General features: G+C 36.9%; 58 protein-coding genes, 1 other RNA gene and 2 pseudogenes (2 of these 61 running past the window's edge). 12 read left to right on the top strand and 49 right to left on the bottom strand.

Annotated features, from left to right (window positions below):
- From glpK to IGL80_RS05980, 3 genes are all read right to left on the bottom strand, one after another.
- Positions 1-235, bottom strand: the 5' end (the start) of a protein-coding gene (gene glpK / locus IGL80_RS05990) for a glycerol kinase GlpK (protein WP_002357138.1). The gene continues 1,271 nt to the left of window position 1, outside the view; 235 of the gene's 1,506 nt are visible here — the first part of the coding sequence; the start codon lies at positions 233-235; the stop codon falls past the left edge of the window.
- A 276-nt stretch (positions 236-511) separates the two neighbouring features.
- Entirely contained in the window at positions 512-1,978 is a 1,467-nt protein-coding gene (locus IGL80_RS05985; RefSeq protein WP_002385844.1) for a helix-turn-helix domain-containing protein, read from the bottom strand.
- Positions 1,968-3,302 (bottom strand): FAD-dependent oxidoreductase, encoded by a 1,335-nt coding sequence (locus tag IGL80_RS05980; protein WP_002360051.1) that lies wholly within the window; start codon positions 3,300-3,302, stop codon positions 1,968-1,970. The genes IGL80_RS05985 and IGL80_RS05980 overlap by 11 nt, the downstream gene beginning before the upstream one ends.
- A 179-nt stretch (positions 3,303-3,481) precedes the next feature.
- Here IGL80_RS05980 and IGL80_RS05975 point away from each other — a divergent pair, with 179 nt between their 5' ends.
- Positions 3,482-3,838 (top strand): hypothetical protein, encoded by a 357-nt coding sequence (locus IGL80_RS05975; protein WP_002357135.1) that lies wholly within the window; start codon positions 3,482-3,484, stop codon positions 3,836-3,838.
- A 33-nt stretch (positions 3,839-3,871) separates the two neighbouring features.
- The gene (locus IGL80_RS05970) at positions 3,872-4,033 is read left to right on the top strand and encodes a hypothetical protein (protein ID WP_002357133.1); all 162 of its coding nucleotides are present in this window, start codon (positions 3,872-3,874) and stop codon (positions 4,031-4,033) included.
- Positions 4,034-4,275: 242 nt separating this feature from the next.
- Here IGL80_RS05970 and IGL80_RS05965 read toward each other — a convergent pair whose 3' ends face one another.
- From IGL80_RS05965 to IGL80_RS05950, 4 genes are all read right to left on the bottom strand, one after another.
- Entirely contained in the window at positions 4,276-4,716 is a 441-nt protein-coding gene (locus IGL80_RS05965) for a hypothetical protein (protein WP_002385841.1), read from the bottom strand.
- A gap of 69 nt (positions 4,717-4,785) precedes the next feature.
- On the bottom strand, positions 4,786-5,322 hold the full coding sequence (locus tag IGL80_RS05960; protein WP_002360050.1) for a GNAT family N-acetyltransferase: 537 nt from the start codon (positions 5,320-5,322) through the stop codon (positions 4,786-4,788).
- 69 nt (positions 5,323-5,391) lie between these two features.
- Entirely contained in the window at positions 5,392-8,097 is a 2,706-nt protein-coding gene (locus IGL80_RS05955) for a cation-translocating P-type ATPase (RefSeq protein WP_002377094.1), read from the bottom strand.
- A gap of 317 nt (positions 8,098-8,414) precedes the next feature.
- The gene (locus tag IGL80_RS05950) at positions 8,415-9,065 is read right to left on the bottom strand and encodes a YczE/YyaS/YitT family protein (RefSeq protein ID WP_002397432.1); all 651 of its coding nucleotides are present in this window, start codon (positions 9,063-9,065) and stop codon (positions 8,415-8,417) included.
- Positions 9,066-9,154: 89 nt separating this feature from the next.
- Between IGL80_RS05950 and yeiL the strand changes: the two genes are divergently transcribed.
- The 4 genes and pseudogenes from yeiL to IGL80_RS05930 all read left to right on the top strand — a co-directional run bounded on the left by yeiL (position 9,155) and on the right by IGL80_RS05930 (position 13,058).
- Positions 9,155-9,820 (top strand): transcriptional regulator YeiL, encoded by a 666-nt coding sequence (yeiL, locus tag IGL80_RS05945; RefSeq protein ID WP_002360048.1) that lies wholly within the window; start codon positions 9,155-9,157, stop codon positions 9,818-9,820.
- A gap of 71 nt (positions 9,821-9,891) precedes the next feature.
- Positions 9,892-10,287, top strand: a complete 396-nt coding sequence (locus tag IGL80_RS05940; protein WP_002360047.1) for a DUF3224 domain-containing protein — start codon at positions 9,892-9,894, stop codon at positions 10,285-10,287.
- 109 nt (positions 10,288-10,396) lie between these two features.
- On the top strand, positions 10,397-11,578 hold the full coding sequence (locus tag IGL80_RS05935; protein WP_002360046.1) for a multidrug effflux MFS transporter: 1,182 nt from the start codon (positions 10,397-10,399) through the stop codon (positions 11,576-11,578).
- A 77-nt stretch (positions 11,579-11,655) separates the two neighbouring features.
- Positions 11,656-13,058, top strand: a pseudogene (locus IGL80_RS05930) (IS3 family transposase).
- 72 nt (positions 13,059-13,130) lie between these two features.
- Here the strand turns inward: IGL80_RS05930 and IGL80_RS05925 are convergent.
- Positions 13,131-14,966, bottom strand: coding sequence for an LTA synthase family protein (locus tag IGL80_RS05925; protein ID WP_002360045.1), 1,836 nt, complete (start codon positions 14,964-14,966; stop codon positions 13,131-13,133).
- Between the two features lie 208 nt (positions 14,967-15,174).
- Here IGL80_RS05925 and IGL80_RS05920 point away from each other — a divergent pair, with 208 nt between their 5' ends.
- Both IGL80_RS05920 and IGL80_RS05915 read left to right on the top strand, forming a co-directional pair.
- Positions 15,175-15,324 carry a hypothetical protein gene (locus IGL80_RS05920; protein ID WP_002357118.1) on the top strand — a complete coding sequence of 50 codons (150 nt, stop codon included), beginning with the start codon at positions 15,175-15,177 and terminating at the stop codon, positions 15,322-15,324.
- A 150-nt stretch (positions 15,325-15,474) separates the two neighbouring features.
- Positions 15,475-15,834 carry an iron chaperone gene (locus IGL80_RS05915; RefSeq protein ID WP_002360044.1) on the top strand — a complete coding sequence of 120 codons (360 nt, stop codon included), beginning with the start codon at positions 15,475-15,477 and terminating at the stop codon, positions 15,832-15,834.
- Positions 15,835-15,980: 146 nt separating this feature from the next.
- On the opposite strand, the gene IGL80_RS05910 is transcribed toward IGL80_RS05915, so the two are convergent.
- The 29 genes from IGL80_RS05910 to IGL80_RS05770 all read right to left on the bottom strand — a co-directional run bounded on the left by IGL80_RS05910 (position 15,981) and on the right by IGL80_RS05770 (position 45,278).
- On the bottom strand, positions 15,981-16,331 hold the full coding sequence (locus IGL80_RS05910; RefSeq protein ID WP_002360043.1) for a DUF2200 domain-containing protein: 351 nt from the start codon (positions 16,329-16,331) through the stop codon (positions 15,981-15,983).
- Positions 16,332-16,404: 73 nt separating this feature from the next.
- Positions 16,405-17,409, bottom strand: coding sequence for an SIS domain-containing protein (locus IGL80_RS05905; protein ID WP_002357110.1), 1,005 nt, complete (start codon positions 17,407-17,409; stop codon positions 16,405-16,407).
- Positions 17,403-18,479, bottom strand: coding sequence for an SIS domain-containing protein (locus IGL80_RS05900; protein ID WP_002404256.1), 1,077 nt, complete (start codon positions 18,477-18,479; stop codon positions 17,403-17,405). The genes IGL80_RS05905 and IGL80_RS05900 overlap by 7 nt, the downstream gene beginning before the upstream one ends.
- 10 nt (positions 18,480-18,489) lie before the next feature.
- Positions 18,490-19,323 (bottom strand): PTS system mannose/fructose/sorbose family transporter subunit IID, encoded by an 834-nt coding sequence (locus IGL80_RS05895; protein WP_002384383.1) that lies wholly within the window; start codon positions 19,321-19,323, stop codon positions 18,490-18,492.
- A complete protein-coding gene (locus tag IGL80_RS05890) occupies positions 19,304-20,095 on the bottom strand; it encodes a PTS mannose/fructose/sorbose/N-acetylgalactosamine transporter subunit IIC (RefSeq protein ID WP_002357107.1) in 792 nt (263 codons plus the stop codon). Before IGL80_RS05890 ends, IGL80_RS05895 begins: the two co-directional genes overlap by 20 nt.
- A gap of 15 nt (positions 20,096-20,110) precedes the next feature.
- Positions 20,111-20,581, bottom strand: coding sequence for a PTS sugar transporter subunit IIB (locus tag IGL80_RS05885; protein ID WP_002357106.1), 471 nt, complete (start codon positions 20,579-20,581; stop codon positions 20,111-20,113).
- 11 nt (positions 20,582-20,592) lie between these two features.
- Entirely contained in the window at positions 20,593-21,012 is a 420-nt protein-coding gene (locus tag IGL80_RS05880; protein ID WP_002389037.1) for a PTS sugar transporter subunit IIA, read from the bottom strand.
- Positions 21,013-21,083: 71 nt separating this feature from the next.
- On the bottom strand, positions 21,084-23,855 hold the full coding sequence (locus IGL80_RS05875; protein ID WP_002360040.1) for a sigma 54-interacting transcriptional regulator: 2,772 nt from the start codon (positions 23,853-23,855) through the stop codon (positions 21,084-21,086).
- Positions 23,856-23,998: 143 nt separating this feature from the next.
- A complete protein-coding gene (locus IGL80_RS05870) occupies positions 23,999-24,214 on the bottom strand; it encodes a hypothetical protein (RefSeq protein ID WP_002357102.1) in 216 nt (71 codons plus the stop codon).
- Between the two features lie 211 nt (positions 24,215-24,425).
- Complete coding sequence (locus tag IGL80_RS05865; protein ID WP_002360039.1) at positions 24,426-25,787, bottom strand: deoxyguanosinetriphosphate triphosphohydrolase; 1,362 nt, start codon at positions 25,785-25,787, stop codon at positions 24,426-24,428.
- Positions 25,788-25,803: 16 nt separating this feature from the next.
- Positions 25,804-26,628 carry a toll/interleukin-1 receptor domain-containing protein gene (locus IGL80_RS05860; protein WP_002360036.1) on the bottom strand — a complete coding sequence of 275 codons (825 nt, stop codon included), beginning with the start codon at positions 26,626-26,628 and terminating at the stop codon, positions 25,804-25,806.
- Positions 26,629-26,981: 353 nt separating this feature from the next.
- A complete protein-coding gene (eno, locus tag IGL80_RS05855; protein WP_002357098.1) occupies positions 26,982-28,280 on the bottom strand; it encodes a phosphopyruvate hydratase in 1,299 nt (432 codons plus the stop codon).
- 131 nt (positions 28,281-28,411) lie between these two features.
- The gene (gene tpiA, locus IGL80_RS05850) at positions 28,412-29,167 is read right to left on the bottom strand and encodes a triose-phosphate isomerase (RefSeq protein WP_002360035.1); all 756 of its coding nucleotides are present in this window, start codon (positions 29,165-29,167) and stop codon (positions 28,412-28,414) included.
- Positions 29,168-29,215: 48 nt separating this feature from the next.
- The gene (locus IGL80_RS05845; protein ID WP_002357094.1) at positions 29,216-30,409 is read right to left on the bottom strand and encodes a phosphoglycerate kinase; all 1,194 of its coding nucleotides are present in this window, start codon (positions 30,407-30,409) and stop codon (positions 29,216-29,218) included.
- Positions 30,410-30,535: 126 nt separating this feature from the next.
- Positions 30,536-31,537, bottom strand: coding sequence for a type I glyceraldehyde-3-phosphate dehydrogenase (gap, locus tag IGL80_RS05840; RefSeq protein ID WP_002357093.1), 1,002 nt, complete (start codon positions 31,535-31,537; stop codon positions 30,536-30,538).
- A gap of 39 nt (positions 31,538-31,576) precedes the next feature.
- Complete coding sequence (locus tag IGL80_RS05835; protein WP_002357092.1) at positions 31,577-32,614, bottom strand: sugar-binding transcriptional regulator; 1,038 nt, start codon at positions 32,612-32,614, stop codon at positions 31,577-31,579.
- Between the two features lie 420 nt (positions 32,615-33,034).
- Positions 33,035-33,913: a YitT family protein gene (locus IGL80_RS05830; RefSeq protein WP_002357090.1), complete on the bottom strand. Its 879-nt coding sequence runs from the start codon at positions 33,911-33,913 to the stop codon at positions 33,035-33,037.
- A gap of 142 nt (positions 33,914-34,055) precedes the next feature.
- Complete coding sequence (locus IGL80_RS05825) at positions 34,056-34,625, bottom strand: TIGR01440 family protein (RefSeq protein ID WP_002365825.1); 570 nt, start codon at positions 34,623-34,625, stop codon at positions 34,056-34,058.
- The gene (locus tag IGL80_RS05820) at positions 34,622-35,128 is read right to left on the bottom strand and encodes an ECF transporter S component (RefSeq protein WP_002357086.1); all 507 of its coding nucleotides are present in this window, start codon (positions 35,126-35,128) and stop codon (positions 34,622-34,624) included. Before IGL80_RS05820 ends, IGL80_RS05825 begins: the two co-directional genes overlap by 4 nt.
- Positions 35,112-35,948, bottom strand: a complete 837-nt coding sequence (locus tag IGL80_RS05815) for a bifunctional hydroxymethylpyrimidine kinase/phosphomethylpyrimidine kinase (RefSeq protein WP_002385835.1) — start codon at positions 35,946-35,948, stop codon at positions 35,112-35,114. Before IGL80_RS05815 ends, IGL80_RS05820 begins: the two co-directional genes overlap by 17 nt.
- A 149-nt stretch (positions 35,949-36,097) precedes the next feature.
- A complete protein-coding gene (gene aspS / locus IGL80_RS05810) occupies positions 36,098-37,867 on the bottom strand; it encodes an aspartate--tRNA ligase (RefSeq protein WP_002360034.1) in 1,770 nt (589 codons plus the stop codon).
- Positions 37,868-37,884: 17 nt separating this feature from the next.
- Positions 37,885-39,186, bottom strand: a complete 1,302-nt coding sequence (gene hisS / locus IGL80_RS05805; protein WP_002360033.1) for a histidine--tRNA ligase — start codon at positions 39,184-39,186, stop codon at positions 37,885-37,887.
- Positions 39,183-39,404: a hypothetical protein gene (locus IGL80_RS05800; RefSeq protein ID WP_002383130.1), complete on the bottom strand. Its 222-nt coding sequence runs from the start codon at positions 39,402-39,404 to the stop codon at positions 39,183-39,185. The genes hisS and IGL80_RS05800 overlap by 4 nt, the downstream gene beginning before the upstream one ends.
- Positions 39,405-39,543: 139 nt before the next feature.
- Positions 39,544-39,990 (bottom strand): D-aminoacyl-tRNA deacylase, encoded by a 447-nt coding sequence (gene dtd / locus IGL80_RS05795; protein ID WP_085366646.1) that lies wholly within the window; start codon positions 39,988-39,990, stop codon positions 39,544-39,546.
- A gap of 23 nt (positions 39,991-40,013) precedes the next feature.
- Positions 40,014-42,227 carry a RelA/SpoT family protein gene (locus IGL80_RS05790; RefSeq protein WP_002357079.1) on the bottom strand — a complete coding sequence of 738 codons (2,214 nt, stop codon included), beginning with the start codon at positions 42,225-42,227 and terminating at the stop codon, positions 40,014-40,016.
- 214 nt (positions 42,228-42,441) lie between these two features.
- Positions 42,442-43,194, bottom strand: a complete 753-nt coding sequence (locus IGL80_RS05785) for a 16S rRNA (uracil(1498)-N(3))-methyltransferase (protein WP_002357078.1) — start codon at positions 43,192-43,194, stop codon at positions 42,442-42,444.
- A gap of 1 nt (position 43,195) precedes the next feature.
- Positions 43,196-44,143 (bottom strand): 50S ribosomal protein L11 methyltransferase, encoded by a 948-nt coding sequence (gene prmA / locus IGL80_RS05780; RefSeq protein WP_002357075.1) that lies wholly within the window; start codon positions 44,141-44,143, stop codon positions 43,196-43,198.
- A 15-nt stretch (positions 44,144-44,158) separates the two neighbouring features.
- Complete coding sequence (locus tag IGL80_RS05775) at positions 44,159-44,644, bottom strand: DUF3013 family protein (RefSeq protein ID WP_002388170.1); 486 nt, start codon at positions 44,642-44,644, stop codon at positions 44,159-44,161.
- On the bottom strand, positions 44,601-45,278 hold the full coding sequence (locus tag IGL80_RS05770) for a DNA-3-methyladenine glycosylase (protein WP_010708145.1): 678 nt from the start codon (positions 45,276-45,278) through the stop codon (positions 44,601-44,603). Before IGL80_RS05770 ends, IGL80_RS05775 begins: the two co-directional genes overlap by 44 nt.
- Before the next feature lie 128 nt (positions 45,279-45,406).
- Between IGL80_RS05770 and IGL80_RS05765 the strand changes: the two genes are divergently transcribed.
- The 4 genes from IGL80_RS05765 to IGL80_RS05750 all read left to right on the top strand — a co-directional run bounded on the left by IGL80_RS05765 (position 45,407) and on the right by IGL80_RS05750 (position 47,941).
- The gene (locus IGL80_RS05765) at positions 45,407-46,684 is read left to right on the top strand and encodes a replication-associated recombination protein A (protein WP_002360030.1); all 1,278 of its coding nucleotides are present in this window, start codon (positions 45,407-45,409) and stop codon (positions 46,682-46,684) included.
- A 72-nt stretch (positions 46,685-46,756) separates the two neighbouring features.
- Positions 46,757-46,950, top strand: a non-coding RNA gene (gene ssrS / locus IGL80_RS05760) — 6S RNA.
- 61 nt (positions 46,951-47,011) lie between these two features.
- Positions 47,012-47,290 carry a hypothetical protein gene (locus IGL80_RS05755; protein WP_002380425.1) on the top strand — a complete coding sequence of 93 codons (279 nt, stop codon included), beginning with the start codon at positions 47,012-47,014 and terminating at the stop codon, positions 47,288-47,290.
- 177 nt (positions 47,291-47,467) lie between these two features.
- The gene (locus IGL80_RS05750) at positions 47,468-47,941 is read left to right on the top strand and encodes a universal stress protein (protein WP_002357065.1); all 474 of its coding nucleotides are present in this window, start codon (positions 47,468-47,470) and stop codon (positions 47,939-47,941) included.
- 111 nt (positions 47,942-48,052) lie between these two features.
- On the opposite strand, the gene IGL80_RS05745 is transcribed toward IGL80_RS05750, so the two are convergent.
- The 12 genes and pseudogenes from IGL80_RS05745 to IGL80_RS05690 all read right to left on the bottom strand — a co-directional run.
- Entirely contained in the window at positions 48,053-49,240 is a 1,188-nt protein-coding gene (locus IGL80_RS05745) for an acetate/propionate family kinase (RefSeq protein ID WP_002357064.1), read from the bottom strand.
- A gap of 24 nt (positions 49,241-49,264) precedes the next feature.
- Complete coding sequence (locus IGL80_RS05740) at positions 49,265-50,272, bottom strand: class I SAM-dependent methyltransferase (protein ID WP_002357063.1); 1,008 nt, start codon at positions 50,270-50,272, stop codon at positions 49,265-49,267.
- Between the two features lie 128 nt (positions 50,273-50,400).
- A complete protein-coding gene (comGG, locus tag IGL80_RS05735) occupies positions 50,401-50,754 on the bottom strand; it encodes a competence type IV pilus minor pilin ComGG (RefSeq protein WP_002360027.1) in 354 nt (117 codons plus the stop codon).
- Positions 50,754-51,188: a competence type IV pilus minor pilin ComGF gene (gene comGF / locus IGL80_RS05730; protein WP_002357060.1), complete on the bottom strand. Its 435-nt coding sequence runs from the start codon at positions 51,186-51,188 to the stop codon at positions 50,754-50,756. The genes comGG and comGF overlap by 1 nt, the downstream gene beginning before the upstream one ends.
- Complete coding sequence (locus IGL80_RS05725) at positions 51,178-51,504, bottom strand: type II secretion system protein (RefSeq protein ID WP_002370967.1); 327 nt, start codon at positions 51,502-51,504, stop codon at positions 51,178-51,180. The genes comGF and IGL80_RS05725 overlap by 11 nt, the downstream gene beginning before the upstream one ends.
- Positions 51,470-51,916: a competence type IV pilus minor pilin ComGD gene (gene comGD, locus IGL80_RS05720; RefSeq protein ID WP_002360025.1), complete on the bottom strand. Its 447-nt coding sequence runs from the start codon at positions 51,914-51,916 to the stop codon at positions 51,470-51,472. Before comGD ends, IGL80_RS05725 begins: the two co-directional genes overlap by 35 nt.
- Positions 51,913-52,188, bottom strand: coding sequence for a competence type IV pilus major pilin ComGC (gene comGC, locus IGL80_RS05715; protein WP_002356991.1), 276 nt, complete (start codon positions 52,186-52,188; stop codon positions 51,913-51,915). Before comGC ends, comGD begins: the two co-directional genes overlap by 4 nt.
- A pseudogene (comGB, locus tag IGL80_RS05710) lies at positions 52,188-53,233 on the bottom strand (competence type IV pilus assembly protein ComGB). Before comGB ends, comGC begins: the two are co-directional and overlap by 1 nt.
- Positions 53,190-54,158 (bottom strand): competence type IV pilus ATPase ComGA, encoded by a 969-nt coding sequence (gene comGA, locus IGL80_RS05705; protein WP_002360023.1) that lies wholly within the window; start codon positions 54,156-54,158, stop codon positions 53,190-53,192. Before comGA ends, comGB begins: the two are co-directional and overlap by 44 nt.
- Positions 54,159-54,398: 240 nt before the next feature.
- The gene (locus IGL80_RS05700; protein WP_002360022.1) at positions 54,399-55,727 is read right to left on the bottom strand and encodes an APC family permease; all 1,329 of its coding nucleotides are present in this window, start codon (positions 55,725-55,727) and stop codon (positions 54,399-54,401) included.
- A 289-nt stretch (positions 55,728-56,016) separates the two neighbouring features.
- A complete protein-coding gene (rlmN, locus tag IGL80_RS05695; RefSeq protein WP_002356987.1) occupies positions 56,017-57,090 on the bottom strand; it encodes a 23S rRNA (adenine(2503)-C(2))-methyltransferase RlmN in 1,074 nt (357 codons plus the stop codon).
- Positions 57,091-57,214: 124 nt separating this feature from the next.
- A protein-coding gene (locus IGL80_RS05690; protein ID WP_002404260.1) for an ABC transporter permease crosses the window boundary here: on the bottom strand, positions 57,215-57,671 show its 3' end. 1,373 nt of this gene lie beyond the right edge of the window; 457 of the gene's 1,830 nt are visible here — the last part of the coding sequence; its start codon lies off the right edge, out of view; the stop codon is at positions 57,215-57,217.

Raw genomic sequence — 57,671 nt, 5'->3', positions numbered from 1 at the left:
CAATTCCGGCAATATCTGTAGGTTTCACTCCTGACTCAATTAAAGAACCTGCAATAACGGATTGAACAGAATTCCAAATTTCATTGGCATTATGTTCCACCCAGCCTGCATTAGGAAAATATTGAGTAAATTCCTTTTGTGAACTACCAATTTTGTTTCCTTTTTTATCAAAAATAATTGCACGAGAACTAGTCGTTCCTTGATCAATCGCCATAATGTATTTTTCTTCTGCCATGATAATTCCTCCTAAACGTTTTTGAAATCGTTTTCTTTATGTCCCTATCTTACAAATAAAAGAATAACTAAACATGTCAAAAACTTTTTTTATTTAAAAAAAATTGAAAGGATTTCTACTAAAACCAGCAAAGACAACGCTTTCAATAATACTTTTATTATCTCTAATTTTTCAATAAAAAGAAACATTTTTGTTTAAAAAAGCCTAATTTTCGACTTTTAATTGTAAAAAGGCTGGTGCGAGGATCAGATAATTTCTGTCACACCAACCTTTTGTTTATTTCTCCCGCAAGGTACGTATTTTCTTTTTTAATTGTTGCACATCATAGGTCGAACTTAATTCTGACAAAACATAGACTTCCGGTGTTCCTTGATAGCTCGTTTGCTGATAATTGGTCACAATTAAATCATATGTTTGTTCAGGCTGATACCTCTCCACCAGCGTGCCATTCATATTTTTAAGACTAAGCATTAATACTTGTGTTAACGCCGCTTGATAAAGAGCATCCATTGCTAAATGAATTCCAATTTTTATTTCACCAATCATTTTAAATTCAATTAATGCCAACACGCTTAAATATTTGACCAGAGAAAGTTCATGCAAACTATCTCCTGGTTGATACGTTTCATCAAAACAAGCTAAAGCTTTTTCTAATAACGTTGTTGAAAAAGAAGCTAATTCCCGACTAGATAATTGCTGTTCTTTTTCCCAGATATGGGCCCGATCAAAAACTTCCAATTCTCCTTTAAAAAAATACAGTTTTCCATGAATTTGTGAAAAATAGTAAGCCATGGTTTTCTCAAGAGTAGGTTCAAATTTATGGGGCCGATAATACAAGACCACATTTTCCAAGATAAACGTATCGGCTAAAGAAACAGCGGAACGACGTCCCCGAATTAAGGAATATTCATCAAAAGCTGATTCTGGTAAGACCGACATTGTGATTAGAAAAACAAAATGAATCATGCTTTCTCCTTCATCTAATTCTAATGAATAGCGACTAGAAAAACGGAAAAACAATTGTCGAACTTGCTTAAATAACGGATCTTCTTTAAAATCAATCATTTTCTTTCTCAATTGTTGATATTTTTTTGAAGTGACCGCTAGGCGCTTTTTCGTAATACTCAACCAAAGGCTAACTTTTAACGCATTATGTTCATTAAAAGTAAAACCTAAGCCAGTCTCAATCCCTTCAATTATCCGTTTATTTAACGGGGACATCGTTTTTTTCTGGTGTGTTTCATAGGGAGTAATATACCAATACAACTGAAAGTAAAAGTAACGAATCTGCAATTCTTCTCCCTGTAGTTGTCCATTTTTTATTTGCAAATCAAAGGCGGCTAACAATTGATTGAGTTCCTTAATCTTTCGAAATAAAGAAGACTCACTAATCATAAATTTAGTCGTTAATTGAACAATAGAAAACTCTTTATTACGATATAAATAATCTAAAAGTTGAAATTTAAGAGACTCTTTTACAAATGCTTCAATTAAATGATTCAACGAAAAAAAATCCGATAAGGTGATTGATAGCTGCTGGCCATCATAAGTAAGCTGACAGTCCTGTCCAAAAGGTTTCAAAAAATAATGTAAATCCTCTAAGTCTTTTTCAAAGGAGGCTTTTGTGACTGCTAAAAATGCTGTTAAATCAGAGACTGAGCAGGTACCGCCTGCTAAGATGGTTTGTTGCACCGTTAATAATTGTCGCATCGCTTTCTTTTCCAATAACGTCTCAACTTTCATCGTTCTCTCTCCAATAAGCCGAAGCACCCATCAAATTTGTAATATCATAAATATTGGTTAAGGAAGGTTGATAAAAATAATCTTTTTGTAATAGGTCTGTCAGTGTCTGACCTGTTTGGATACTTAATGCTAACGTATTTATTTTTTCTAAACAATTGTTTTTTGAACAAAGCTGTGCCCCAAGGACCCGTTGCGTCACTTTATCATAGATTAATTTGCCTAAAATTTCTGTCCCGTGTTGTAGAGGCGGCGCTGGCTGTCTAACAATTACGGAAGCAAGTGTTTGCGGAAAAAATAAACCTTCCGTTTCGGTTAGACCTGTACTAGCAAGGTAATAGTCCCCCACTTTTGTTCCCATTGTTCGCAAAGAGCCAATGAATCGGTGTGTTTTTTCTTCTAAATTGTTGGCGACTACTAAGCCAGTTCGTACCGCATTGTTCACTAACGGAGCATAAAAAGTTTCCGCGACTGGTTCATTCATAACTGAAATGCAATCTCCGATGGCAAAAACATTCGGCACTGAAGTTTGTAAATAAGAATCCACCGCGATTGTCTGATCCAGATTCCGTTGAATTTTTTTATCCAAATAGGCTAATTGAGGATGTAAGTTTAAAGCAAAAATCCCACTGTCACAAGAAATTTCCTGCTCGCTTGTTTCAAGAACAATACCATTTGCTGTTTCTTCAATTCCTAGGACCGTTTCTTCAAAATGGAAAATTACTGCTTGTTTTTCCAAAGATTTTTGAACTTCTGCGACCATTTCTTTATCAAAATATTTAGGCAATAGATTTTCCAAGCTTTCAAAGACATGGACCGTTTTCTTCATTTTCACAAGAAAATCAATAGCTTCCATTCCAATGGGTCCTGCACCAATGACGGCTACTGTCTGGCTCTTTTCCAGTAATGGAACAGCCGCTAAAGCACCTGATAAAAATTTATATTTGAGTAATTTTTCTGTTTGACTACCACGAATTTGCGTGGAAAACTGGCTCGCGCCTGTCGCTAAAATCAATTTATCATAAGAATACCACTGTTGCTCTTCCTTTTGTGCCCAAGCAATCAATTGGTTCTCAACATCCATTGCCACGACTTCTCTATTTAAAAGCAACTGAATCTTTTGACGACGTAATTCCTCTTCCGTTATGTAACGTGCTTCGTGTAATTCATTGATGGTATGATTAAAATACGCACTTAAGCCACCAGATAAATACCCCACTGTTGCTTGCTTGTCAATTAAAGAAATTTCTGCTTGGGGATATTTTTTCCTTGAAGCAATTGCTGCGGAAATACCTGCGAATGATGCACCAATAATCACAATTTTCATTTGTTTCCTCCTCTGTCAGGACCTATTATACTTCTCTCAGTTTATCATGATTAAAAAGAATGCTAAAGCAACAACTATAGTTTTCCCTTAAAATAATTATTTTTGCTGAGCGCATTGCTTTTCAAGCACTTTCATTTTCATTTATAATAAATGTTACTACTGTTTGAGGAGGAGTTTTCATGTCTGCAACAAAAGAGCAATTGGAACTATTTTTATTTTATTTATCTGAAACCCATACAAAAAGTTTATCTTTACATGACTTAGTTACAAGTCGACCACGCCCAGAGGAAGCGCGTATTTTATTAAATATTAACGAGGTTTTCACTTACTATCATAGCGCTCGTGTTCTCTACACAAGTGTTCCTGCTCTTGAAAACAACAAGTCTGAGCCTTTTTTCCAAGCCTTCGAAAATTTTTATTTTGAATTAAAACAACATTTTTTCAATGAAGAAGATGAAACCAATCAATTGAATGAACGTCTAGAGGAAATGAAAATTGCCTTTGAACAATTGACGGATGACTACAATGTTCTATAATAGAAGAGAACAATTCGTTGAGAAGGGGTCCTTATGAAGCAAGAAGAAGTGATTGAACGTTTAAAAGAAGAACTAAATTTGCCATTTTTTAATGGTACGTTAGAAGAAAAGAACTATTCTGAAGCAGATTATCAACAAATCAAGAAAGAGTTAATTCAATACTTTGATGATTATGTGCGAAATGTTGAAAATTAACAAGCTAAAACAACCTTTGATTTTAATAAAATCAAAGGTTGTTTTATTATTAAATAAAAAAAATAACAAAAAAAACCACCGGCAGTTTTGCCGATGGAAAAGGAGTATTTACTCAATAAGAGTAAAATGAAAAATAAAAAGGTTGTTGTTGGTATGAATTAATAATACAATACACTTTCTCTTTTGTCCATAAAAAAGACATGAAAAAAATATTAAATTCGTTAGTTATTTTTATTAGTTTTTTATTTTTTCAAAAGAATGTTGCTCATTCGCGTAATGGCAAAGGTTAATTCATCCGTTGCTTGATCCTGCTTTTCCTCTGAAGCATTAAATAAATCTGCATCAATACCTGTTTCTGGATCTGTTGCTAAAATCATTTCATTGCATCCTGCTACATATTCTGTATAAGCATGTTGAAATTTTTTGTGAATGCCAAGTACTTGTGGCGTTGGTTTTAATGTTCCGACTTTTTTGAGCATTAATTCATATTTTTCAGTACCTTCTTTAAATTTTGCTTGAATTTCTGCAATTCGTTCGGCTGTTAAATCATTCACTTTATTCTTATCGATCGCTTGACGAACTTCTTCGTAATATGGATTCATGACTTCGCCAATGTCTTCTGTTGTTTTAACGATATCATTAATTGTTTGAACGTAAAATCCTAAATTTGGTCTCATAACCATCCCTCTTTTCCCTTTTCTCTTTCACTCCATTTTACACTTTTTCTATTCCATCTGACAAGTGGCACTTTTTCAGTCTTCATTCTTTTGATTTTTAACAGAGAAAACATAGTGAGGCATCGTTTTGCCACGGTATGTTTTAATGTATCGATCCCTAACAAGCATCTGGTTTCGAATAGCGACATTCATAGAGGCTAAGTTCGTATCACGAATCGTTGAAATAACTTCTGGAAAATTTAATACATCGAATGCGTACTGTTTTGCCGCTGCGGCAGCTTCAATCGCATACCCTTTGTGCCATTCTTTCACACATAAATGATAACCAATTTCTAGATAGCTCTTACCTTTTACTAATTGATTGGTGAGACCACACTCGCCGATGACTTCGCCTGTTCGCTTCTTCTCTAACGCCCATAAGCCGTAGCCGTATTCTTGATAGGACTGTAAGTTCCACTTTAGCCAGTTTGCAACCTCTTCATCAGAAAAAGCGTGTTCATAGGCATACATCACATTTTCGTCTTGCAAAAATTTTTTCAATTCCACTTCATCTTCCGACCGCCATTCTCTAACAATAAGTCGTTGTGTTTCGAAAATAATTTTCCGTTTCAAGCCCTTTCACTCCTTACATAAAGAAAAATTGACTGGTTTAAGTACCAGCCAATTTTCTTTTCTTATTTATTAAGCACCTTTACCTGCTTTACGTTGGAAGAACTTCACAATTTCCACAATTGGGATGATAGCAAAAGAAGTACCTGCTACAATTGCCCATTGATATGCATCTAAATGTGTGACACTGAATAAATCATTAAATCCTGGAATAACAATCGTTGCAGCTAATAGCAAGAACGAAACAAGAATCCCATAGTTAAATGATTTGTTGCGGAATAAGCCAACTTTGAAAATTGATTGATAAATCGACTTCACATTAAAGGCATGGAACAATTGAATTAATCCCAAAGTAGCGAAGGCCATGGTTAAAGCATCGCCGTGTTGTAAATCATACAACGCTTGCGCCGATAAGTTTGTGTTAGCTGCGGTATGTGCTGGGAACATAATTGACATTTTGTACACAATCAAAGTCAATGCCCCTTGCGTAATCCCTTGATAAACAACACTGCTTAAAACGCCGCCAGAGAAGAAGTTCGATTTTTTACCACGAGGTTCATGGCTCATCACATCACGTTCTGCTGGTTCCACACCTAACGCAATCGCTGGGAAAGTATCCGTTACTAAGTTAATCCACAATAAGTGAACAGGTAACAAGGTATCCCAATTGAGCATTGTTGCAATAAACAAGGTTAATACTTCCCCTAAGTTAGCTGAAAGTAAATATTGAATCGTTTTTTGGATATTTGAGAAGACTTTACGTCCTTCTTCTACCGCTACAATAATTGTTGAAAAGTTATCATCGGCAAGTACCATATCTGAAGCACCTTTTGATACTTCTGTTCCGGTAATTCCCATACCAATCCCGATGTCAGCAGCTTTTAAGGCTGGGGCATCATTTACGCCATCACCAGTCATAGCAACCACTTTTCCTTCTTGTTGCCACGCTTTAACAATCCGAACCTTGTGTTCTGGTGAAACACGAGCATAGACAGAGTAGTGTCCCACGACTTGTGCGAATTTTTCATCTGACAATTCATTTAATTCAGCGCCTGTGATGACTGCATCGTCGTCGCCTTCTTTGATGATGCCTAAACGTGCCGCAATTGCTTCTGCTGTATCACGGTGGTCACCCGTAATCATAATTGGACGAATACCCGCTTCTTTCGCGACTTTTACAGCATCTGCAGCTTCTTTTCTTTCTGGGTCAATCATACCGACTAAACCAGCAAATGTTAAATCTTTTTCCACAAGTTCAGAACTCATTTCGGCTGGAATCGTCTCAACATATTTATAAGCCATTCCTAAAACACGTAAGGCTTGTTTCGCTAATGATGTGTTGGTTTTCAAAATTTCTTGACGTTTTGTTTCATCTAATGGACTTGTTTCTCCATTTGATAAGATTTCCGTACAACGTTTCAATAATTCATCTGGTGCACCTTTGACAGAAACTAGGAAGCCACCTGTTTTTAATTCATGAACAGTAGTCATTAATTTACGATCAGAGTCAAAAGGAATCTCTGCCACACGAGGTTCAGCTGCTACTTTTTCGGTTACGTTAAACGCATGATCTAAACCAAATTGTACTAAGGCAGTTTCTGTTGGGTCACCAATTAATGAACCATCTTGAGCGATTTTTGTATCATTCGTAAAGTTCATGATTTTTAAAGCCATATTATCGGCAGGGATTTCTGTGGAAGCAGATAAAACTTGACCATCTGTATACAACGCTTCAACGGTCATTTGATTTAAGGTTAACGTACCTGTTTTATCTGAACAGATAATGTCTGTACTTCCTAATGTTTCAACGGCTGGTAACTTACGGACAATCGCATTTTTCTTGGCCATTTTTTGGGTACCTAAAGCCAAAATAATCGTGACAATCGCTGGTAATCCTTCTGGAATTGCCGCTACAGCTAACGAAATTGACGTTAATAACATGTCAATCCATGAACGACCATTCATCATTCCTACCACAAACATCACCGCTGCAATGACTAAAATGGCAATTGTTAACATTTTACCCAATTGGTTTAAGTTTTGTTTTAAAGGCGTTTCCGTTTCTTGTTCGCTTGCTAGCATGCCAGCAATTTTACCGACTTCTGTATTCATTCCTGTGCCAACCACAACGCCAAGACCACGTCCATACGTCACATTACTATTGGAATAAGCCATATTGATTCGGTCACCGATACCAATATCGGTTCCCTCTAAGATGGTTACTTCTTTTTCAACTGGAACAGATTCACCGGTTAACGCTGCTTCTTCAATTTTTAAGCTATTCGCTTCCAATAAACGTAAATCGGCTGGAACGACATCCCCTGCTTCTAATAAAACAATGTCACCTGGCACTAATTCATCACTTTTAACAGTAATGACGTGTCCATCACGGCGAACATTCGCATTTGGTGAAGACATTTCTTTTAATGCTTCAATGGCTTGTTCCGCTTTAGCTTCTTGGATGACCCCAAAGATGGCGTTCAAGATAACAACCACTAAGATGATAATCGAGTCTACCACATCATGGGAAAAGACGGCTGAAATGACCGCTGCCGCTAATAAAACAATAATCATAAAATCTTTGAATTGCTCAAAGAATTTCACGGCAAGTGATTTTTTCTTCCCTTCATCTAGCACATTTTCCCCGTACGTTTCTAAACGCTTTTGAGCCTCCTGTGCACTTAATCCATCAGTTGTTGTGTTCATTTTCTCCAAAACAACTGTGTCGTCTTGTGCGTAAAACGCTTCAGACAATTGTGTTTTCTTTTCTTCTGACATGTTCTTCCTCCTCTATTTTTTGCAGCATCCTTCAAGTACTATTTTACATTTCATCAAAAATAAATGAAAAAAAATAGACTTGTGTATGCTACTTCGTCGAACATACATAAGTCTCACCGTTTAAGACAACACCAGAAATTGCTTTCGGAGTTGGTGATGTTGTCACAGCATAAATACTGTCAGTTACTCCCTCATGAAAAAACTATTTAACATTGATTGGAGAACCAATGTTATGAATAATTACTTAATTAGTATACCGTTTTCCACTCTTTTTTTCAAATAAAAGTTCTGCTCATTTGAAAAAAACTGAAATCCTTTCATTCGGATTCCAGTTTCTTGATTTGTATTCGTAAAATACGTTGTTGCCCCCGCTTTCGCGACCAACTAATAACCCAAGAAAGTAAGAAAAGACTAATCACGGTTCCCTCACGAACAAAAATCGGCAAATGATAACTAATGGACAATCCTAGTGCTAAACTGACACAAAAAATATCAACTAAATAACGATAAAACTGAAAACTATAGCGCGTTCTTTCAGAAATAAGTGTACAAAATTTTTCAATGGGAAATTGCAAAACACCTAGCGCAACTACCTGTCCTGTCCCCATTCCTGCTATGATTGTCCCTAAAATAAATAGAACAATTTTAACCAAATAATTTTGAAAAACAAGCGAACCAAATAATTGATATAAGAAAAAATTAATGACAAAACCAAAGCCAATTAACGCCACCAAAATAATCAAATAGTCCTGAATTTTACGCTGCTGATCTAACAACCAACACGTGCCTAAAAAAGCGAAATTGATAGCTGTGGTAACAGTTCCGACTTTTAAATGAGTAAGTGTTGCAAAGGTCACATTAAATGCATTAAAACTACTAACTCCAATGCCTGCTTGAATTGTCAAACTGATGCCCAATGCACTAATTAAATAAAAAAGAAACGATAGCACAATTTTTTTCTTCCACATTATAAAAACTCCTCTACTCTTGATACGTCTATTATGTGCTACAATAGAAGAAACAAATAGGAGATATCTCCTATTATAAGGAGAAAAAAATGCTTAAAACAGCCTACCAACAATCACCGAAACAAGAATTAGCTAAAAATACGCCTTTTTTTAATGAAACTGATTTAAAACACAGTTTTATTATCGATTTTGAAAATCAAGAATTCATTCATCATCAAGCAGAGCCATTAAATTATCTTTTTTATTTAATCAAAGGAAAAGCGAAAATTTTAAAAACAGAACGCAATGGCCGCCAATCCATTGTTCAGTTTTTAACGACAGGTGATTTAATTGGCGATTTAACATTAGTTCAAGCGGAAACGATAACCAAGGACGTTATCGCCTTAGGTGAAACCTGTTGTTTGGCTATACCTTTAGCTTACGCAGAAACTGTTTTAAAAAACAAGGTACTTTTTATGCAGCAACTCAGCCATTATCTAGGGAAAAAAATGCTCCAACGGGTGGACCACTTTACAACGAATCAGACCTATGAACTAAGTTATCGGCTAGCGGAATTGCTATTGGTTGCCGCTAATCACGAAGATGTTTATAAAGAAAAACATACTGAGATTGCCGAATACTTAGGGGTTAGTTATCGCCATCTTATTTATACCTTCAAACAATTTCGAGAGCGCGGCTTTATTCAAAAACAAGGAACTGCTTATCACATCAACCGCTTAGCGTTACATTCTTTTGTGCAAAAAATGAAGAGTTAAAGTGGTGGATTGTTGACAAATAGTGCGCTTCCCGCTACCCTATTCTTATTAATAAGAAAGAAGGGACAGCAATGGAGCAAGCATCATTTACTGTATCTAGTTGGCAAGAACAACCGATTGACAATCTTAATGAAAATTTCCCAGTGAATCAAGCGAGCGCTACTTATCAATTGTCAGGCGCCTTATCTGGGACAGCTTATGTGGAATACTTAATGACTTATCAAGGCTCTTCAATGGCAGATGGGCTTGAAGCTGTGGCTCAAGTGGTCGGTTTCCTACATTTCGAAGGAACTTATTTAGGAAAAAAAGGCACCTTTACTGCTTGCGAAAAAGGGACGTTTACACAGGGTCTTTTAGACTGCCCAGGTGAACTATTTCAAGCATCAGGTGAGCTTGCCGGTTTATCCGGTCGCTACACTTATGAATTTAGTCAAGAAGAAGCGCTTCTTCATTTAGACTTTGTATAATAAAAAATTTTAAGGAAAGTTGGTGACATTATTTTACTTATTTTAAATTTGGCGGTTGTAAAAGACAATGGGTGTTTTTGATTAGATTAAACTTTTAAGGAGAAAAATCATGAAAAACACCCGAAACACCGTCCCATCATTACTAATTATTATTTTGCTTGTGGGATTTCCACAAATCAGCGAGTCGATTTTCACACCTATTTTGCCAGCGCTTAGTTCTGCTTTTAACATTCACGATAGCGTGGCACAATTAACCATGAGTATTTATTTTGTTGCCTTTGCCGTTGGCGTTTTATTCTGGGGAATTCTATCCGATACGATTGGACGTCGCCCAGCTATGTTATTAGGAATTTTATGCTATTTAATTGGAAATATTGGCCTTTTTTTGAGTCCGACATTTCCTTGGCTGTTATTTTTCCGTTTAATTCAAGCATTTGGTGCAAGCGTTGGTTCTGTCATTACCCAATCAATGATGCGGGAAAGCTTTAACGATCTTCAAAGAGGGAAAATTTTTGCTCAAACAAGCGCTGCTCTATCGCTATCTCCTGCCATCGGACCCTTAATCGGCGGACTTGTTCAAACCTATTTTGGCTATCAGCATGTCTTTAGCACCTTAATTGTCATGGCTGTTCTATTACTTTTCTATAGTTTTTATCGTTTACCAGAAACCTTTCACTTAGGAAATACCTTAACGAAAGCGCCTTTTTGGTCCGTGGCGAAACACCTTTCCTTCGACTCGAAAGTTTGGTGCTACGGCTTATTGATTGGGGGCATTAATGGTTTATTGTTTAGCTACTATGCAGAAGCTCCGTTTATTTTCATCAATCACTTTGGCTTTAGCAGTGTCCAATATGGCTTTCTTGGTTTAGTTTTAGCTGTGTCTAGTATTCTTGCTGCGGTTCTTATCAATTGGTTGCTAGGATATTGGTCAGCGGAAAAAATTGCCTTTGCTGGTTTGCTGCTAAGTATCTTTGCGGCTTGCTGTTTATTAATAATGACACAATTTGAAACAATCATTGGTCTTATTTTGTTTATTTTTCTCTTTTTCTTAGGGATTAATATTACTTTGCCCAATGCCTTAAGTATGGCCTTAAAAGGCTATGAATCTGTAATTGGTACTGCCAGTGGAATTTTTAGTTTTGTCTATTACTTGTTTGTTAGTTTCTTTACCTATTTGATTAGTTACTTTCACAATGGTACCATTTGGGTCTTACCACTTTACTTTTTAAGTTTTGCTTGTCTGTTAGCTTTCAGCTATTATGTCATTGTTTATCGTAAAACTTTAAAATAAAAATCAAAAAACACACGAATATTGAGCCGACCCCCAAAAGTTAGACCTAGAAATCTAACTTTTGGAGGTTTTTTTGTATGGCAAAATACAGTTTTGAATTTAAACTTAAACTTGTTCATGACTACTTATCTGGTCAAGGAGGTCTAAGGTTTCTCGCAAAGAAGTATGGGTTTAAAGATAGTTCTCAAATAAGCAAATGGATAAATGCCTATAAAGAACTTGGTGAAGAAGGCCTACTTCGCAGTCGAAAAAATAAGAATTACTCTGTTCAATTTAAGCTAGATGCGATAGAGTTATATTTAACAACAGAGTTGTCCTATCAAGAAGTAGCTAATCTTCTAAAAATGAACAATCCATCATTGATTGCGAATTGGCTTAGAACGTATCAGAAGTTTGGTATAGAGGGACTCTCTAAACAGAAAGGACGTCCACCTACCATGTCTAAAAAGAAACGAAATGAACCCCAACCACTACCAAGTGAACGATCTCAAGTAGAGAAACTAGAAAAAGAAAATAGAATGTTAAAAATTGAGAATGCCTATTTAAAAGAATTGAGGAGACTGCGTTTAGAGGACGAACAAAAAATGAACGAATCGCACGAATCATTCACAGTCTCCGAAGACACTTTCGATTAAAAGATATTTTGGAAACCCTAAGGTTTCCAAAATCTACTTACATGTACTGGCAAAAACGCCTCGACAGAACAGCTTCAACACAAATCATTGAAGAAGAAATTCAAGCGATTCGTAAAAAACATCAACATTATGGCTATAGAAGGATAACCCAAGAATTGAAACGACGTGGATTTCAAGTGAATAAAAAGAAAGTCCAGCGATTAATACAAAAGTTAAAGTTACAAGTCAAAGCTTTTACTAAGAAATCCAGAAAATATAATTCCTATAAAGGAATCGTTGGTAAAATCGCTAAAAATTTGATTCGTCGCCGATTTAAAACCTCTGTTCCTCATCAAAAAATTACAACTGATACAACTGAATTTAAGTACTTTGAAGCAGATAACGCAGGCATCTTTCGTCAGAAAAAACTATACTTAGATCCATTTATGGATATGTATAATAGTGAAATTCTAAGCTATAGCCTTTCTACTCAACCAAATGGTAAAACAGTTATGGAAGGTCTGAAAGAAGCAATTTCTCAAACAAATGATTGTCCCTATCGGCGCACCTTTCACTCTGATCAAGGCTGGGCTTATCAAATGAATGTCTATATACAAACATTAAAGGACAACAATATCTTTCAAAGTATGTCTCGAAAAGGAACCTGTTTAGATAATTCTCCTATGGAGAATTTCTTCAGTATCCTAAAACAAGAAGTGTATTATGGAAAAATCTATCAAAGTCAAAATGAATTGATAGAAGCAATTGAGAACTACATTTATTATTACAATCATCACCGAATCAAGGAAAAACTTAACTGGAAAAGCCCAGTAGAATTTCGACAATTCAATCAAAAAACTGCATAAAAATAGAGTGGAAAAATCCACTCTATAAAAAGTCTAACTTTTTGGGGTCGCTACATATTTCGTGTGTTTTTTTTAGCTAAAAAATTGATTTTCTAAACTATATTGCTTCCCTGAAACAATGTCATATTGAATCAGTCGGTATTCCTCATATAGTTGTTCTTGCTTTTTATTCATTTCTACTGTTTTTTTCCATTCCCCACCGAGATAGTAATTTCCCTTTTCAAAAGCAGGCAATTGTCCTTGTACCTCATTTAGCATAGCGTAAAATCCCGATTGCGGTAAGCCGCTTTGTTGGAAAAGTGAGGGAGCAAAATAAAATGGACTAATGATTGCTTGATGCTGATTTTTTTCTGTTAACTGGTTCGCCGTATCATACATTAGAAATTCTGTCTGGTGAAGGGCTGCCCCTTCATTCAACGCTTGAATGTTTTCATCATAAATACTTGGTAAGTGATCTCCCCAAAAAACGACTAATGTGCGTTTGGGCATTTTTTCGATTTCTTGTAGGAAATTTTTCAAAGCTTCGCTACTGTAGGCAATATCTTGCAAGTAATTATTGAGCGCGACTTGATTGCCGTTTCCTTGAGAAAAATAATTGGACGTTGTGTATTTATTTTCATAGGGCATATGTGTTTGCATAGTAACTAAATGAATGAATTGCGGTTGCTCTTTTTCTTTAAGCAGTGTCGTCACTTCCTGATACGCTGCTTGATCTGAAATGTAAGGATTATTTTCTAGTTTATCCGTATAGTTCATTGTTTTTTCATTGATAAATTGATCAAAACCTAAAATTTTATACACATCTTTTCGTTTATACATAGATGTATTGTACGGATGAATAGCCGTTGTTTGGTACTTTTGTTCCTTAAGTAATGAAACAATGGAAGGCAATTCCGTCATCTTAGGAATCATCATCGTATAAGGTGTAGTCATTTGGGCATTCATTAATTCCATCGAAAAACTTGTTAAGGCTTCAAATTCAATATTCGCAGTTCCGCCCCCGTAGTTTTGTGAAAGCATCTGGCCACTGTAAGTTTTATCAGCGATTTGCTGATAATCAGCTAAAGGATTGCCAATAATGGACAAACCTTTCAGATGATCTGGATTTGAAAAACTTTCACTCATGACAAACACAATATTTGGTTGCTCATTGCTCGGCACTGTTTTCGCCTCGGCCAACTTTTGATATTTCTGAGTAATTTCTGAAATAGCTTCTTTTGAATAACCCTTTGGTTGGTCCATAGCCTCTACTTTTAAATTATATAGAAAACCACCAATAAATCCTGTATTGTAGTAATTCATTTTTTGGCTGTAAGGAATCCATAACGCGGTTTTATTATAGGCTTTACGTAACAAATTTTGCGGATTGTTAAAATCACCAATATATGAAAATAGACCAATCGAAAGAACAAGACTTAACACACGAATTGTTTGTTTTTTCTTCGATAAAAAGAAACTTTTATAAAAGGCTTTTCCTAAGAAAAAAAGTGCTACACAACCTAACGCAACCACAAAAATAAACGGCCATAAACCAACCATTTCTTTTAATAAACTAACTTCTGTGATCATTTTTAAGTCGTCTGGGTAAATAGGTTCGACACGATAAAACATCTTTTGATAGTCCGCAAATCCTAAAACACCTATTATGACACTATATAAAAGAGCGCCAACTCCTAATGAACCTGCCAAACTACATAAAAAAAGTAAAAAAACGCTTAGCACAAAACAACCTAAGAAAAACTTTTCCGTATGCCACGAAAAAGCAAACTTGAAGGCTAAATCAACAGACAAGTTATTTTGACACCATTGCAAATATAAATTACTAAAAATAATTAATAAGATGAACCCGATTCCATACAAAAGGTAGCGGTAGGGCCATCGTCTAAATTTCTCAACTCTCTTTTTCACATCGATCTCCTATTCAAAAACTAGTAATGTATTTATTTTATGCTTCTTGAAAAAGAATGTAAAGAAGTAGCTAGCAAAGAAGTCTAAGGAATGGTAAAGAAAAAATGTTATTTGTTGCAAAAATAATTTTCCAGTGGTATAGTAACAATGGAATTTCGTTATCAGTTATCGTCGCCTTTTTAGAGTACTTTATGAAAGGAGAATAACTATGACTTACAAAGTAAAAAACATTCAATACCGTATTCAATTAGACACAGACAAAAATATTTTCATTGTTTTTGATGCAAAAAATGAAAGTAAAACAGCAACTGGTCACACAATTGAAGAAGCAATTGCACACTTAAAACAATTAAACTAAGGAGTGACAAACATTTCCATGCAAGACCCTTTAGGTAGTTATTTAAGCTAAAAGCCGTTTAGTAAAGAAAAAATACTAGACGGTTTTTTTGTATCTTCTTCGCCTTTTATTTTTTACATAGTATACTGAAACAAACGGAGGTGTTTTTATATGACCATCATTGCAAACTATATTCGCCAGCAACCCCAACGTCAAACACAGTTAACAGAAATCTACCAAGCAATTTTAGCGGTTGTTCCTCAGGAGACTACTGAAAAAATCGCTTATGGAATGCCGACCTTTTACTTAAATGGCAATTTAGTGCATTTTGCGGCGGCCAAGCAACATTTAGGTTTCTATCCTACGCCATCAGCCATCCAACGTTTCAGCAAAGAATTACGCCCTTTTAAAACCTCGAAAGGTGCCATTCAATTTCCCTACACGCAAGAGTTACCTCTTTCATTAATACAGGAAATAGTTAAATTCCGTGTACAAGAAAACATGAAGAGCGTGGGACAAAAATCACTTTGAATTTTTGTCCCACGCTCAAAAACTGATAAACGGCGGGAACAGAAGCAACTCCTTCGGAAATAAACCGAAATTCTCCAAAAATTAAAGAACAATTTTCGGAAATTCCTTCTTATTTCTCGGAGTTAAACACTTCTGTCCCGACCTCTTCATGTTCTTAAAATTTTTTCCATCGCTTTTCCCTTGGCCAATTCGTCGATTAATTTATCTAGGTAACGGATTTTTTGCATTAAAGGATCTTCAATTTCTTCCACGCGATAGCCACAAATTACGCCTTTGATCAATTGGGCGTTTTCATTAAAATTGGGTGCTTCTTCAAAAAATGTTTCCATCGTTACTTTTTGAGCCAATTGTTGTTGCAAGCCTTTTTCATCATAACCAGTTAACCAGTAAATAATTTCGTCAACCTCCGCTTGCGTTCGATTTTTACGTTCTGCTTTTTGGATGTATAGCGGGTAAACACTGGCAAAGGTCATTGTATAGATTTTCGGTTTTGTCATTGGTTTTCCTACTTTCTGAAGTATTCTCTCTTCAGTCTACCACAGGCTTGCTGGAAAAAGAGGCTATTTTGTCTTAGTAATCAAATTGACGATAATAACGACGAATCTCTAATGGGTGACAATTCAATTTTTCTACATGCGCATCAATGCGTTGCGTTACCGCATGCATTAGGAGAAATGAAATAACTCGGCCACGATATTTTTCACTAATTCCTGGAAGTTCATACGCTTTCGAATCAATAATTGTATAATTGGCACAGATTTTCGGCAATAATTTTGCTACTCGTTCTGCCAACGGTCGCTGCTCGTCTTCTCCAATAAACAACGTTACTGGCGTAGTTTCATCTACAATTTCTAGCGTTCCATGTAAGAACTCTGCTGCATGAATTGATTTTGAGCGAAGCCAACTTTGCTCTTCCCAATAGCACATTGCATAAGAATAGACCGCTCCCCATTGGTTCCCTGCGCCAATAAAATAGTGAATGCTATCATGACGATGTTTTTCCGCAAAAGCTAAGCCAAACGCATCGGCACTTTTTTCGGCTTCAGCTAAACCTGTAGGCAAATATTCTTCCAATTCTTGGTAATAATTTTCGTAATCTGTAAATTCGTTGTTTTTTTGCATTAAACGATCAGCTACCATAAAGAACTTGATTTGCTCAGTTCCTGGAGCTGGATAAGTCACCACATAATCACATAAATCTGCTAAAAGACTGTCTTTTGCATCGATAAAACCAAATAACGTTGCGCCGACCTTTTTGATTTCTTGAACGGCTTGCACCACTTCTTGTGTTGTCCCAGTAACGGAAGACAAGATGACGAATGATTTTTCTGTTAAACGTTTATTGCCTGTTGTGTAATACTCAGCAGCATGTTGAACATAGATTGGTAAATTACTTTTTCCATTCGCATAAGTAACTGCTTGCATGGCTGAAGCATAAGTACCGCCGATTCCTAAATAATAGACCGCATCAAATCCTTTCGTCCAAACTTGATCAACAACTTTTTCAACATCTGAACGCAAGGCTAAGGCACCTCGTATGTCTTTGATTTGTTGTTCTTCATTAAATTTTAACATGGCTGATTTCCCTCTTTCTTTGCTATTTTACTTTTTAGGACACAATCAAAATCATCAAAAATCCGTTGAGATAAATCAATTCCTTTACTTGTAGCTACTTGATACGCCAAATATTGAAATGGAATAACTAATAATAAAGGACTAATTTTTTCTTCGACATCACTTGCTAAACCTAACGTATTTGATGCTCTCGTTGAACCCGTTGTAATTGTGTAACATTGGCCAACATAACTGGCTAGATAATTTTTCAAGGCTTGGCTACGTGCTTGAATAGGACTTTGATTCTCAATAAAAAACAAAAGATGTGTAGTATCCGCTTCAAGATAAGGCCCATGCATATAAGCTTCGACTTCAAATCCTTGGGAAGGTAAGCGAACTGTTTCTGTAAACTTCGTCTCAAACTCTTTCGCCGTACCAATATTGGGCCCATAACCAATTGCGATAAATCGTGTCCCCTCTGTTAATTCTTTTTTCGTTTTTTGCCAAAATTGTTCGGTTTTATAAATCACCGAATCGATTTCCTGAATTGCTTTGGCAAGTTTTGCTAATTCTTCTTCAACCTCTACTTTTGTTAATTGATGCTTTTGATAGCCCAGTTTCAAACCAAATAGAAATAAATTTAAAAGTGTTGCCGTATAGCCTTTTGTGACAAAACCAACTGTTTCAAGCCCCATTTTTAAATCCAGGACTTCATCCACAACCTCCGTAATCGGGCTGGTGACATCACTTGTCAAGGCCACTGTTTTTACAGACGTTTGGTTTTTAATTTTTGCAATGGCATCAATTGTCGAAGCACTTTTACCACTTTGCGAAACCGCTACGACCAGATCAAACCGATCATCCACTTTGCCATAATGAACAAAATTGAACGGCTCTTGGATTTCCACATAAATAGGCGCCACTTCTTCAAGGTAAACTTTAGCCGCCTGACAAGCGTTATGTGACGAGCCAGTTGCTAAAACTAGACAGTGCGTGACCTTTGAAACGTCTGTATCAGTTAATTGAAATTGGTTAAGAATCTGAGTTAGGGCTGCTTGCTCCTCATTTATATAATCCAGCATCGTTTTCATATTTTGCCTCCTAAAATAGACCAATTAATGAGCCAAGAATTCCGACAATTGCCATGCCACCTAAAATCGCTAAAGGTTTTACTTCTTTTTTCAATAAATAAAAAACAAAACCAAAAGATGCAAGCGGTAATAATTTAGGCATGATATCGTCAAAGATACTTTGAACCGTGACTGCATTTTTGCCACTTCCGCTGATTGTAATCGGGATAGTTAAATCAATCATGGAGGCGGTCATAGCACCTACCACCATCAAGCCAATTATTGAAGCGCCTAATGTGAGACTTTCCATCATGCCATTTGCTTGAATTTTTTTGAGAAAACCAGTTCCTAATTTGTAGCCCCAACGATTCAGTAAATAACGAACAATCACATGAGGAACGTTAAAAATGAGTAAAAATAGAATTGGCCCTAACACATTCCCTTGTAAAGCTAACGAAGTTCCAACACCTGTTGCAATCAAGCGTAAGGTTCCCCAGAAAAAGGAATCACCTAAACCAGCTAAAGGTCCCATTAACGAGGTTTTAATACTATCGATTGTTCCAACTTCAAAATTTTCGTCCAGAACATTTTCTTCTTCCATTGCAGCATTAATTCCTAAAATAAACGTCACAATATGCGGCGTAGTATTAAAGAAAGCAAGATGCCGTTTTAAAGCTGCCGCCATCTCTTCTTTTTGAGGATATAATTTCTTTAAAATAGGGATCATGGCATAGACATAAGCCATATTCATCTGACGTTCATAATTCCATGAAAATTCCATTTGAAATGAACGCCAAAAGACTTGATTAAGCTCTTTTTTTGTAATTAAGTTTTCTGTCTTAGTTTTAGAAGTCTTCGTCATCATCAATTACCTCCCCACTTGTTGTTTGTATTGTTTCATTCTTTCCTTTGGCATAATTCATGATATTCACAACAATTACTGCTGTAATGGCACCCAAAATTGCTACTCCTGTTACAGGTAACTTAAAGTAGGCCATTAAGACGAAGCCTAAAAAGAAATATGGCGCCACTTGTTTGTTAATCAGTAAGCGTGCAAGCATCGCAAATCCTAGCGCTGGAATAATCCCCGTTGCAACAGACAACCCATGTTGAATAAATTCAGGGATCAGATCAAGTAAGCCTTTAATGGTATTGCTGCCCACGGCAAATGAAATAGTTACAATGAGCGCTAGCATGAACGATAAGCCAAAGCCTGCAAGTAAATGCATGCGCTCCACCCCTTTATATGCTCCTTCTTCAGCATACTGATCAGCTTTTTGACTCATGATTGGGATGAGCAAACCCAAATAAATATTTTTAAGAATCAACGTTAACGTTGCGATTGGCAAGCCTAAGACTAAGGCTGTTTCTGTTCCTGCGCCAGCAGTAATAGCAAACGCTGTACCAAGAATCCCACCAGTCACTACATCAGGTGGGATTGATGCGCCCACTGAAAAAGAACCGATGAAAGCTAACTCTAAGGTCGCGCCCATGATTACGCCCGTTTTGACATCACCTAATACAATCCCGACAAATAAACCGGTTACAATTGGTCTTGAAAGCAACGAGGTACCTAAAGCATATTCCGACTGCGCAATAAAAGCGATGCAACCTAAAAGAATCGCTTGTCCTATCATTTGTATTTCTCCTTTCTACAAGACATTTAATGCTGCTACTTTTTTGTCATTTGGGACTTGTCGAATTTCAACTTCACAACCATTTGCGACCAATTCTTTAACCATTTTTTCTTCATCCGGCGTAATATTAATTGCTTTAGAAATGTTTCGAGTATTTTCCCTTACTTTCATCCCTCCTAAGTTAATTTCTTTTATTTCTGGATAAGCAGTAGCCAATCGATAAGCATCTTCCACACTCTCAACTACAATAAAAAGTTTGTATTTTTCTGTAACACCACTTTTTAGTGCGGCAATCGCATCTTCAATCGTTTTAATGACCAGTTTTACTCCTGCTGGTTTAGCTAGCTTAATGGTTGTTTTTCGAATATCATTTTTAGGTACGTCATCATTTGCGATTAAAATACAATCGGCGCCTAAGCCTTGGGTCCATGAAAAAGCCACTTGACCATGTAACAAGCGATGATCAACTCTTAACAATTTAATCATTTCATTTCCTCCTAAAATTCTTCTTCTAAAATTTCTTTACTAGATAACTCATTACAATAACAAAGACTTTCTTGTCCGTTTTCAACGGCACGTTTTACTAAATCAACTAATGAATCAACAGTATTTATTTGGGTATATATTTCAATTAACGTTGCTAAATTTAATCCTGAAATTAAATGCATTGCTTGTTTCCCCACATAATTAAAGAATTCGTTATTCACGCTTCCGCCAAATAGGTCTGTAATCACAATTAATTCATTTTGTTGATTGTTCTTTAAAATGTCTTTGACCGTCTTGGCTAAATCATAAGGTTGTTCCATATAAGCGCAAAGACATTCCACATTCTTTGTTTCACCACAAATTAAAGCTAATGATGTCTGAATCCCTGCAGCGAAATTACCATGTGTTGCCAGAATAATTTTACGTTCCATTTTCTTCACCTCACTTACTTCTTTATATAGCAAAAAGAGTGCCAAAAAAGTGGCACTCCCTCCTTTTTATTTTAAAAATCGCTTTCTGCGTTGTTAAACTCCGTTTTTCCAAACAACACATCATAGACATAAAAAAGCTCCGATTCAGGTATATTGACACTATAAACTTTTTCAATGACACTAAACGCCTCTTTTAACTCTTGCAAGACCGTTCTTTGACACTGCTTTAATTGTTCGGCGCCATTATAATTTTCAATAGGTTCATTCCGGATTAATCGTTCAATTAAACAACTGACATGGACATATACCGCCAATTTACGATCATTTTGAATCGTTTGTTGCCACCGCTCTTCTAATTGAATTAAAAAGACTTCTACTTGTCGAATAATTTTTTCTGTATCTAAAATCGTCACTGATTGAATGACCCGATCTAATGAAAAGTTACGAATCAACTCATGATTTACATAGGACAGCATATCTTTAGTTAATTCTCTCTTTGTCCATTCTAAAAGGGTCGTAATTCCTTTTCCTGCAATCAACTCTTCTAAAGAGATATACGGGAGGTCATTTGAAGACGGGTTGTTTGTACCGATGATGCCGACAATCTCATATTCTGGAAAACTTTCTTTGATCGACTCTGCATTACGTAATTGATTATATTCACAAGGAATAATCTTTAATTGTGCTTCTGCAGGTAAACTTTTTTCAAGTAAATCTCTAATTTTAACGGCTGTACCAATTCCGGTACTACACGTTGTTAAAATGACACGTTCCGTTTTATTTTCAGGTAATATGATTTCCCATTCATTTGGATGAACCGTTAACGCTTTTTGGGGCAATTCTTCAAAAGAAACTTCGTCTTTAATGGCTTCTCCTATAGACAGAGCCAAGCTTGTTGTCACATTATTCATTAATAAAAAAGGACCTTCTTCTTCTGCCGGAAAATACTGATAAATTTCTTTCAATGAACCCATATCAAAAAGAATTACTAAACCATTCCTCGTTTCTTGACGTTCCATATAGTGAATTAAGTGTTCGGAAATTTTTTTGGGAGTAACATCTAACGGCATGTCAAACGATTGAAAAATTGGCACATTTAACAGCCGATTTGCAACATTCGCAATACTACTTGCTGTGGCATATCCGTGGGCAACAATCACCGCTTTCGGATAGTGACTTTCCTTTACTGAACCCGAATAGTGAAGATAAATGGTGACAATAATTCGATCCATCTGGGATAGTTCAATATCTAATGAACGTTTCACTAAAGTTAACAGTTGTTCAGCGTAGCCATAACTAGTTGCTAATTTAGTTTGAACTTCTGTTAAAAGTTCGTCAATGACTGTTGTAGGTTCTTTTTCTGGAAACCAATCAATACATCTTCGTTGAAACAGATAGGTGCTTAATGCATAGACTAAACTGCCATTAAACCGAATTTGATAAGACGATTCAATCGTTTCCAATAATTGATGGATATTTTGCGTAATAAACAATAGCATTTCGTGATTTTTCTCTCGCTTCTTTTCAAATAATAAATCATCGAATAAGCGTTCAATTTCTTTCGAGATGTCGTTATTGGCAGTGGAAAGATGATGATGGTGAGAGACATAAAGACGAAGGATTCGTTCATAACTCTGGATAATTCTTCTTTGCGCAAGCTCTGTTTCCTCTAACAAACTAACCAGATTCGTTTGCTCATCTAAACGAATAGGCAATTCATTTTCATCAGGAGCTAGTTTGATTGATTGATCCAGAAATTCTTTCGGTAGATCGTGTAAAGTGATTGGAATAACACGTTTATCAAGATTGGCGGCAAAGCTGCGTGCAGTAATAATTTTTATATTATTTCTTAATTCACCTACATTGCCTACATAATGGTGATTTTCTAAAAGTTTGATAACTTGTGGCGTGATAGTAACTGCTTTTTGAATAGCTTGCTGTTCCTCATAAAATGCTCGCATAATTAATTGTTTTCTTTCCGCTTGAGTGCGTTCAGCAAGACTTGGGATTTTAATTTGAATAGGAATTCGTCTTAAAAATGTCGTTAAAAAGGTGCTAGAAATTTCTTCAGTTGTGGCAAAGCACAACCGACACGTAACAGGAATGGGCCGATTGGTTTCACCCATCCGATAAATGATACCCTGATCTAAAAATGTAAACAACTTTTCCTGCCCTTCAGGACTCAAACGATGAACTTCATCTAAAAATAAAACGCCCCCTTCTGCACTTTGAAAGGCTCCAATTTTATCGGAATCTGCTCCCGTAAAAGCGCCTTTAAGATGCCCAAATAATTGACTAGTTAAAAGCTCTGGATTGTTGGCATATTGCGCACAATTAACTGTCACAAAAGGTGCTGAATCGTCAAGTAGTTCTTTTGAAAGACAAAACTGATAATATAAGGATGCTAAAAAACTTTTACCCGTACCACTTTCACCTGTAATTAAGACAGGCAATCCACCGCCAGGATAAAGCGCTGCCATTTTTAATTGTTCGATGGTCTGAGCTAAACTACCGCGATAACCAATGACCGACTGAAAAAAATCACTTTTGCGATCAAAAGCAGGCTGTTCATCGATCATTTCTTGGAAACTTTGATAAACAGTTCTTTTTAAAAGATAGTTTTGTTGTTGAAACGCTTCTTTATGAAAAAAGTAAACCGGTCGTGTATTGATCTTAACTAGAATTCCTTCTTCGTTTAACTGATTTAAATAGTGACTAGCTGTATTTCGTTTGATAGAAAATGTCGTTGCAATATTGCTTGCTGTGAAAATTTCACTGACTAAAGATGGTTCAAAAAAAGCTGTTTGATTGCGTAAATAATCAACAATTTGCGTTTTTAACATAAAATCACCTCTCGTTTATCATAACGTACCTAAAAAAAACGTCAATATTCAAAATTTCTTTTGTTATTTTTCTTTATATAAGGAGCCCATTTTTTATGTTATTTAATCACAGGAACCTGATTCTATCATTGCAGAATAGGCTTTCATTCAGTATACTGTAAATAGAGGAACAAGAAACGAATTGGATAATTAGGCACTGAAAGAACGCACCACCGTTCTGAATGTTTCGAAACACACAACAGGTTATCGAAATGGCCATTGGAGAAAAATTCCTTTTTCTCCGAGGTTAGCGATTGTGACATGTTGCAATCGTTTTTTGTCCTTAAAATGTTGAGAAAAAGAAAAAAGGCACTTTGCATGTCAGCACAACCTGACAAACAAAGCCCTTCATAGACAGCACAACCTATCTATTCCAGTTGCCTTTTTTGCTAGTTACACTAGCTAATTTTAGTGTACCCGATTTTCAGTGAAATTACTAGCATCTTTAAAATTTTTACTGAAACGATCAGCCTGTGCAATGAACTAGTTTTCTTCAGCGGCGGCAACCGCTGAGAAGCTTTTTCTCAAATTTTAAGTGAATAATGTATCATAAACTTTTTTGGCATATCCATCCGTCATATTACATACAAAGTCCACCGCCATTTTCAAACGATAATAGTCTTTTTCTGCTTCTGTAGCGTTCTTTGCTTCTCTTCTATACAACGCTTTCGCGCTTTCCGAAATATTATTAAAGATTCGCTCCTCATACTTATTCATGGAAACTTTTTCATATTTCAGTACGACTGGAACAAATTCATCTAGTAAACGATTGATGATATTGAAGCCCAATACCTCTTGATCCAAAATTGTTTTTGTTTGAAAAACATAGACTCTAGAAAAGTTTTTAAATGCCTGAAAGCATTTCACTTCATCACAATCTTCAATGATAATTTCATTATGATAGATACCTCTCATAATTAAGTCATAATGATTAGCAAAATTTTTCGCTACGCTTTGACAAACAGCTCTTTGTGTCTTTCTCAAAAATTCTTGTAAGGTAGCTTCTTCTGTTTTATCTTTTTCTAACATTAAAAATTTTTTTGTTCCTGTTTGCGCATCAACAAACTGCTTTAAATCTTGATAGCTGTATAAACCATAATTATAGGCATCTTCGATATCTGAAAAAGTATAGGCGATATCATCTGAAGCTTCTAACAAAAAGACTAATGGGTGTCGCTTATTTTGTGTTCCTGTCGCAAATTTAATGGCGTTAAACACTTGTTTTTCCGAGTAAAAATAGCCAACTTTTTTAGACAAAAGCTGTTGCTTATTTAATTGATCTGAAGATGCCGTATATTTGATAACTGTATCTAATGTCGTGGCTGTTAGTTTCATTCCTGCTTTAGAAGTCCCATTATCATGATGCAGTTTTGTTAAAAGTCGGATGGTTTGAGCGTTTCCTTCAAAGTTAAGAAAATCATTTTGTTGTTGCTCCGAAAAATCAGACCAACAAGCATACAAAGGACCATTTTTTTCAAACCAAATACGAATGGCTTCTTCCCCAAAATGTCCAAAAGGGGGATTGCCGATATCATGGATTAATGCAGCTGTTTCTAACAACCGATAGCATTCTGATAATTCCATAACCTCAATGTTTCGTTCGTTCAACTGTGAAATAACTAATCTAAGTATATCCCTGCTATGCATTGCCACTTCTAAGCTATGTGTTAAACGTGTTCTTACAAAATCATTACGTTCTAAAGGAAAAACTTGTGTTTTATCTTGTAAGCGTCTAAATGCATCACTTTTAATTACTCTACGATAGTCACTATCAAAAGATTTACGAAGTTCTGTGGCTAAATCAACTTGCTTATTTAACCAGTCATTTTGATATTGTTTGCCATTATCAGAAATGCGATATGTACCAACCAACTGACGCCAATTCATTTTCATTTATTACCTCCTCCAATTACTCTACCTTCTCTAAATAAGAGACGTAAATATTTTTACATTTACCAATATCACTGAATTCCCGATTGTTATACGCCTTATCCTTTTTCAATTTAAACCGCACTTTTTCGCCTTCTTGAAAAGTTCCCCACGTAAGAAAAAAGAATAGCCAATGGCTTTCATCCTCTGATAGCGTGTCTAACCCTAAGCTTTTAGGCTCAATTAAGCTAGGTAATTTGAAACAGTCATACACCCCTTTTGCTGTGCCATACACAGGACGATGAGTGCTAAGAGTCGTTTCAAAATATCCCTTTTCATCAGGTTTTAAATAACTTGCTTGCCGAATCAGTTGTGTCAGTTTATTTTGGAATGGCTGAATATTTTTCTCAACGTTTAGTTCAAAATCTGGCTCAGCTTGTACATCTGTGTCATGAGATAACTTTTTTAATAAGCAGTTTATTTCATTAGTACTTGTCTTATCATTAAACGCAATCGCCAAACGCTCACTACTAATAACACCTTTCATATCTTTCATAGAAAAATTATTTAACGCAATTGGATAGTGTTTATCTGATAGCATCCAAGAAGCACCCATTTCGTTTAAACATGGAATACTCTGATAATAATGATCAGATAAAAAATACAGCATGACAGGTTGATTGGTTAGCTCCCTTTTAATCGTGTCAAAAATTAATTCTCCTGGCTGTACACCTGTTTCAATAGTGGAACTATAAAAAATATCCTGTGTTCGAAACCCAAACTTTTTCAATAATTGGATAAACGCATCCACATATTCTTGATCCTTTGAACTATGACTAATAAAAATCTTTTTCCCGTTGCTCACTACTCAACATCCTCCAAGTTAAATTTGTGTTTTCATTTTTTTGTGAAATTCTATACTATTTCTTTAAGCGTACAGCGTTATCTGAAACCAGTCAATACTAAAATTATAAAATAACAATTATTTTGTTTTATTAATTTTTTATATAATGTTGTTTTGTTAATGTTTTGTTATTTTTAAACAAGTGATTATAGAGCGATGTACGGTTGAAGTTATTTCTAATCTATTTTTTTCAATATTTTTATAAATATAAAAAAACACGCCTTTCTTTGCAGAAAGGCGTGTTTTTACGTCCGAGTATAAGGAGAATTGGTTCATTAACCAATTGTCCCTTTAAGCGTTATTCATTTAATGAATTATTTGTTTTTTAAGTTGTAGAAAGATTTTAAGCCTTTGTATTCAGCTACATCGCCTAATTGATCTTCAATACGTAATAATTGGTTGTATTTAGCAATACGGTCAGTACGGCTTAATGAACCAGTTTTGATTTGGCCAGCGTTTGTTGCAACAGCGATATCAGAGATTGTTGAATCTTCTGTTTCACCAGAACGGTGAGATACAACTGCAGTGTAGCCAGCTTCTTTAGCCATTTCGATTGCTTCAAATGTTTCAGTTAAAGTACCGATTTGGTTAACTTTGATTAGGATTGAGTTAGCGATACCTTTTTCGATACCTTCAGCTAATTTAGTTGTGTTTGTTACGAATAAATCGTCACCAACTAATTGAACTTTGTCGCCTAATACTTCAGTTAATTTTTTGAATCCGTCCCAGTCGTTTTCGTCTAAGCCGTCTTCGATTGAAATGATTGGGTATTTAGAAACTAATTCTTCGTAGAACGCGATCATTTCTTCAGTTGTTTTTTCGCCTTCGCCTGAGTCAGCTAAAACGTAAACGCCTTTTTCTTTGTCGTAGAATTCTGAAGAAGCAGCATCCATAGCAAGAACAACGTCTTTACCAGGAACATAGCCAGCTTTTTCGATAGCTTCGATGATTACTTCGAAACCTTCTTCGTTTGAACCTAAGTTAGGAGCGAAACCACCTTCGTCACCTACTGAAGTAGCTAAGCCACGACCTTTTAAGATTGAAGCTAATGCGTGGAATACTTCTGCACCCATACGTAAAGCTTCTTTGAATGTAGGCGCACCTACAGGCATGATCATGAATTCTTGGAAGTCAATACTGTTGTCAGCATGTGATCCACCGTTGATGATGTTCATCATTGGAGTTGGTAATACTTTTGTATTGAATCCGCCTAAGTAGTGATATAAAGGCACTTCTAGGTAATCAGCAGCAGCACGAGCTACGGCGATAGACACACCAAGAATAGCGTTAGCACCTAATTTACCTTTGTTAGGAGTTCCATCTAAATCGATCATTGCTTTATCGATAGCCATTTGATCGCGTACATCGTAACCGATGATTGCTTCAGCAATGATGTTGTTTACGTTATCTACAGCTTTAGTAACACCTTTACCTAAGTAACGAGCTTTGTCGCCATCACGTAATTCAACTGCTTCGTATTCACCAGTTGAAGCTCCTGAAGGAACCATTCCACGGCCGAAAGCTCCGCTTTCAGTGTAAACTTCTACTTCGATTGTTGGGTTACCGCGTGAGTCTAAGACTTCGCGTGCGTAAATATCAGTAATAATTGACATGTTTTGTCTCTCCTTTGAGTTTGTATTTATACTAAGGGGATTCCCTCATGTATGATTGTAGTTAATTCTCGCAAACTATGCAAACATTTTTTTGCAAAAGTCATTGAGAAAACGTTACCGTTAGTGATTTCTTATTTTACAGCATCTAATAAAGCTAGGAATGAATCTGCTTCTAAGCTTGCGCCGCCGACTAAAGCACCGTCAACGTTTTCTTTTGCCATATATTCAGCGATGTTTTCTGGTTTAACAGAACCACCGTATTGAATACGAACAGCTTCAGAAACTTCTTTGCCGTATAATTTTTCAACTGTTGAACGAACAACACCACAGATTTCATCTGCAATATTAGCATCTGCAGATTTACCAGTTCCGATTGCCCAGATTGGTTCGTAAGCGATAACCATTGAAGCAACTTGTTCGTTTGATAAACCAACTAAGCCGTTAGTGATTTGACCTTCGATCCATTCCGCTGTTTTACCAGCTTCATACGTTTCTAAAGTTTCACCACAACAGAAGATTGGTGTCATACCATTTGCAAAGATTGCTTTGGCTTTTTTATTGATATCTTCATCTGTTTCGTGGAAATATTCGCGACGTTCAGAGTGTCCGATAATCACATAGTCTACACCTAAATCTGCAATTGCAGCTGGTGAGTTTTCACCAGTGAAGGCACCAGCGTTTTCCCAGTAGCAGTTTTGTGCAGCTAATTTCACTTCAGAATCTTTTAGGTTCCAAGCTAAAGGAGCTAAGAATAATGCTGGAGATCCAATCACAGCGTCAACAACGTCGTTTGATGGAACAGCATTTTTTACTGCTTCTGCAAAGCTTTGTGCTTCGCTTAAAGTTTTGTTCATTTTCCAGTTACCAGCGATAATTGGTTTGCGCATGAAAAGCACATCCTTTTCTTTTTTTTAAAATATTGTCTTTTAAACTGATTATTTATCGTTAATAGAAGCTAAACCTGGTAAAGTTTTGCCTTCTAATAATTCTAAACTTGCTCCGCCACCTGTTGAGATGTGAGAGAATTTGTTTTCGTAGCCTAATTGAATTGCTGCAGCAGCAGAGTCCCCGCCACCGATGATTGTTGTTGCGTCTTCTAAATTAGCAATCGCTTCACAAACACCAATTGTTCCTTTGGCAAAGTTACTCATTTCAAATACGCCCATTGGTCCATTCCAAACAACTGTTTTCGCACCTTGTAATTCGTTAGCAAATAATTCAATTGTTTTTTCACCAATATCCAAGCCTTCTTCATCATCTGGGATTTCAGTTGAAGGAACCGTGTGGAAAGGAGCGTCATTGCTGAACTCTTTAGAGACAACTGTATCAACCGGTAAAACTAATTTGTCGCCAGCTTTTTCCATTAAGCTTTTCGCTAAGTCCACTTTATCTTCTTCAAGTAAAGATAAACCAACACTATAGCCTTGTGCTTTCATGAATGTGTAAGCCATACCGCCACCGATTAAAATTTTATCGGCTTTTTCAATTAGGTTTTCAATGACAGCGATTTTGTCAGAAACTTTAGCGCCACCCAAGATTGCTACGAATGGACGTTTTGGATTTTCAACAGCTTCGCCGATGAATTTAATTTCTTTTTCCATTAAGAAACCAGCAACTGTTGGGATACCAGTTGAAGCAATTCCAACGTTTGAGGCATGTGCACGGTGTGCAGTACCAAAAGCATCATTGACAAATACATCGCCTAAAGAAGCCCAGTATTTACCCAATTCAGCGTCATTGCCGCTTTCTTTTTTGCCGTCAACATCTTCAAAACGAGTGTTTTCAAATACTAAAACGTCGCCGTCTTTCATATTGTTAACAGCGTCTTCTAATTCTTTACCACGTGTTTCTGGAACAAAAGTAACTGGTTGACCTAGTAATTCGCTTAAACGTTCAGCCACTGGTTTTAATGATTTGCCAGCTTTGTCTTCTTCTGTTTTTACACGACCTAAATGAGAGAAAAGAATTGCTTTTCCGCCATTTTCAATCACGTATTTGATTGTTGGTAAAGCCGCTACGATACGATTATCGTTTGTGATCACGCCATCTTTTAACGGAACGTTAAAGTCAACACGGACAAGGACTTTTTTGTCTTTTAAATCTACATCTTTAATTGTCTTTTTAGCCATGAGTAGACCTCCTGTATTGTCAATTTTAGGATTTTTCTTTTTTAAAAAAAGAAAGCGGAGAAGCGCGTTGCTTCCCCGCTTATTATTTCACAATTGTTCAAATTTCACTAATGATAAGAATGAATCTTATAAGTTAGCGAAGTATTCTAAAGTACGAACTAATTGAGCAGTGTATGACATTTCGTTGTCATACCAAGCAACAGTTTTAACTAATTGTTTGTCGCCAACTGTCATAACTTTTGTTTGAGTTGCATCGAATAATGAACCGTAAGTCATACCTACGATATCAGAAGAAACGATTTCGTCTGTGTTATAACCATAAGATTCGTTAGCAGCTTTTTCCATTACTGCATTCACTTCATCAACAGTAACTTCTTTGTCTAATACAGTAACTAATTCAGTTAATGAACCAGTTGCTACAGGAACACGTTGAGCAGCGCCATCTAATTTACCGTTCAATTCTGGGATTACTAAGCCGATCGCTTTAGCAGCACCAGTTGAGTTAGGTACGATGTTTGCAGCAGCAGCGCGCGCACGACGGAAGTCGCCTTTAGGATGTGGTCCGTCTAATGTCATTTGGTCACCTGTGTAAGCGTGGATAGTTGTCATTAAACCTTCAACAACACCAAAGTTGTCATGTAAAGCTTTAGCCATTGGAGCTAAGCAGTTTGTAGTACAAGAAGCGCCTGAAATTACAGTTTCTTCTCCAGTTAATGTTTCATGGTTTGTGTTGTAAACGATTGTTGGTACATCGTTACCACCAGGAGCTGAAATAACTACACGTTTTGCACCAGCAGTTAAATGTTTTTCAGCAGCTTCTTTAGAAGTAAAGAAACCAGTACATTCTAAAACGATGTCTACGCCTAATTCGCCCCATGGTAATTCTTCAGGGTTACGGTTAGCTAAAACTTTGATTTCTTTGCCGTTAACGTTGAATGAACCTTCGTGAACTTCAACTGTACCGTTGAAACGGCCTTGAGTTGTGTCATATTTTAACAAGTGTGCTAACATTTTAGCATCTGTTAAGTCGTTGATTGCAACTACTTCGATTCCTTCTACATCTTGGATACGACGGAAAGCTAAGCGTCCGATACGTCCAAATCCATTAATACCTACTTTAACTGTCATTAAAGATTTCCTCCTTATGAAAATCAAAAATTTTTTATTTTAAAGGGTTACCCCTTTTAAAATCTCGTTTGCGGCAGCTTCATCTGTGATGAGCCACGTTTGTTTTGGTGCATTTTTCATATATGCGCGAATGGCTTTGGCTTTCGTTTTGCCGCCCGCAATTGCGACGACATAGGGAATTTCTTGTAAGTTTTTTAATTGAAGGCCAATTCGTGGAATTTTATAGACCACTTTTCCTTCTTCATCAAAGAAATAACCAAACGATTCTGCCACGGCATTTTTTTGTTTGAGCATAACCATTTCGTCGTCAGACATTTTTCGGCGTGCCGCCATGTGCAACGCTCGACCAATACTGTGCACCACACAGTTGGCATGACTAATTAACGTAAGAACTTCTTGAATCGAGGGTTCTTGTAATAAACTATTATACGTTTCACGACTCAATTGTTCTGGGACATATAACGCCCGGTAGTTACCACCCGTTTTGTTGGCCATTACAGCACTAATTGAATTGGCTTGGACAGAAACTGCTTCACCAATCCCTCCTCTGGCTGGAACAAACAAATTATGACGTTTTTCAGTTTCTAGTGATCCCATATTTTCGGCCACCATGGCCATTGTTGTCCCACCCATAACCGCAATTGTATTCTCACCATTTGGTAAGAGTAAATTCAGCGTATTGGTTAAGACATCTCCAAAGTCCGAAAGAACTTTCTTTTGGATATCACTATCTCCTGCAACAACGATACAACGTTGAATGCCAAAGTACTGTGTCATTTCTTTTTCGATTTGGTGCATACCAAGCAATTGATTCATGACTAATTCTAAGCCTTGGTAGACTTCCAAACCGCGTTCTGTTAATGTCATCCCGCTTTTTGAAGGTTCAATCAGGTTGAGTTGCTTTAAAACATCTGTTTCTGTACGCAAGACTCGCTCTGTAATTCCCATCGTTTCTGATAAACTTCTACGTCCAATAGGTTGCATCCAATAAATATTGCGAAGAATTTGGAATCTTTCTTGTAATACATCGAGCATATCTGGAGCAACTGCTTCAATCATTTTAAATTCTTTTAACATGATGCGCTCCTTTTGTGGGTCGAAATATGTCCAAGTAAGACTGAAAACGACCTATGAACTTTAAAAAAATAGAATTGATGTTCGTTTTTCCTACTATTTATTCATAACAGTATTAAAAGTACTTATCAATTACACACTTAGTGTACCAGTTTTTTTGGGTCTTTTCAATAAAAATGATTCTTTTTTCATCGTTTTCTTTCAAATCCAAACAAAGCATTCGTTTGCGAGAAACAATAGCGACTTATTTCCGAATAATTAGATTTAATTAAACCAAAAGCAAAGGAATTCACGAACGTCTTTCAATTAACTTCTTGTTTAAATGGGAATTTCAGGTCCTCACACAAAGCATTTTTTTACTTATTTTTCAAAAAAAGCAACGAAAGAATAGACACAGCCATTCTCTCGTTGCTTCATATCCTTTTATTTGTAATCTTCTTCGTAAAAACGTCCTAAAATTTTGACATTATCTGAGATGCTGACAAAGGCATTCGGATCGCTTTCTTTCATGGCTGCTTCTAAACTTGGCAACTCAAAGCGTGTCACAATAGTTAGCAAAACAGTTTGGCGGTCGTGGCGATATGCCCCTTCCGCTTCATGAATAATTGTAATACCACGGCGCATTTTCTTTTGAATCTCATCCACGACTCGATCTGGGTTTTTAGTGACAATCATAACTTGCATTTTCTTTTGCTTAGTATAAACAGCATCTGTGACCTTTCCACTTACAAAAATTGATAACGCACTGTAGAACATGTACTGCCAGCCAAATAAATAACCTGCAACGAAGACAATTAGTGCGTTAAAATAAATTGAAATCGAGCCAACGGAACGCCCCGTTTTTTTCCGAATGGTAATGCTTAGAATATCTAAGCCCCCAGAAGAAACCCCGTTTTTTAAAACAAAACCAATTCCTGATCCAGAAATCGCCCCACCAAAAATAGCACAGATAATTGGATCTTGGGTCATCACCGTTTGCGGAACAATATGCATAAATAATGAAGTTAAAGTCACGGTAATGAAAGTAAAAATTGTAAACTTCTTACCTATTTTTTTCCACGCAATAAAGAATAACGGCACGTTTAAAAGATACAATGTAATGGAGACAGGCACATTAAAACCGACAATTTTTGTTGAGAGGGTTGTTAAAATTTGTGCCAAGCCTGTTAAGCCACTGGAATAAATATTTCCTGGTTGATAGAAAAAGTTCATGGCAATTGATGCAAGAATAGCATAGACAATCGACACAGAAAATTTTGTTGTATAGTCATGAACTGGCAGTCCGTCATAAATTTTTTTCATAAATAATAGCCTCGTTTCAGGTTTTCAATAAATTACATTTCTTTTCATATTATACGTGGTTTACCGAGAGAAAAAAAGAGATTCCTATAATAATTACGGAAGATTCATCAAATGTTTATAGAAATGAAAAAAGAACGAAATCTTAACGATTTCGTTCTTGGGTTGTTTCATAATGGGCTCTTGGTCCACCAATATATTTAGGACGAGAATATAATGCTGTAACATGGGCCGCACCTAACGTTCGAATGCTCAAGCGAAGAGGAACTTGCACATGTTTTACATGCATACCGATAGATGTATCGCCAATGTCAATCCCTGCTTGAGCAACAATATGTTCAACTTCCACAGGTTCATCAAATTTTTCAAAGGCAGCCACTGAACAAGAACCGCCAGCATGTAATTGCGGTACTACCGAGACAATTTCAAAGCCTTTTTCTTCAGCCACACGACGTTCCATCGCTAAAGCACGATTAATATGTTCGCATCCTTGGACAGCCAAAGAGATGCCTTTTTTATCTAATTGTTCAATTAAGGTTGAGACAATCCATTGTCCTACTTCGGCACTGGAATTTTTACCAATGACGCCACCTACCACCTCGCTGGTGGTACAACCTAAAACAAATAGGTCCCCTTTTTGTAAATTTCCTGCTGTAATGACTTCTTCTGTAATTGTCACTAACTGTTCTTTTAACATTTTTTCATCGATAGTCATTTGTTCATCCTTCTTTCTTCTAAACGACCATTTTTTGGTAACACACGTTTTAATGTTTGACTAAGAGGCAATGCTACAATCACCCCAAATAAGGATTGAATAATATTCCCTGGTAAAGAGGCAATCCCCGCACCCACGCCGTAAAGCCAGCTAGTCGCTAAAGCATACCCGCTAATCATGAGGAGACTGGCTAAAAGTAATCCTAGCGTTTGCATCTTTTTATTTTTATTAAAGAAGTGCCCTGCTAACCACCCTTGTCCGCCATGAATCAATAACGAAAAAACGAACCATTGTGGATAGCCTGACAATAAATCAATTAAACCACCGCTTAAAGCTCCGACTGTCAAGCCACCAATCGGACCAAAAAGTAAACTAGCAATGTAAATCCCTGCATCCGCCAATGTAACAAAGCCATTTGTTGCTGGGACGGGGATAATAAAGACCATTGACACAGCCACTGTTAAAGCGGTAATTACTGCATATAGACTAATTTTTCTTGTCATTATCCGCCACACCTCCTGCTAGTAATCCTTCATGCCACACACTTCCAAAAGCTGCATTTAGCTGAACCCCTGAAACAATGGCTTCATGAACGTATGTTTTTGCTAAATCAACTGCTTCAATTAACGGATATCCTTTAACTAAATTCGCACCAATTGCAGAGGCAAAGGAACAACCAGCGCCATCAATGGTGTGGGCCATTACTTTTTCTTTGACCAATTGAATATGTTGTTGTCCATCATAAAAAAAGTCACGTGCTTCTTGACCAAGCCAACGATTACCGCCTTTAATCACCACCGTTGCCGCTCCTAAAGAGTTTAACTCTTCCGCCGCTTGTTGGACTTCTTCGACGGTTGTTAATTTTCTGCCAATGAGTAATTCTGCTTCTTTTAAATTAGGCGTTATAATCGTTGCGAATGGAAAAAGTTTTTCAATCAATAACTGCATGTATCTTTTTTCATAAACTGAAGTCGTTTCTTTAAAAGCTAAGACAGGATCCAACACCACCGGCAGACCTGCGTGCTTTTTCAAAAAGGTTGCAATTTGTAACATACTTTCTTCACTGTGAATCAAGCCAATCTTGATGCCGTCTAAACTCCCGGCAGGTATGGAAGCGAGCTGCTCTTTCACCAAAGAAGTCTCCAGGTCATGAATCTGAAAATGATTCTTGGGGGCTGTAGCAAGGCAAGTTAAAGTTGATAAGCCAAAGACTTGATGATTTTCAAACGTTTTTAAATCTGTTTGAATCCCGCCACCTGAAAAAGGATCGGAACCGCCAATTGTTAAAATTATTTTTGTCATTTGTTTCGCTCCTTTATACACTCAGTTATCATACAAAGTTTTCTAAAAAGAAAAAACAGCCAATTGGCAGATTTTTAGCTCAGCCACTTTTTATTTTGTTATCCTTTTCCTTCCCAAAGAAAGAGTGACCTCATCCGTCAATGAAGTCACTCTTTCTTTGGATTTAACACTTATTCGTCAATGGCTGTTACATCAATGTTTAATTCAAACAATTGTAATGGAGAAACTAAACTTGGTGCGTTGTTCATTGGGTCAATTGCTTTCCCGTTTTTAGGGAAGGCAATCACTTCACGAATATTTTCTTCCCCAGCCAATAGCATTGCTAAGCGGTCTAGCCCTAAAGCAATCCCTCCATGTGGCGGGAAGCCGTAATCTAATGCGTCTAGCAAGAAACCAAATTGGTCTTGTGCTTCTTCTTTTGTAAAACCTAACGTTTCAAACATTTTTTCTTGTAATTCTCGTGTATGGATCCGTAATGAGCCACCGCCTAATTCGTAGCCGTTTAAGACAACATCGTAAGCTTCAGCATACACAGAGGCTGGGTCTGTTGCTAAGCGGGCCACATCCTCTGCTTTTGGTTGTGTAAATGGATGATGAGCAGAAACATAGCGACCAGCTTCTTCATCATATTCAAACAACGGCCAATCCACAATCCATAAGAAATTGAATTTCGATTCATCAATTAAACCTAATTCTTTACCTAAACGTGTACGTACCGCACCTAAAGCAGCGGCTACGATTTCAGGTTTATCGGCACCAAACATTAAAATATCACCGACTTCTGCATTGGTAGCAGCAATTAATTCATCACTAACTTCTGTTAAGAATTTAGCAATCGGTCCTTTTAAGCCATCTTCTTCAACTTTTAACCAAGCTAAGCCTTTTGCACCAAATTGACTCACATACTTACCTAAGTTATCCATATCTTTACGAGAATACTTATCTGCGGCGCCTTTAGCATTTAAAGCCTTCACATGTCCGCCATTTTCCAACGCTGCTTGGAAAACTTTGAAGTCTACGTCTTTCACTACATCTGCGACATCAATTAATTCCATAGCAAAACGAGTGTCAGGTTTATCGCTACCATAGCGTGCCATTGCTTCATCATAGCTCATTCGTGGAAACGGAACAGAAATCTCAATTCCTTTTGTCTCTTTCATCACTTCAGCCAACATATTTTCTGTATATGTTTGAATTTCTTCTGGTGTTAAAAAGGTCGTTTCGATATCGATTTGTGTAAATTCTGGCTGACGGTCGCCTCGTAAATCTTCATCACGGAAACAACGAACGATTTGGTAATAGCGATCGAAGCCTGCCCCCATTAATAATTGTTTAAAGAGTTGTGGTGATTGTGGTAAAGCATAAAAATGACCGGCATGGACACGAGAAGGAACCAAATAATCGCGAGCGCCTTCTGGTGTTGATTTGCCTAAATAAGGAGTTTCAATGTCTAAAAAGTCATGATTATCTAAATAGTGACGGATTGTTTTCGTTACTTGGTGACGTAATTTAATGTTGTTTGTCATTGATGGACGACGTAAATCTAAATAACGATATTTCATGCGCAATTCGTCATTAACGTTATTGTCATCTTCAATGGTAAATGGCGTTGTTTTCGCAGTATTTAAAATCGTAATGTCAGTCGCCATCACTTCAAACTCGCCAGTTTTCATTTTGGGATTAATCGCTTCTTTATCACGATAAACGACTTGACCTTTAACTTCGATGACGTATTCACTACGACATTTATCAGCAATTTCCCATGCTTCTTTTGACTTTTCTGGGTTAAAGACCACTTGGACGATTCCTTCACGGTCACGTAAATCAATAAAGATAACCCCTCCTAAGTCACGACGTTTTTGAACCCATCCTTTTAATACAACTTCTTTTTCAATAAATTCGGCAGATACATTGCCGCAATAGGTTGTGCGTTTTGCCATTTCTCAATCTCTCCTTTTTATTCTTCAATCATTTTTGTCATCATTTCGTCATACACTTCATCAAATGAATCATGGATAGCACTTAACGGGAAGGCTTTTTCTTCGCGTGTTGCCATTGATTTTACGTTGACAATGCCTTCATTCAATTCATTTTCACCGATTGTTAAAACTAATTTTGCTTGTAATTTATCGGCCGTTTTAAATTGCGCTTTTGGTTTGCGATTCATGTAATCACGATCAGCTGAGAAACCAAAGTTACGAATGCTTTGAACAAGTTGCAAAGCTGCGATGTTGGTTTCTGAACCAATCCCAACCACATATGCGTCTAATTCAGATAACGCTGGAATCACAACTTCTTCAGCTTCCATTGTTAACAACACTCGCTCAATGCCCATACCAAAACCAAAACCTGGTGTGTCTGGGCCGCCTAATTCTTCAACTAAACCATTGTATCGGCCTCCTGCACAAATAGTTGATTGCGCCCCCATTTTAGGCGCTTCACTCATAATTTCAAAAATTGTGTGTGTATAATAATCCAAGCCGCGAACCATATTACTATCAATTTCATAAGGAATTTCTAGTAAATCTAACATATCAGTTACTGCTTCAAAATGTGCTTTAGATGGTTCATTTAAATAATCTAAAATGGAGGGCGCTTCTGCGACAATCACCTTGTCTTTTTTATCTTTGCTGTCTAACACCCGCAATGGATTTTCGTGTAAGCGACGTTGTGAATCCTCGCTTAATTCTGCCATATGGGGCTCTAAATAATCGATTAATGCTTGACGGTACGTAGCACGTGTTTCTTTATCCCCCAAGGAATTAATAACTAATTTGATTTGTTGGATGCCTAATTGTTTGAAGAAGTCCAAAGCCATAGCCATGATTTCAACATCCAATGCTGGGTTTTCACTACCAAATGCTTCCACACCAATTTGATGGAATTGACGCAAACGACCAGCTTGTGGGCGTTCATAGCGGAACATCGGCCCCATGTAATAGGTTTTATATGGTTTCGTATATTCCGGACCATATAATTTATTTTCAACGAAGGCCCGAACAATTGGCGCTGTCCCCTCAGGACGTAGCGTCACGTGACGATCTCCTTTATCATAAAAATCATACATTTCTTTTGAAACAATATCTGTAGTATCGCCAACACTGCGAGATATTACTTCATAATGTTCAAAAATCGGGGTTCTGATTTCTTGGTATTGATAATCTTTAAAAATCAAACGAGCTGTTTCTTCCACAAATTGCCATTTTTCAGAAGTTCCTGGCAAAATATCGTTTGTTCCTTTTGGTTTTTGATAACTCATTGTCTTTCTCTCCTTCTATCATTCCACAAAAATGTGTGCGCCATTTTCTTTTTTCTAAAAATGAAAAAAGCCCTTGTATGTTGAACATACAAGGGCGTAAAAGTCTCTTTTACACGGTACCACCTAGTTTTGAAAGATTTTACTCTTTCCTCAACGATTAACGCTCGTAACGGGACGGCTTTTCTTCCGTCCATCTCCAGAATGTCTTTCACTTTCACTGTTGAAGTTGCTCTCAGCCACGGCAACTCTCTCTTCGCAGACAGATGAAACTTACTCGTTCCTTCGTAGATTTTTAATATTATCTATAAACTACTAAAGTTCTCTTAGAAAGTCAAGAGGTTCCGATAGGAAAATCAATTATTTTTCTCGTGTATCGATCACAATGGTCACTGGACCATCATTGGTCAACGACACTTGCATATCCGCGCCAAATTCTCCTGTGGCTACCGCTATTCCTTCTGCTTCTAATTGTTGATTAAATAATTCATACAAAGGAATCGCCACATCTGGACGAGCCGCTTCAATAAAACTGGGACGATTGCCTTTTTTAGTTTTTGCATAGAGGGTAAATTGAGAGATACTTATAATTGATCCTTCAATCTCTTGAATGCTGCGATTCATTTTTCCTTCGTCATCTTCAAAAACACGCAATTTACTGATTTTGCCAACAACATAAGCCACATCTTCTGGCGTGTCTTCTTGATGAATGCCCACCAGCACCATGAAGCCTTGTTTGATTTGTCCCACTATCTGCTCTTCTATCGCAACTTGTGCTTGACTGACTCTTTGAATAACTACTTTCATCTTTTTTGCCTCACTTTTAACACTTACCCATTGGTTCGACGAACACTATAAACATCTGGTACACTTTTAATTTTGTCAACGATGGTTTTTAAATGAGAAAGGTTTTGAATTTTCACAGTAACATGAATCTGGGCCATCTTATCTTTGGATGGACGAGCTTCAACGCCGACTAAATTTTTTGTCATCGAACTAATGACTTGTAAAACATCACTCAGTAAGCCACTACGATCATAGCCGTAAATCTCCAAATCGGCAGCGTATTCTTTGCGACTGTGCTCGGTATCTTCCCACTCAACTTCAATTAGACGTTGTGCTAGTTCTTCTTGATGTTGTACGTTAGGACAGTCCGCACGATGAATTGAAACGCCACGTCCTTTGGTAATGTAACCAACGATTTCATCACCAGGCACTGGATTACAACAGCGGCTTAAACGAATCAATAGGTTGTCCACCCCTTGAATCACGATGCCACCTTCATGACGAACTTTCATTTTTTCTGATTCTTTTTTAGCTGGCTGATTTAACAACTCTTCTGCTTCTTGACGTTGGCGTTCCAACTCTTGTTCGCGGCGTTCTTTTTCTGTTAAACGATTGCACACTACTTGCGCACTTACTTCGCCATAACCTACTGCCGCAAATAAATCATCTTCCGTTTGAAATTTAAATTTATCTAGCACTTCCGCCATTTTATTCTTCGTTAAAAATTCTTTCGGTGTAAAGCCGATTTCTGTCATGTATTTAATGACAGCATCATGCCCTTTAATAATGTTATCTTCACGGTCTTGTTCTTTAAAGAAACGTTTGATTTTATTTTTGGCTTTACTTGTTTTAACCATTTTCAGCCAGTCGCGACTAGGTCCGAAAGAATTCGGTGATGTTAGGACTTCAATAATATCCCCATTTTTTAGGACATAGTCTAACTGTACCATTTTGCCGTTGACCTTCGCACCGGTTGTTTTATTCCCAATTTCAGTATGAATGCTGTAGGCAAAATCTAGTGGTCCGGAGCCTTTTGGCAGTTCGGTTACATCTCCGCTTGGCGTAAAGACATAGACTTTGTCACTAAAAATGTCTTCTTTCACACCTTGCATAAATTCAGAAGCATCATAGCTTTCATCTTGTAATTCAATAATTTCATGGAACCAATCGACTTGCTTCGTCAGTTCATCTGTTTCAATTTTTTCCGCTTTGCCTTCTTTATAGGCCCAGTGAGCCGCCACCCCAAATTCGGCGATTTGGTGCATCTCATGGGTCCGAATTTGGACCTCTACTGGATTCCCTTTTGGCCCAATAACTGTCGTATGGATAGATTGATACATATTCGCTTTTGGCATAGCAATATAATCTTTAAAACGACCTGGCATTGGTGTCCAACGTGTATGAATCGCCCCTAACACGGCATAGCAATCTTTAATGGAATCGACAATAACACGAATGGCTAATAAGTCATAGATTTCATTAAACTGTTTCTTTTGGTCCTTCATTTTACGATAGATTGAATAAATATGTTTTGGTCGACCATATATTTCTGCGTAAATTTCTAAATCTTCCGTAGCTAAACGAATATCTTCGACTGCTTCTGCCACATAAGCTTCACGTTCATCGCGTTTGCTTTGCATCAAATTAACAATTCGATAGTATTGGTTGGGGTTAATATAACGTAAGGCCGTATCTTCTAATTCCCATTTAATTCGACTAATCCCTAAGCGATGTGCTAAAGGCGCATAAATTTCTAAAGTTTCTTGCGCAATCCGTCGTTGCTTATCTTCACGTAAATGTTTTAATGTGCGCATATTGTGCAAACGATCGGCTAGTTTCACCATAATGACCCGTAAATCTTGCGCCATTGCCAATAACATTTTCCGATGGTTTTCGGCTAATTGTTCTTCATGAGATTTATATTTAATTTTTCCTAGTTTCGTCACGCCATCGACTAACATTGCGATGTCTTCGCCAAATTCTTCTTTTAAATCGTCCAGTGTTACGTCCGTATCTTCGACAACATCATGTAAAAATCCTGTTGCTACAGTATGGGGATCCATATGTAATTCAGCCAGAATGCCTGCCACTTGAATCGGATGGATGATGTAAGGTTCACCTGATTGTCGGACTTGACCTTCGTGTGCTTTTTCAGCATAAGTTAATGCTTTTTGAACCAACTCAACATGTTCTGGTCCCATATAGGTACTTACAATTTTGATGACCGCTGGGCCTGTCAGTATTTCTTCTTTTGGCATGGTATTCACTCCTCTATGAAGGTGACCTTTGGATAAAGAACACTTCGTTCACGTTTTATCTATTTTAATAAAAAAGAAAAGTACCACTTGAAACAGTAGCACTTTCAACAACTCTATTATACTAAATTTCCCTTAAATTTCAATCACTGTCGCTTTTTTACTCTCTGTTTATTCAAAGAGAATGCCTACAAGAATTTTACAGGCGGGCTTTCGTTTAATTTAAAAGTTCCATTTGGTAGCTAACTGCACTTAAAAGATACAACGGTGCTGTTTCTGCTCGTAAAATTCTCGGACCCAACCCACAAAGTTTCGCCCCAGCCTGCAGAAATTGTTCAATTTCTTGCGGTGCAAAGCCACCTTCAGGTCCAAAGAGCACACACAAACGTGCGCCTGGCTGGCAAGTGGATAATACTTGTGCTAATTGACTTTTTTCTCCTTGTTTTGCTGATTCTTCATACGCAACCAAGACTGTGTCATATGAGTCAAATTGCGCAATGATTTCTTGTGTTTTTTCCACCAAAGAAACACTTGGTGTCTGCTGCCGATGCGATTGCTCCGCCGCTTCTGTGGCAATTTTTTGTAATCTTTTTTCTTTGGCTGCTCTTTTTTTGTGGTCCCATTTGACAACGGAAGTTTTCGCAGGAAAGCCGATAAACTGATTGCCACCTAGCTCCGTGCCTTTTTGAACAATCCATTCTAACTTGTCCCCTTTTGGTAACCCACACGCAATCGTCACTTCAATTGGCAATTCTTTGTCCATTTCTTCTTTACTAATTTCTTTAAAGTAAACAGATGTTGAATCAATTTCCACAATCTCAGCTAAAATGGCAGTTTTATTTTGAAATACTAAATAACAACGATCATTCGGCGTCATTCGCATAACTCGCACAATATGATGATAGTTTTCATCTGCGACTTTATACAAATCTTTTTCTTGATAATCTTCTTTCATGAAATACCGTTGCATTTTACTCTTCCTCTGGTTTCTTCAAGATAATCGCATACCAATCGCCTTGATTAAAGAGTTGGTCCACCACAAACCCGACTTTCGTTAGTGCTTCTAAAACCATTGCTTTTTTATCTTCAATAATTCCAGAAATAATGAAGGTACCGTCTTGTTTTAGCAAACGCCAAGCATCTTCAATCATTAACACAATAATATCTGCCAAAATATTTGCGACGATTACATCAGCAGAATGGTCAATCCCTTTTAGTAAATCATTGGCTGACACATGAACATCGGCCGCAATGGGATTTAAATCCATATTTTCTTTTGCCGCTGCAACTGCTACTTCATCTAAATCATATGCGTAGACGTCTTTAGCCCCTAAATAGCGACTTGCAATACTCAAAACACCAGAGCCCGTTCCTACATCTAGAACTGTTTCGCCACCACGTAAAACAGTTTCTAAAGCTTGCAAGGTTAAACGAGTCGTTGGATGCGTGCCTGTACCGAAAGCCATGCCCGGATCCAATGTGATAATTTTTTCTGCTTCATCTTGTGCGTGATAGGCTTCCCAACTTGGCACAATCGTTAAGAATCGTGTGACACGGACAGGATGATAATATTTTTTCCAAGCAGTTGCCCAGTCGCTTTCTGCTACTTCACTAATTGTCATTTCGTTTTTACCAATGGATAAGCCGTACTCAGGCAAGCGTAAAATATTTTCTTTCATAAATGGTAAAATTTCTGGTAAGAAGGTTGTTTCAGGAAAATAAGCCATCACAATCGCCCCTTCTTTAATGTGGGTGAATTGCTCTTTATCTAAAATTTCCCCATACAGATCACTTTCAAAATTTTCAATGTCCAACGCATCTTCAATGGCCACACCACTTGCGCCAGCTTCCATCATAATGTTTGAAATTGCTTCAACTGCTTCGCTAGCCGTTTCTACTTTTACTTCTGTCCACTTCATGTTCTCACCTCTAAATTAATAACTTGGATACGCAATCCATTGTTCTTTTTCTGTTTCTGCCACTTTTTTAATCATCGCTTCAAAATCTGCTGGCTCCCAATGCAATTCAAAAACTTCCGCTGTTTCATCTGATAAAAAGTCTAACAAATCACTTTGCCCTTCATCTAAAACCACTTTTAAATAGTGAATGAATCCGTCTAAAACTGCTTTGCGTAGCCCTTTTTTTCCTTCATAAGGAATTGTGACTAAATACTCTTCGTCATCAACGACAGACTTTTGCGGATTGTAAAATAACAAACCATCTTCAAATTCAATGAATTCTTCTTCTGAAAGCGTACCATCAACATCATCAATCGCCACTTGCTCATTGTTTTCTGCATATAAACGAACAATGACTTCGATGGTATGGTTTTTGCGATCCCAATCAAGGCCTACTTCGTAATCTCCTAAGTGTTTTTCAAGTTGTTCCTCTAAGTATGTGAGCATTGTTGCTTTTTTCATTTTCTTCATCCTTCCAGCCAAAATCTATTTGGTCTACTGCTGTTCTTTTTTGTTTAGAAATATATGGATTGCCAGCCACGACGTATCTTAAAGGCAACTCTGTCCAACGACCTTTATTGGGAATTCCAATTCGTGGTAGTGCCTCAATTTTTTTCGGAAATTTTCGTTTTTCTGGCACGAGCCGTAACGAACTAGAAAAAATCGACTGCCCATATAATTGCTTATCAATTCCTAAGGCTGCAACTAATTTACCTGGTCCATTGGTCAATTCCACGCCTTGACGTCCTTGGCGATTTTCAATCATTTTATCGACACCTTCAACAGGTTCAATCGCGCGGATCATCACCCCTTGTGGTTTGCCTTGCTCTTGTGTCACCATATTTAAAATTAAATGCGTGTGCATAGTATATAAATAAATCGTGCCTGGTTTGTCATACATGGCTTGTAAGCGTGGCGTTTTTCTCAAGCCAAAGCTATGGGCCGCCTCATCATCAGGACCTAAATAAGCTTCTGCATCCACAATGTACCCACCTAAAACGCCTGTTGCTGTTTCGTGCTCTAAATACATCCCTAACAAGTATTGTGCCACTTCTTCAGTTGTTTTTGTGTTAAAGATATCTATCGTTTCTTTCATTTCTTTCACCACTCCCTATCATACACGAAACCTTCCGCTATATCCATCTAAAACCCAAAAAACCACCAAAAAGCGAATGTACGTTCTTTATGTTATAATAAGATGATTATGAAAAAGGAGGTCCTTTTATGCAACAACCTTTAGCCTATCGAATGCGACCTCGTCACTTAGACGAAGTAGTTGGTCAACAACATTTAGTCGGCCCTGGTAAAATTATTCGTCGGATGGTCGAAGCCAAAATGCTTTCATCGATGATTCTTTATGGGCCGCCTGGCACTGGAAAAACCAGTATTGCCAGCGCAATCGCTGGTTCAACAAATTATGCCTTTCGCATGTTGAACGCGGCCACAGACACTAAAAAAGATTTACAAATCGTTGCTGAAGAAGCCAAAATGAGTGGCACAGTGATTTTACTGCTTGATGAAATTCACCGATTAGATAAAACAAAACAAGATTTTTTGCTCCCTCATTTAGAAAACGGACGAATTATTATGATTGGAGCCACTACCGAAAATCCATATATTACAATTAACCCTGCGATTCGTAGTCGCACGCAAATTTTTGAAGTAAAGCCCTTAACAGAAACAGACATTCAGCAAGCGATTCAAGAAGCCTTAACCGATAGCACACGTGGCTTAGGCGATTATCCCGTCCACTTAGAAGAAAAAGCATTACAACATTTGACACGCGCAACGAACGGTGACTTACGTAGTGCGCTAAATGGACTAGAATTAGCTGTTAAATCAACACCAAAAAATGAACAAGGCGAAATTAAGATCACCTTACCGATTATTGAAGAGTGCGTGCAACGAAAAGCCTTAACCCATGATAAAGATGGCGATGCCCATTATGACGTGATTTCCGCTTTCCAAAAGTCAATTCGAGGAAGCGATGTAGATGCTGCACTTCATTATTTGGGTCGCTTAGTTGAAGCAGGTGATTTACCGATTATTTGTCGTCGTTTAATGGTCATTGCTTACGAGGATATCGGTCTTGGGAATCCTGCGGCCGCCGCTCGGACAGTCACCGCTGTTCAAGCCGCCGAAAAGCTAGGGTTTCCAGAAGCTAGGATTCCTCTAGCTAGTGTCGTCATTGATTTATGTTTATCGCCAAAATCAAATTCTGCAGTCACAGCGATTGATGCTGCTTTGGCAGATATTCGACAAGGCTCTGTGGGAGACGTTCCTGATCATTTGCGTGATGCCCACTATGCTGGAGCCAAAGAATTAAACCGTGGTATTGGTTATCAATACCCACATAATTTTGAAAACGGTTGGGTCAATCAGCAATACTTACCTGACAAATTAAAAGAGGCACGTTATTACGAGCCGATTGATATTGGTAAATATGAACAAGCCTTACATCAGCAACTCAAGCGTATCCAAGAATGGAAACAGAAAAAATAACAAAATAATACGCTTTCAAAAAAAGAAACAATCTCGTTGCCGATTTTGAGAGAGTATGCTATTATAAAGATGGTAAATCTGTGATGTACGCGTTGTCCTTTCACTGTGTTGACCGAACATTTTTATTGATATCTAGGGATCCTGCTTGTATCAAAGTTGGTAACATGCCTTTTCTTTTGGTAGTTCAATACTGCGATCGAGGAACCCACCTGCTTATCTTGCGGGTTCAATACTCTAGGACGATTACCGGCATCGACGGATTTTACCATTTTTATGTAGATTTCTAAACAATTTGCTCTGGCAAGTTGTTTTTTTTTGGAGGACAAGATGATTCGTATACTCGTACTATTACTCGCCGTTGTCACAGGCGTAGCCAGTTATTATTTGATGAAGAAAAGTGCAGCTTTTTTACCACTCTTAAAAAAAGAAACTGCAACAGAAAGTCAACAGTTTATCGAACGTTTTGGGCGTTATTACTTGATTATCGCCATTCTAGGTGTTCTAGCGGCTATTTTTAATCGCCCGTTATTGTCAATTGGTTTTATCTTTTTTGTTTTATTACTTTCAACGTTGTTTAGTTTAACTTTTGCAAAAAAAATGTCATAAAAGACGATGAATTTAAAACTTCGTTCAAAAAGATTTTTTTGAACGAAGTTTTTTTTACAAAAAAATGCCAATATTCAGAAAAAAAGAAGCGGTTTCAGTTTCTTTTTTTCTTTGTTTGTTTTACAATTATTATAGAAACAATTAATGATTTTTTTTACGCTGAAAGGAGCGGTTATTATGTTACAACAATATCAAAAAATTATGATAGCAATCGATGGTTCTGACGAAGCAGACTTAGCCTTTAAAAAAGCGGTCAACGTCGCTAAACGAAACGATGCTGAATTACTATTAGCACATGTTGTTGATACGCGCTCTTTCCAATCAGTGTCCTCTTTTGATGGTGCGCTAGCAGAAGAAGCAATGTCAATGGCAAAAGAAACCTTAGACACCTACCAACAACAAGCGGTGGATATGGGACAAACAAAAGTCTCTAGCGTTCTAGCCTATGGTTCTCCTAAGAATATCATTGCCAAAGAATTACCAAAAGAATACAACATTGATTTAATTATGTTAGGAGCAACTGGATTAAATGCCGTTGAGCGTTTATTTATTGGCTCTGTCTCTGAATCAGTTATCCGTAACGCTAGCTGCGATGTTCTCGTTGTACGGACGGATTTAGACAACAAATTACCAAAAAATGAAGAAAAATAAAAAATAAGAAAAAACTGAGCCAACTATCACTTTTGATAGTTGGCTCAGTTTTTTCTTATTTACCTATTAAGCACACCTTGTGAGAGCGTCTCACAAGGTGTGTTCGTTTAATTATTTTAGACGTTCTACGTCACGGGCAATCATTAACTCTTCATCAGTTGGTACTAATAGAAGCTTGATTTTTGAGTCATCAGTTGAGATAACTGCTTCTTCACCGTGTACATTATTTTTGTCATCATCGATTTCACAACCAAACCAAGTCATGCCATCAATAATATCTTTACGAACGCCCACTGCATTTTCACCGATTCCAGCAGTAAAGACAATCGCATCAACGCCATTCATAACAGTGACATAGCTACCAATGTATTTACGAATACGATCGATAAAAATGTTGTATGCTGTTTGAACTTCAGGTTTATCTAAGTTTGATTGAATATCGCGCATGTCGCTTGATAAACCATTTGTTAAACCTAATAAACCAGATTTTTTGTTTAAAATATCAACCATGTCTTGTACATCAGTCAAGCCAAGTTTTGTCATTAAATAAGGCAATAGTGACGCATCAACATCCCCTGAACGAGTCCCCATTGTAACGCCAGCAAGAGGAGTGAAGCCCATTGATGTATCGACTGATTTACCACCATCAACTGCAGTGATTGAAGCACCATTTCCTAAGTGACAAGTGATAATTTTCAAGTCTTCAATTGGACGACCTAACATTTCTGCAGCACGTTGAGAGACATAACGATGACTTGTTCCATGTGCCCCATATTTACGTGCAGCAAATTTTTCATAGTATTCACGCGGTACACTATATAAATAGTTGTGTTCTGGCATTGTTGTGTGGAACGACGTATCAAAGACTGCCACGCTAATGATTTCTGGTAAGATATGTTTAAATGCTTTAATCCCCATTGCATTCGCTGGATTGTGTAAAGGTGCTAATTCAGATAAAGCTTCAATTTTTTCTAATACTTCGTCTGTAATAACAACAGAATCTTTAAATTCTTCTCCACCAGCAACTACACGGTGACCAACACCAGTAATTTCATCATAAGAACCTAAAATGTTTAAGTCGATTAATTGGTCTAGTAACATTTTTACTGCCACTTCATGGTTATCAATATCAACAATTACTTCATATTTTTGTCCTTCACCATATTTAATTGTGAAGATAGAATCTTTTAAGCCAATACGTTCAACGATTCCTTTAGCGATCACTTCTTCATTTGGCATTTGGTATAATTGCCATTTTAAACTTGAACTACCTGCATTAATTGCAATTGTTTTAGACATAATTTTCTCCTCTTCGTTACTATTTTATTTTAAATTTGAAGCTTTCCAAGCTTCAAATTGTTTAAAGAACTCCGTTACTTTATTGATATCTTTCAAAGAGGCAAGTTTTGCTAACAAAACTTCCTTCACTTGCTCAGCATCTGCACCCTTGTTTTGAACAAGCAAGATACTTTTACGTGATTGTTCTGACTTAAACAATTCATCAGGTAACTGTATCATTCCTTGTAAATAGACATTTTTTGTCAACCAATTTTTAAAGAATTCACTTTGCTCAGTCTCTAAAATATTGGTCGGGATTAAGAATAAGCCAAACCCTGCTGGCTTCACGTATTTCATGGCTTGTTCCATTAATAAATGATGCGCATAACTATGGCCTTCCTCCGCAGCAGCAGCAAATCCCTTTGCTCGCTCATCATTTGGATAATAGCCAATCGGCAAGTCACTTAATGCTAAATCAACTGGATCCAATAACAAATCTTGCAATCCGTCTTGATGGAACAACTGAATATTGGCTTGTGACCAAGCATTGTTCACAGAAGATACTGCCAAAAGTGTTTCATCGATATCCACACCATAACCAGAAACTTTGTAACCAGCTGTTTCAAGGTTCAGCAGAACCGTTAACAGTAAATTTCCCATTCCTGAAGCAGGATCTAAAATTTTTAATGGCTCTGATTTATTTGTTAATTGTTCTACTAAATAAACAAACAAAAAGCCAATACCGTCTGGCGTCAATTGATGATTTGCTTGAAGCTGCTCTTTTCTCGTTCCTTTTAACAAAAGTAATTGGGACAAGCGTCGCACATCTTCAGGAGCTAAATCAATTTTTTTAATCGTATGATACAGCGTTTCTAATTGTTTCACTGTCTCTGGATTAGGTACTCCGTCAAGTACTCGTACTTGAAAATCATCTAAAATATTTTCACCATTTTCAATATACGCATCTAAAAAAGAAGTATCCAATGACTGTTGCAATAACTGGATTGCTTGTTCCATTGGCTCGAAAGCCTCTTCAATTTTTTCTGGGAACAAATTAGCACCTCTATTCTATTCAAAATGTAACAACTTCCATACCTGTTTTATTTTAACGAAAAAAGAAAGAATAATCAATGCCTTTACTGTCTTTCTTCTAAAATCTAATAATTTGTAGAAAAACAACGCTATTCCAGTATTGTTTCCGCTTTTTTTTGATGAGAAACTCTCTCTTGATATTGGTATTTTCGACCAGATTTGTTTAATAAAACAGTTATTCTTAATTGTTCATTTTTGTATGTATAATCGAGGGTCACTTGCGCGTATACGAGCCTTTCTTCTGTTTTTAACTTTCGTCTATTTTGTTTAACATCTGCAAGAAATAAATGAAGGATACTTTTCCCTGCATAGTATTCCTGGGTAGCTTGCGTAAATTTTTGTGTTAACTGACGTTCTTCTAGTAACTGAAGGGCGAGAAAACTCATCAAATAAACAAAGGCCATGGCCGTGAACAATAAGTTTCCTGAATATTTTTGCCTCATTAAAATTCTCCCTTTATCGGAAAAAAACTATCAAATGTTTTTCCAGAAGTAAAAGTAACTTCCAAAGTAAACGATTGTCCTTCATTTTTAAACTGGCCATTTTTGATACCAATTAACAGCGGTTGATAGCCTTTACCATTGACTCGCTTAATAATTTTATCTTCTTTGATTTGAATTGAAATAGTCTTGTTTGTTTCTGAGTCGAGGAAAGAAATCTCTTGAGCAGAGCCTGTTTGGAAAACGAGCTTTTGACATTCTTTTTCTAATTGAATTAAAAAAATATGCCAGGATTTCGAATCATTGTTTTTCAAATATTGATTTCCGATAAAACTTTGTTGAATCATCAACTGAAACAATTGACACATACAACTTAAAACGACTAGTGCTACTAAACACTCTAACATCGTAAAACCCGCATATTTTTTATTGACCAATCAAAATCGCTCCTCTTGAATCTGTGACTTTTAGTATCCTTCTTCCCTCGTTCTCCATCAAAGAAAATCGGTAAGTTTCTCCTTGATATATCCGCTCTTTGAAACGTAAATCACCCGTCTGCTCTAAAAATAAAATTGCTTCGTATCCTAGACGAGTGCGCGTTAATTCTTGCTCCCGTTGATAATTTTGCTGAATTAATTGTGTAATAGTCAGGGAGAATATCCCTGCTATCACACATACAATACTAAAACTAACGAGACTCTCTAATAAAATAAAACCGCTATAAATAGTTAATTTTCTTCGTATATTTGCCACTCCCCATCTGAAATTGTAAAATAAGTTGCTGTTTCTTTTCAGTCCAAGTAAAAATATATTTCACTAAACGGCCATTGTTCCCTGACGAATGAAGAAAACTGAGTTTGCTTGGGCCACTCACTGTCATTTTTTCAGGTACAGCTAGCGAAGTCCTTCCAGCTGATTGGTTCAATTTATCAGGAAATGAAAAGCTTTGTTGTTCTTCAAAAAACCAAACTTCTTGTGTTTCCTCTAAAACAATTGCTTGCTGTTGCGCAAAACGAAGTTGTTTTTCTACCGTAGCAAGAAACTGTTCAATTTTTAATGTTTCTTGCCAGCGGTGAATAGCGAGTGTTGGGAGCATAGTCATAAAGCAAACAATCGTCAAACTAGCAAGTGTTTCCATTAATGTGAATCCTGCTGACTTGTTCATTGCTTTTCTGCTGTATATTTATCTAACTGCTCTTTAGTAATGTAGCCTTCGTTGACTAATTCATTTAAAGAAGGCGTCTTATTTTTTTCTAGTGTGTAGAGCTCGATTTGTGATTCTACAATTTTTACGATTGCTTCATTGCCTTTTTTATCAACTGTTTCTTTATGTTTCGCTAAGTTAGGAACAAAAAGTAAAATCAATACGGAAATAATCAATAAGACAATCAACATTTCTAATAATGTAAACCCTGCGTATTTTTGTTTCTTTTTCATTATAAAACTCCTTCCATATTGCCATAAATAGGCAGCAACATTGCCCCATAGACACCGATAATTAAACAAGCAATTATGATAAAAATAAATGGTTGAACAAGGGTAATGACTCGTTCAATTTTTTTGAAAAAAACTTGGAAACAGACATTACTATAAACCATCAACTCCTTGCCTAATTTTCCTTTTACTTCTCCTTGTTGAATCATTAAACCCAATGCTTTTGTAAAAAAAGGATAAGCAGCTAATTGTCTATGTAAGGTTTCACCAACTAGCAGTCCTTCACTAATTGCTCCAGCTAATTCTTTCATTAAGGGTAATTGGTTGTATGGCGCATCAAATCGATGACCTCTTTCATTTCTAATCCTTGTGCAAGCAACTTCCCCCATTCTAGTGCAAAAAAAGCACTGACGTATTCCCGATAAAGGCCACGGATAATTGGCAATTTCAGATAAATGAACGCTCGCTGAATAGCAGACTGATGCTTCAAATAACGGTTTAAAATGAAGAAACTAAATGAGAGGACAAAAACTAAGGTAACCAGAATGTATGGACTGTAAACAATCAGAAGAATCCCAATATTTTTAGAATAACTATTGGCATCATTTTCCATTAATTGGGGCAATAAAAATTGCCGGATACCAACAATGACGAGAATCAAAAAAACAATCAGGAGCAGCGGGTAACTAATTATTTTATAGAACTGTTGCCGATATTTTTCCGTTTGAAAAAAATGTTCGGAAATCGCTTGTAGTGTCCCTACCAAATCCCCGTGTGCAGTAGCAAACGACAATTGTGCCGAGACCATTGTTGAAAATCCTAATTCTTCAACTAAAGCTTGTAAGGCAATGCCTGAGGAAAAGCCTTCAACTAAAAAAGTTATACTGTGCTGAGGTAAGGCGTTTGATTTTTTCATGAAGGAAAAACTTTCTTGTATATTAAAACCATTTGCAAGCAAATCCGCTAATAGTTTCAGAAAAAGCTGCTGTTGTTTTTTCGTTAATTTATTCGATGGCTTGAAAATACGTTTTTTCTGTAATAAACCCATACGCCCACGCCTTTCTTAGATTCTTTTGCCAACTACTCTTTATAACGGCTTCCTTAAAGAAGAAATAATCATAAAGAATTCCCGCTACTTGTTCCTTATTAATCGTGGTTGTCAAAATCTGTTGATAAATGATACCTTGCAAGCATTCAGCCAATTCATGCTCTGGGCCACCTAATTCTATCAAACGCCGTTGCACCCCCAATAAGTTACGGGCGTGAATTGTCGCAAAAATAGTATGACCCGTTAAGGCGGCTCGAATAACTGCTTGAGCCGTCTCGCCATCACGAATTTCACCAATAATCAAAATATCAGGATGATGGCGTAAGCAAACTTTGATCAAGGCTTCGTACGTTAACTGAATTTTTTCATTTGTTTGCAACTGTAAAAACTGCTTTTCCTCAATTTCAACAGGATCCTCAATCGCTATCACTTGTTGTTCGCCACTTCTTTGTTTAGCCACACGATACATGGTTGTTGTTTTCCCAGAACCAATTGGCCCACTGAATAAATAAAGTCCTCGTTTCTGACAAGATGCTTCAATTTCATTCAGCTGGTGGGGAAAGAAAAAATGTTCAGCTTGTTCACCAAATCGGTGCAAAAAACGAATTACCAAGCTCTCTCGATTCTGAAAATCTCCCACAGATGATAAACGCAAGCGTTGCTTCGTCTCGCCAATTAGATAAGTTGTCGCGCCTAATTGTGCTTTTCGTCTTTCTCCGACATCCATGCCGCCTATAAATTTAAAGTGGAAAATTAACTTTTCGCCTATTTCTGCGGAAACTTGTGTGTAAAGTGTCCGTTGCATCCCTGTCCGAAAAGAGATGGCTATTTCGGTATCATTGGGTAAAAAATAAACGTCTTGCGCCCCATGAAGGACGCCCCATTCAATTAATTGATGGGCTAATTTTTTTACATTTTCAGTCATTCATTTCCTCCTCTCACTAATAAACTACGCATTTATTTTATGATTTCAGCAAAAAAAAGAACCTTCACCAGTAAGATGAAGGTTCTTTTTTTGAAGTTTGCGCTGTCCATCTATCTTCCCCAAAATAGTGGAACTCCTAGACACTTAGTATTATACTAAAAAAATCTTGCGTTTAGTTTTCAAAAATTTCTCTGAATCACAAAATTTTTGAGAAAAACTATGATAATCCGATTGAATCGTTTACGTTTTTGGCTTCGTTTTTTGTTTATTAACTAAATAAACTGGAATTCCTAAAAGCGTAATCCCTATACCAATCAATGCTAGAATAGGCTGTGTAATACTTGTTGTAACCAAGATGAAGATACCACCTAGACTTGCGATAATTGGAATAATTGGATAGCCAGGAACTTTATACGGTCGTTTTAATTCAGGTTCTCGTTTTCTTAAAATAAAAACAGCTAAGAAAATTAATAGATTAAACAGCCACATAACAAAAACTAACATATCCGTCAATAAATCGAAGGTTCCGAAAAACATCATGATAATGGCTACAGCTAACTGGAAAATTCCAGCAACGTAAGGAACAACAAAGCGTTTAGACAACTTTTGAAACTGACGACTAAAAGGCATCAGATTATCTAAGGCTAAGGCATAAGGAATCCGAATCCCTGTCATTGTGTAGCCGTTTAACGCACCATATACAGAGATTAAAATCCCAATAGTTACGATTTTGCCGCCAATTGGTCCAAAAATAGCCACAGAAGCATCCGAAGCTGCATTCAAATTCCCAGCGATTTGCTCAATTGGTAATGTTTTTAGAAACACAAAATTAATTAAAGCATAAATTAAAGTAATCAATAACAAACCAAAAATAATGGCTTTAGGCAAGTCTCTTTCTGGTCGCTTCATTTCACCAGCCACGTTACCCACACCTAGCCAGCCATCATAAGCAAACATGGTGGCGACTAAGGCGCCACTAAAAGCAACTAAAAAGCCAGTATTCGCTGTTGTTTCAACAGGAAAAAGTGAAACAGCTACCTGTCCGGGAGTAAATAATCCTACTAAAGAAATCAAGGCAATTGGAATCAGTTTTACCACCAATGTCGTTGATTGGACCAAAGAAGCAATTTTTGTTCCTAATAAATTAATTACGGTGATACTAGTTCCCGCAAGAATGGCAATCGGAATCAATAAATTTGCCGATAAATGAAACAAATTGATTAGTTGTGTACTAAAAATAATGGATAACGCCGAAATGTTGGCAGGATAATAAATGATACTTTGTGCCCACCCTAAAAGAAAACCAGCTAATTTACCATATGTATATTCAATATACTTCACGGCGCCACCTGTTTCAGGGATTGCTGTAGCAAGTTCGGCGCTGGTTAATCCTGCACAAATGGTTAAGGCACCACCTAACACCCAAGCAAAGATAGCTAAACTAGCTGACTGTGCGTGTCCAACGACACTCGCAGCTTTAAAGAAAACACCAGCGCCAATCACCGTACCCATTACCGTGGATAACGCACCAAACGTTGTTATCTCTCTTTTTAATTGCTTTTTCTCCATAGACTCCCTCATTTCATTTAAACTAAAAAAGCGTAACAAAATTTCACTTTTTTGAAAAGATAACGAAAATAATAGCTGTTTTCATGAAAAATTCTGTGATGATCTCTTTTCAGTATAGCTATTTCTTTTAGAATTTCAAGTTTGAAAACCACAAAAAGAAAATTTGTCATAAAAGTTTTAGAGCATTCATCTTTTGTTTATAAACAAGAATTAAAAAACCGACGATTTTTTATTAAATAAACGAAAAATCGAATCAAAAAGAAACCTTTCTGATCCGATTTTAACTACGTTATTGGTTTTTGACTTTTTCTTTTTTCATTTGTTTACTGCGTAATTGTCCGCAAGCCGCATCAATATCTGTTCCGTGTTCTTTACGAATAACACAATTGATGCCATTCTTTTTGAGTACATCATAAAATTTTAATACCGCTTCTTTAGAGCTTCGGCTATATTGATCGTGTTCACTCACTGGGTTATACGGAATCAGATTAACATAAGAAAGTTTTTTCTTATTCCGTAATAAATCTGCTAATTGTTGAGCATGTTCTGGTCGGTCGTTCACTTGACTCAACATAATATATTCAAATGTAACACGTCGGTTGGTTTTTTCAATGTATTCATCAATTGCTGCCATTAATTTTTCAATTGGAAAACTACGATTAATCCGCATAATTGATGTACGGACTTCGTTGTTAGGAGCATGTAATGAGATTGCTAAGTTTACTTGTAGTCCACTGTCTGCAAATTCACGAATTTTTGGCACTAAGCCACTTGTTGAAACTGTAATATGGCGGGCACCAATAGCCAAGCCTTTATCATCATTAATCGTTCTTAAAAAGTTCATGACATTGGCGTAATTATCAAATGGTTCACCAATTCCCATCACAACGACATGGCTAACACGTTCATCCAACCCACGTTCATCGAAATAATGTTGCACCCACATAATTTGGGCAACAATCTCGCCAGCAGTTAAATCTCTTTGTTTTTTTAATAGCCCACTAGCACAAAATGTACACCCAATATTGCAGCCAACTTGAGTGGTCACACAAACAGATAATCCATATTCTTGACGCATCAAGACTGTTTCAATCATATTTTTATCTGGTAATTCAAATAAATATTTCACGGTACCATCTTGCGCTTCTTGCACAATGACTTGTTTTAATGGATTTAATGAAAAATTTTCTTCTAATAAAGTCATCAACGATTTAGAAATGTTCGACATTTCACTAAATGAAGCAACACGTTTTGTATACAACCATTCCCACACTTGTGTTGCGCGAAATTTCTTCTCGCCATGGGCTAAAAACCAGTCCACAAGCTGTTCTCTCGTCAGTCCATAAATGGATTCTTTCTGCATTTCTTTTCCTCATTTCTGCTATTACATTCGCTTCATAACTATAACTTATTCTCACTTTGAATGCAATATCACGAAGAACATCAAAAAAAATCGTTAAGCGTGCATGCTTAACGATTTTTTATAATTAATCTTTCACTAAGTGATAAACTTTTTTGAAGTAGAACGTTCTAGCAATTAAATAGTAAACGACCTGAATCAATAAGAAAACGCCTAAAACTTGCCAGCCAGCTAATTGCATTGGCTGATCTAACACGGCATACATTGCTTTCAAAGCAACAGCTCCATGAATAAATGAAACAACAATCGGTGTAAAGAATAAAATACCTACTTGTTGGTAAATCATTTTCTTCAATTCTTTTTTCGTCAAGCCAAGTTTGTAAATCATCTTGAATTTTTCAACGTCCGTATTCATATCACTATATAAACGGAAGTATAAGAAACTACCCGCCGAAACAAAGAACACGATACCGATAAATAGTCCGACAAAAAGAACTGGCGTATAAAATTGCGTAATGCCTGCAACTGTAGCCGCGGTTCCTAGTAACATTGGGTATTTTTCACCAATAATATTTTCAGCATCA

Source organism: Enterococcus sp. DIV2467a, assembly GCF_050532945.1.
Lineage (GTDB): Bacteria > Bacillota > Bacilli > Lactobacillales > Enterococcaceae > Enterococcus > Enterococcus faecalis.
The sequence above is the reverse complement of the archived record's forward strand: the minus strand, read 5'-3'. Positions and strand labels throughout refer to the sequence as shown.

What these genes read in the sequence shown, in the direction of transcription:
- IGL80_RS05985 (WP_002385844.1), bottom strand. Translation starts at nt 1,978, where the DNA reads ATGAAAGTTGAGACGTTATTGGAAAAGAAAGCGATGCGACAATTATTA.
- IGL80_RS05980 (WP_002360051.1), bottom strand. Translation starts at nt 3,302, where the DNA reads ATGAAAATTGTGATTATTGGTGCATCATTCGCAGGTATTTCCGCAGCA.
- IGL80_RS05975 (WP_002357135.1), top strand. Translation starts at nt 3,482, where the DNA reads ATGTCTGCAACAAAAGAGCAATTGGAACTATTTTTATTTTATTTATCT.
- IGL80_RS05970 (WP_002357133.1), top strand. Translation starts at nt 3,872, where the DNA reads ATGAAGCAAGAAGAAGTGATTGAACGTTTAAAAGAAGAACTAAATTTG.
- IGL80_RS05965 (WP_002385841.1), bottom strand. Translation starts at nt 4,716, where the DNA reads ATGGTTATGAGACCAAATTTAGGATTTTACGTTCAAACAATTAATGAT.
- IGL80_RS05955 (WP_002377094.1), bottom strand. Translation starts at nt 8,097, where the DNA reads ATGTCAGAAGAAAAGAAAACACAATTGTCTGAAGCGTTTTACGCACAA.
- IGL80_RS05950 (WP_002397432.1), bottom strand. Translation starts at nt 9,065, where the DNA reads ATGTGGAAGAAAAAAATTGTGCTATCGTTTCTTTTTTATTTAATTAGT.
- yeiL (WP_002360048.1), top strand. Translation starts at nt 9,155, where the DNA reads ATGCTTAAAACAGCCTACCAACAATCACCGAAACAAGAATTAGCTAAA.
- IGL80_RS05940 (WP_002360047.1), top strand. Translation starts at nt 9,892, where the DNA reads ATGGAGCAAGCATCATTTACTGTATCTAGTTGGCAAGAACAACCGATT.
- IGL80_RS05935 (WP_002360046.1), top strand. Translation starts at nt 10,397, where the DNA reads ATGAAAAACACCCGAAACACCGTCCCATCATTACTAATTATTATTTTG.
- IGL80_RS05920 (WP_002357118.1), top strand. Translation starts at nt 15,175, where the DNA reads ATGACTTACAAAGTAAAAAACATTCAATACCGTATTCAATTAGACACA.
- IGL80_RS05915 (WP_002360044.1), top strand. Translation starts at nt 15,475, where the DNA reads ATGACCATCATTGCAAACTATATTCGCCAGCAACCCCAACGTCAAACA.
- IGL80_RS05910 (WP_002360043.1), bottom strand. Translation starts at nt 16,331, where the DNA reads ATGACAAAACCGAAAATCTATACAATGACCTTTGCCAGTGTTTACCCG.
- IGL80_RS05905 (WP_002357110.1), bottom strand. Translation starts at nt 17,409, where the DNA reads ATGTTAAAATTTAATGAAGAACAACAAATCAAAGACATACGAGGTGCC.
- IGL80_RS05900 (WP_002404256.1), bottom strand. Translation starts at nt 18,479, where the DNA reads ATGAAAACGATGCTGGATTATATAAATGAGGAGCAAGCAGCCCTAACT.
- IGL80_RS05895 (WP_002384383.1), bottom strand. Translation starts at nt 19,323, where the DNA reads ATGATGACGAAGACTTCTAAAACTAAGACAGAAAACTTAATTACAAAA.
- IGL80_RS05890 (WP_002357107.1), bottom strand. Translation starts at nt 20,095, where the DNA reads ATGATAGGACAAGCGATTCTTTTAGGTTGCATCGCTTTTATTGCGCAG.
- IGL80_RS05885 (WP_002357106.1), bottom strand. Translation starts at nt 20,581, where the DNA reads ATGATTAAATTGTTAAGAGTTGATCATCGCTTGTTACATGGTCAAGTG.
- IGL80_RS05880 (WP_002389037.1), bottom strand. Translation starts at nt 21,012, where the DNA reads ATGGAACGTAAAATTATTCTGGCAACACATGGTAATTTCGCTGCAGGG.
- IGL80_RS05875 (WP_002360040.1), bottom strand. Translation starts at nt 23,855, where the DNA reads ATGTTAAAAACGCAAATTGTTGATTATTTACGCAATCAAACAGCTTTT.
- IGL80_RS05870 (WP_002357102.1), bottom strand. Translation starts at nt 24,214, where the DNA reads ATGCAAAGTGCCTTTTTTCTTTTTCTCAACATTTTAAGGACAAAAAAC.
- IGL80_RS05865 (WP_002360039.1), bottom strand. Translation starts at nt 25,787, where the DNA reads ATGAAAATGAATTGGCGTCAGTTGGTTGGTACATATCGCATTTCTGAT.
- eno (WP_002357098.1), bottom strand. Translation starts at nt 28,280, where the DNA reads ATGTCAATTATTACTGATATTTACGCACGCGAAGTCTTAGACTCACGC.
- tpiA (WP_002360035.1), bottom strand. Translation starts at nt 29,167, where the DNA reads ATGCGCAAACCAATTATCGCTGGTAACTGGAAAATGAACAAAACTTTA.
- IGL80_RS05845 (WP_002357094.1), bottom strand. Translation starts at nt 30,409, where the DNA reads ATGGCTAAAAAGACAATTAAAGATGTAGATTTAAAAGACAAAAAAGTC.
- gap (WP_002357093.1), bottom strand. Translation starts at nt 31,537, where the DNA reads ATGACAGTTAAAGTAGGTATTAATGGATTTGGACGTATCGGACGCTTA.
- IGL80_RS05835 (WP_002357092.1), bottom strand. Translation starts at nt 32,614, where the DNA reads ATGTTAAAAGAATTTAAAATGATTGAAGCAGTTGCTCCAGATATGCTC.
- IGL80_RS05830 (WP_002357090.1), bottom strand. Translation starts at nt 33,913, where the DNA reads ATGAAAAAAATTTATGACGGACTGCCAGTTCATGACTATACAACAAAA.
- IGL80_RS05825 (WP_002365825.1), bottom strand. Translation starts at nt 34,625, where the DNA reads ATGACTATCGATGAAAAAATGTTAAAAGAACAGTTAGTGACAATTACA.
- IGL80_RS05820 (WP_002357086.1), bottom strand. Translation starts at nt 35,128, where the DNA reads ATGACAAGAAAAATTAGTCTATATGCAGTAATTACCGCTTTAACAGTG.
- aspS (WP_002360034.1), bottom strand. Translation starts at nt 37,867, where the DNA reads ATGGCAAAACGCACAACCTATTGCGGCAATGTATCTGCCGAATTTATT.
- hisS (WP_002360033.1), bottom strand. Translation starts at nt 39,186, where the DNA reads ATGAGTTATCAAAAACCAAAAGGAACAAACGATATTTTGCCAGGAACT.
- dtd (WP_085366646.1), bottom strand. Translation starts at nt 39,990, where the DNA reads ATGAAAGTAGTTATTCAAAGAGTCAGTCAAGCACAAGTTGCGATAGAA.
- IGL80_RS05790 (WP_002357079.1), bottom strand. Translation starts at nt 42,227, where the DNA reads ATGCCAAAAGAAGAAATACTGACAGGCCCAGCGGTCATCAAAATTGTA.
- IGL80_RS05785 (WP_002357078.1), bottom strand. Translation starts at nt 43,194, where the DNA reads ATGCAACGGTATTTCATGAAAGAAGATTATCAAGAAAAAGATTTGTAT.
- prmA (WP_002357075.1), bottom strand. Translation starts at nt 44,143, where the DNA reads ATGAAGTGGACAGAAGTAAAAGTAGAAACGGCTAGCGAAGCAGTTGAA.
- IGL80_RS05775 (WP_002388170.1), bottom strand. Translation starts at nt 44,644, where the DNA reads ATGAAAAAAGCAACAATGCTCACATACTTAGAGGAACAACTTGAAAAA.
- IGL80_RS05770 (WP_010708145.1), bottom strand. Translation starts at nt 45,278, where the DNA reads ATGAAAGAAACGATAGATATCTTTAACACAAAAACAACTGAAGAAGTG.
- IGL80_RS05765 (WP_002360030.1), top strand. Translation starts at nt 45,407, where the DNA reads ATGCAACAACCTTTAGCCTATCGAATGCGACCTCGTCACTTAGACGAA.
- IGL80_RS05755 (WP_002380425.1), top strand. Translation starts at nt 47,012, where the DNA reads ATGATTCGTATACTCGTACTATTACTCGCCGTTGTCACAGGCGTAGCC.
- IGL80_RS05750 (WP_002357065.1), top strand. Translation starts at nt 47,468, where the DNA reads ATGTTACAACAATATCAAAAAATTATGATAGCAATCGATGGTTCTGAC.
- IGL80_RS05745 (WP_002357064.1), bottom strand. Translation starts at nt 49,240, where the DNA reads ATGTCTAAAACAATTGCAATTAATGCAGGTAGTTCAAGTTTAAAATGG.
- comGG (WP_002360027.1), bottom strand. Translation starts at nt 50,754, where the DNA reads ATGAGGCAAAAATATTCAGGAAACTTATTGTTCACGGCCATGGCCTTT.
- comGD (WP_002360025.1), bottom strand. Translation starts at nt 51,916, where the DNA reads ATGAACAAGTCAGCAGGATTCACATTAATGGAAACACTTGCTAGTTTG.
- comGC (WP_002356991.1), bottom strand. Translation starts at nt 52,188, where the DNA reads ATGAAAAAGAAACAAAAATACGCAGGGTTTACATTATTAGAAATGTTG.
- comGA (WP_002360023.1), bottom strand. Translation starts at nt 54,158, where the DNA reads ATGACTGAAAATGTAAAAAAATTAGCCCATCAATTAATTGAATGGGGC.
- IGL80_RS05700 (WP_002360022.1), bottom strand. Translation starts at nt 55,727, where the DNA reads ATGGAGAAAAAGCAATTAAAAAGAGAGATAACAACGTTTGGTGCGTTA.
- rlmN (WP_002356987.1), bottom strand. Translation starts at nt 57,090, where the DNA reads ATGCAGAAAGAATCCATTTATGGACTGACGAGAGAACAGCTTGTGGAC.